Here is a 57,671-nt window from a genome sequence, read left to right on the forward strand (position 1 = left end):
ACTGCTACCTCATATACCTCCGAAATCTTATTAATGACCTGCTCTACTTCAAGCGGATAAATATTTTCACCACCGGAGATTATCATTTCTTTTTTTCTACCGACAATGTATACAAAACCATCTTCATCAACTTTAGCTAAATCTCCCGTATATAACCATCCATCTTGAATTGTTTCTTTTGTTGCATCTGGTCGATTCCAATACTCTTTCATTACATTCGGCCCTCTTATAAGTAACTCCCCAACTTCACCGATTCCAACCTTATTTTTGTTTTCATCAATAAGTACATAATCACAAAACAGAACAGGTTTTCCAATTGAACCTATTTTACGTCTTGCATCTTCTTCTGAAAGCATAAATACGGTTGGTGATGTTTCAGTCATACCAAAGCCTTGACCAAATAAAAATCCTCTATCTATAAATTCTCTCATCAACTCTTCTGGACATGGAGCACCACCGTTATAAAACCAGCGAACTGATTGTAAATTTGCAGTTTCAAACTTTGGGGAATTAATTAATGCTTGATGAATTGTAGGTACTCCCATCACTACAGTAACTTTATGTTTTTCTATCATGGAAAGAGCTGTGGTTGGTTCGAATTTTCTTGGAATAATGATTACGCCACCTGCAAATAAAGTTGGAAATGCGAATAAACCAATTCCACCAATATGAAATAAAGGTAATAATACAATAGAGCTGTCGTGCATAGTTAAGTCAATCGCAAATGTATTGTTAAGCGCATTCCAAAATATATTTTCTTGTGTAAGTACGGCCCCTTTCGGTTTTCCTGTTGTACCTGATGTATAACATATAATAAAGGATGCGCTTTCATTTATCTCTTCAAAGTTAACAATTTTTCTATCTTCTATTTCTTTTAAACTTTTAATTGAAATAACTCTTTGTACGTACGATACCTTATGCATTGACAGTGCCATATTTTGAAATGTTTCCTCTACAAATAAAACTGTAGTTCCACTATCTTTTAACTGGAATATAAGTTCATTTTCTGTTAATCGTATATTCAATGGAACAGCAATACATTCTACTTTTGCTATAGCAAACAAAAGTACAATATATTCCAAGCTATTTTGTGATAAAATGGCTATCCTTTCTCCTTTTTGCACATTCAAGTCGTAAATTAAATAAGCTGCTACTTTACTTACATACTCATGTAACTGTTTATATGTCATTTCCTCCTCTTCTGTAATAATGGCAATGCGATCTGGATGTAAATAGGATCGTTTTTCAATCCAATAAGCAATGCCTTGCATATTTCCCCCACTCCCTTATCTCTTTCTCAATCCCTCAAATATTAATGACATCGCTGCTTCAAATACATCTTCTGGAACATCTTTCTCTTCCCAATAACCCCATCGCATTCCTAGAAATTGCCCAATTGACATAAGACAATACGCAATTGTTTCTTTATCAAGTTGTTTAAACTCTCCCGCTTCCATACCAGCCGATAAACTTTTTAAAAATCCATTTGCGAGCTTTGCATAGTACCACCTATATAAGTTATCATCAACAACTACTGCCTGTTGTACAATGTTATATAGATTAGGTCGATCTTTTACCCACCGAAAAAAAGCCTGAAAACCTCTTCTTTGTGCCTCTTCATAACTTGATATTCCCTTCATTTCTTCTTTAATAATTAAGCGTAACTCACGATTCAATCTGCGAATTAATTCATCAAATATATCTTTTTTAGATGGAAAGTAATTATAGAAAGTTCCGTGCGCTACCTTTGCTTCTTGTGTAATATTCACGATAGAAGCCTCGTAATATCCTTTACTACCAAACACCTCTTCTGCAGCACACAATAATTTCTCTCTCGTTTCTAATCCTTTTGTTGTTAGGTTTTTTACATCCATTATTATTTTTTCTGACACCTGAATCACCTCTTAGATTTGATTATAAACACATTTCTGAATTTTACAATTATTATTGTTAGACAAAATCTGCGAGTGTTTTTCTATATCCCAACAAAGGTTAGCATCTTTTGACTAGCTACTAATTAACGAGAATTTTATAACAAATTCTTAATCAAAATGAATGAACACCCTCGTCAGTTGACTTTTTAAACTTACCTCCCTCTCATAACACCATATATATTTAAGAAATATTACGAAAGTAAATCCATATTTTACAAAAACCTAATATTATAATATAATATATAATCAGTTATCACTTAAAAGTAACGGATATGAGTGAGAAATTATTGTTTTATATACTTAGGAGGAATCATAGTGAATTTTAAACATGTACTTGCAACAGGCTTAATTACCGCCACATTATTCGGCGCAACGAATGCTCATGCACAAATGGAACGTTTCATCGATGTACCAAAAGGACATTGGTCTGAAGATTCGATTGACCATTTAACTGAGCAAAAGGTTATTAGTGGTTATGGTAACGGAAAATTTGGATTTGGGGACAATGTAACTCGTGGACAAGTAGCTGCGATTATTTCAAGATACTTAAAACTAGAAAATACCGGATCTACAAGTAAACATTTCTCTGATATTCATGGGCATATGTTTGAAAACAATATTAAAGCAGTTGCTCAAAAAGGACTTATGACAGGGGACAGTAGCACTGACAAATTTAGACCAGATGATACATTAACTCGATATGAAATGGCTGTTATCTTACAAAAAGCGTTTCAACTATCTGTAAAAACAAACGACCTTTTCTATGATGTTCCAAATAATTTTTGGGCAACAGACGCTGTTCGTTCATTGTATAGTAATGGTATTACAAAAGGAATTGGAAACTATCAATATGGCGGAGAAATGAATGTAACAAGAGAACAATTTGCAACGTTTATGTATAAAGCAATTAATGTAAGCCCTTATTTTGTTCCTGATTCTATTCCTGCAAAAGATGAGGATAAGTACAAAGAAATTGAGAATATACTGATTGATTCTGGATTTTTAAAAACCGATTATAACTATGTATATACTAAAACTGGTCGTACATATGATGGCATTATGTATTTTAATTTTTCTCCTTATGATGACAGCGCATATAGAATGTCTATTCATAGTGATGATTCTGTATTAAATGAGCCGGTGAAAAAAATTCTAAACACACTACTACCAACTAAAGCAGATTATCTATATAGTTTAATTAAAAATCCTACTGCAAGCTCTCGAACACTAGAATTAGATGGTCGCAAAATTGAATTTAGAAGAGACTCTAGTACTAGTATAAATGTTTATATTGGAAAACGAAAATACTAAAAGATTGACTATTTAAAATGAATACAAGTATCTATATGCTTATTCATAAAAAATAAACAGGCTGCCCCATAAGTCGTTTTTACCAACTTATGGGGCAGCTCCCTTTAATGTTAGTTAGAATTAAGTTCTACTTTCTCTAATCCTTCAGCCAATTGTTTCTTATCTAGCCCTTCTCCTATTACTACCAAGTTCGTCGGAAAACCGAAGTCTTGTTCCAGTAAAGTCGGTACCCCGAACGAATATTGGAATAGGTGCGGATATTTATCACCATGAAATTTCACAAAACCTTTTACACGATAAATACTATCTGGTAAATTCGAAAGCCATTCGTATAATTTATCTTGATCAATCGATTTCGTAAATTGATACGTCATCGTTTGTATATGTAAATGCTGTTTGACGTGTAGTGTCTCATGTTCCGAGTCATTTACAAATTCAGCTTCTTCTATATCTTCTAAAGATATATTACAATATTTTGTTTCAAACAATTTCGCATGATTATTTATCGCTTTCACTTCTTCTATTACTTTGTTCTTATCCGCATCTGTTAGTAAATCTGATTTATTAATTAAAATGTGGCTACCAAACTTTAGTTGCTCATGCAATAATTGCTGAACGTTTGCACTTAATACACTTCGATTTAACCATCTTACTGCATCTAAAACAACTACAATTGATTTCACTTCTAAGAAAGGTGCTAAAATTGGTGATACACATGCATCTAACACTTCAATTGGATGCGCAACACCTGTCGTTTCTATATAAATGACATCTGGTCTTTCTTGCTGATATAACGAATGCAACTGTATTTCAAGCTCTTCTTTTAGCGTACAACAAATACATCCTTTCAGAAGCTCTCTTAAAACATTCTCTTTTCCAATAATATCGGTATCTACCGAGTATTCACCTATTTCATTCATTAATACTGCAACTTTTCTATTCTTCTTTTTCTCCGCTAACAATAAATTTTGTAATAATGTTGATTTTCCACTACCTAAAAAGCCACCTAATATATGAATTTCTACTTTATTCATTTGATCGACCATCCATTTCTTTATTTCAAACGTATTCAAAGCGTAATAATTACGATTTATATTTATCATTTTATTAAAAGAATAGTGATTTGTAAATATATATTCACTGTTCGTTTACTTCATGTGCAACCCTAACTCCAGACTCTATCGCTCCTTGCATCCATCCATGCGTTAACGTCGTATGCTCTCCTGCAAAGTGTATTTTTCCAGATGGTAGTGTAATATACGGAAATAACTCGAGCTCTTGACCTGGTTCGAAAGCCGTAAATGCGCCGCAAGAATACGGATTTTTACTCCAGCTAAAAGATGTTCCAGTAACAAACTCACTATAGACGATGTCACCGTATATTTCCGCTAAATTTTTTAATGCGTAACGAATACGATCTCTTTGCGAGAGACTATCCCATGTTAATGCCTCATCTGCCCACGTATAACTCGCTAAAACGATGGCTACCCCTGGTGTATGAATGCCATAACTCGGATAATAGGTAAATCGTATAGGTAAATCTGTAATAGATTTACCGCCACACTGTCCCGCTTTCTCCCAAAATCTACTTTTAAACTCTATCGCAATTTTAGTTGCAGCAATATAATTTAACTCACGAATTGCTCGTCTTTTAAAATAAGAGAATAAATGATATGGCTGAACTTCTACAAAGCGTAACGCTGAAAATGGAATTGTGACAATAGCGATGTCGCCTGTTACCATAAATGAATGTAACGTTTGTTCATGTATCACTTGCATCATTACTTTATTATCTTCCTGTATAATTTTTTCTACTTTATACGACATAAAAATATTATCTTTTAATTCCGGTAAAAATGAATTTGGTAATGCATCCATCCCGCCTGTTATCTCGTAATATTTTGTCGTTGAAGTAAAAAAGATCATTTCACGTAATACTTCAATTAAAGACATTCCCATATATGCTTCCATATCTAGAAGTACCCCAATCATATCTATTGCTCCATCTGAATAATACTCACTTAAAAATGATCCGAGCGAATATGTTTTATATTTTTTTTCAACGATAATCCAGTTTTTATTGGGATCTTTTTTTATAAAATTAAGTATTGGTTCTAATACTACTAACATTAACTCTTCTGCCGTTTTTCCTTTTTCGTTCTCTAAAATGGGATATCCAAGTATACTTGGATTTTTTTCAAATACACTCAATCTCGTTTTAATATTATTCGTATAAATCATATCTGAAGCGGTTTTATTTATAAACAGATTTAACGGTAATTTAAATTTACGAATGTAAGCTAAAGTTAACTCATGTGTTTCAGGAATTCGCATCGGCCCTGCATTAAAATATAAACCAGAGCTAAATGGTTCCCGGATCGTATATATTCTTCCGCCTATTCGGTTATTCGCTTCTAAAATTGTTATGTTATGCCCTGCTTCTTTCAATAACGATGCTGCAACTAAGCCTGAAATCCCTGCACCAGCAATAATAATCTGCTTTGGATCCTTCGTTTTAACGAGCCCCACATTAATAATATGAAGCATTCTTTCCATCGTTAACGGCTGCATCATGCCCTTTTCTCCTTCAATAAAGGATTTTATTGCATTATATTCGGTTAACTTACTTCCTATGTTTCATGCAAAGAATTGCACGGATACATTTTCAAATACTTGAATATCTTTTATAAAATGTAATAAACTAGATATGACTCTATAGAAGTAAGACGTATTATCTTACATAATAAAATCAATGAAATTGCGAGGAATTTTGAAATGAAAAAAGGTATTAACCGTGTTGTATTAGTAGGAACAGGAGCAGTTGGATGTAGTTATGCTTACTGCATGATTAACCAAGCTGTAGCTGAAGAATTTGTTTTAGTTGATGTAAACGAGGCAAAAGCTGAAGGAGAAGCAATGGATTTAAGTCATGCTGTTCCTTTTGCACCAGCTCCAACTAGAGTATGGAAAGGCAGCTACGAAGATTGTAAAGACGCTGATCTTGTAGTTATTACGGCTGGATTACCACAAAAGCCAGGCGAAACACGTTTAGATTTAGTTGAGAAAAACGCGAAAATCTTTAAACAAATTGTTCGCAGTATTATGGATAGCGGATTTGATGGTATCTTCTTAATCGCCACTAACCCTGTCGATATTTTAACTTACGTAACTTGGAAAGAATCTGGTTTACCAAAAGAACGTGTAATCGGTTCTGGTACAACTCTTGATTCTGCTCGTTTCCGCTATATGTTAGGTGAGTATTTCGATATTGGTCCACACAACATTCATGCTTATATTATTGGAGAACATGGTGATACAGAACTTCCTGTTTGGAGTCACGTATCCATTGGTATTCAAAAACTACAAACGCTTCTTGATAAAGACAACACATACACGCAAGAAGATTTAGACAAAATCTTCATAAATGTTCGTGATGCAGCTTACCATATTATTGAGCGAAAAGGTGCAACTTACTATGGTATTGGTATGTCACTTCTACGTGTTACTAAGGCGATTTTAAACGACGAAAATAGTGTATTAACAGTATCAGCTTACTTAGAAGGTCAATACGGTCAAAAAGATGTTTATATCGGTGTACCTGCTGTTTTAAATCGCGGTGGTGTTCGTGAAATTTTAGAAGTGGAATTAAGTGAAGAAGAAGAATTAAAATTCGATCACTCTGTTCAAGTATTGAAAGAAACAATGGCACCTGTTCTTTAATCGTGTATGCAAAAAAGCAATCCAATTTATTTTGGATTGCTTTTTCATTGCTCGCTCATTGAAAACATCAGTTATTTTCTATTTTTTAATCGATTCCTCATTATTTACATTAAGTACATCTAATAAGAAGATGAATATTGGTATACCAATAATTAGCCCCCATATTCCAAGGAAATGCTCTGAAAAGATGAGAATCATAAATGTATAAAAGATTGGTAAATTCGTTTTCGCAGACATGAACTTCGGGTTTAAAAAATAACTTTCAAGAGCATGGATTATTGTAATGAACACAAGTATGTATACAACGTACATAACTCCGCCTACGTTATAAGCAATAATACATAGCGGGAACAAGGAAATGATTACACCCGCAACAGGAATCAAACCGAGTAGAAAGACCATGACAGCCAATACAAGAAGCTGCGGAAACCCTAAAATCACAAGTGCAATTACAGTGAGTACACAATTGACAACTGCAATTAAAAACTGTGCTTCAATTACTTTACCGAACGATCTTGCAAACCTTTCGCCAAAATATGCAATCTCCTCATAAAAAACCTTCAGACTACTATCTTTAAATTTCGAAGTAAATGATATTATGCGTTCTTTTTCTAACAAGAAAAATAAACTTAAAATAAGAGAGAGTAGTATTTGCAAACTGACTTTTCCTATATTTGCAATCGATTGATATATGACATCTACACCTTGTTCTATATATTTTGATACTTCCATCCCATTAATTGTTGAGAGTGCATATTTAATGATTTCATTATCAGGTGGATTTTGAAAAAACAATCTAAACTGATGAATCAATTGGGAAATTTGTATCGTTAGCACAGGTAAATATTTATATAATGTTGTGCCGATAAAAGTAACTAATATGATATACAAACATGCGATAACAATTTTCCGATTCACTTTCAATTTCTTTGAAATAAAACGTTGAAACCGATCCATTAAAAACGTCAGTATAAACGTAATCAATATTAAATTAATCATACTTTTTAATCCGTATAATACAAGCGCTACTATTATTAAAACGAGAAACCGTTGAAACCCTCTACTTCGAAAGAAATTTTTCACTTCATTCATTTAGATTTAACCTCCCCCTTCAATGGATGGAAATTGAATATATTACATTTTATGAACTTCTATAGACAATCTTTCTTACTAATTGAGAAGAATCCTTTTTTTCTTTTATAATGTTAGATTCTTTTGTATTAGCCGACCAACATAATTTAGTGGCACTCTTTTTTTCGTTTATCCTTTTACAATTTTGGTGATTTTCTATTTTTAGACTGTTGTTCATACGCATATCCAATATTGAACAGATCCTTTTCACCGAATTGCTTCCCTACAAACACTGCACCTACTGGCTCTCCATTGTTATCATATCCTGCTGGCACAGCTAATTCTGGATAGCCAGCTACAGCTGATAGAAGAACTTCATCGTTGTTAATCATAACTAAGGCATCCAAACCTTTTTCTACTAAATACCTATCTAGCTCTTTTCTTGCATTTTCTTGACTCGTTTGCACTATTTTTTCTAATTCATCTTTCGTTATAGCAGATTTTTCAGATCCCTCAATTAATGTTTGTCCATATTTTATTCGTCTATTACTATCCTTTTTATTAAACGTTATAATCTCTTCTAGCGATTTTACTGGTACATTTTTTTGCTTTGAAAGATAATCGTTAACATTATGTTTGAACTCATATTCTAACGTTTGCAAATTATCTACACCCTCAGCGTTTAACTGAATATCATCAGTCAAGATCGCACCTGCATCTTGAAGGTCTTTTCTAATCTTTTCTGCTACTTCTTTTCTATTTTCATCTTGTCGATCTATTGAAAATAGAACGCCTACTTTTTTCCCTTTCAATCCGTCTATTGATAAGTCCTTCGTATAATCGATTCTTTCTTTATCTTTCATTTTTTCTGTCATAGCATCTTTTTCATCATAACTTACCATTACGTTAAATAACGTTGCTGCATCCTTTACCGTCCTTGCCATCGGTCCTGCTGTATCAAGTGTTTCAGCTAATGGAATAATGCCTGATCTACTCACCATACCTAGTGATGGACGTAACCCAACTACTGATTGCTGCGTCGCTGGTGCTACAATTGATCCAGTCGTTTCCGTCCCGACTGCAAGTGGTGCAAAATCTGCGGCAACTACTGTAGCAGACCCTGAACTTGATCCCGATGTATCAAACGTAATCGGACCGTACGGATTCAAATTTTGTCCTTTTTTCCCGCTATATCCGCTAGGCATTGTAAAGGATAAATAATTTGCCCACTCAGACATATTCGCTTTTCCTAAAATGAAAGCACCTTCTTCTTTCAACTTCTTCACAATCGTCGCATCTTCATCTGCAATCCAATCTTTTAACACATACGTGCCCGCACTTGTCGGCATCACCTTTTCCGTTTGTACATTATCTTTTACGATAACTGGCATGCCGTATAAGTTCGACTTCTTATTGAAAGATCTTTCTTTATCTAGCTTTCGCGCTTCTTCCATTGCATTTGGATTAATCTCTGTAACAGCATTTAATGATATTCCATTTTGGTCATGTTCTTGTATTCTAAAAAGATAAATACTCGTTAATTCTTCATATGATAATTTCTCATCATCAATCATTTTTTGAAGCTCATCTACAGTCGCATTTACGACTTCTTTTTCTTTTATCTTTACATTTTCTATATTAATTCCTTTCAACTGATTATGTATCGGTTTTAACACTCTATCTTTATCATATACGATACGCTCCGGTTCCTTTGGAAAATAATTTTTATACACGTAATATCCTCCGGCACATGCCAATAGGACAATACCTCCAGCGATCGACAACGTTACCTTTACCCACTTTTTCATGTTGTTTCCTCCACTCTAAAAGTTGCTCCAATGTATTGAAAAAGAGAGTTATCCTCATAACTCTCTCTAATTAGGATGCTAAATGAAAAAATGAAGAATTTCAATTTCATTATTTCTTTTTTTGCATTTGCTTCGCTAATAATTCTTTCACTTGATTATACGATAATCCCGAATTTTCATTTAAACGTTTTACCTCCTCAACATCAGTACCTACCACTGTATATTTTTTCTCATCATTCATTTTTCCACTTCCCTTTCTACTGCATTATTTCTAATATTTTTCCCCTAAACTCTTATAAATTAATACAAATAAGGAAACTGTACGAAATTCAATAGCTAAAAGGGATTCAGTTACATAAGAGGAAAAGATAAAAAAATGTCGAATGTATATACTTGTTAAATTTAAGGGCTTGGAGGATACATTTTGAAAACATATGAGTTTAAACATAATATCCCAACATTAGAAGAGTACAAATATTTGTGTGATTCTGTTGGATGGACTGATTATATGAATTTTGATGTAGCAGATATTTCACTGAAGAATTCTATTCACTGCATCACAGTGAAAGATAATGAACAAATGATCGGCATGGGGAGAATTGTTGGTGATGGATCTATCTATTTCTATATTCAAGATATAGTGGTGCATCCAGAGTATCAGAAACACGGTATCGGGAAAGAAATCATGCATCGTTTAGTTGCATACTTACATGAGAATGCCCCTGATAAGGCGTTTGTCGGTTTGTTTGCATCACAAGATAAAGAATCATTCTATGAAAAATTTGATTTTAAGGATTACTCACCAAACATGACGGGGATGTTTACTGTCATTTCAAAATAATAAACATAATAGATTTTTAATTGTAAGGAAAGACTTCGATTCATATGAAGGAAATCGTTCTTGCAGTAAGAGTTTAACATTGCATACGAAAGGAGAGTACATATATGGCTAATATGTACTCTCCTTTTATTTAACTTTTTACATATTAAATTTCTTAATAAAATTTCACTACATCTTCAGTAGGTAAGAAAGTTCTTTCTCCTGGTTGTTCATTTGGCTCACCAAATGGCATTTGTCCTACTAAGCTCCACTCTGCTGGAATGTTCCAAGTTTCTTTCACTTCAGCATCTACGATTGGATTGTAGTGTTGCAGGGATGCGCCAATTCCTTCAGCCGATAATAACATCCATACAGTATGTTGTAACATTGCATTTCCTTGATGAGACCAGAATGGGAACTGATCTTTATATAATGGTGCATTTTCTTGCATTTTTTCTACTGTTGCTTGATCTTCAAAGAATAACACAGTCCCAACACCTGTATGGAAACCTTTTAATCTTTCTACAGTCGCTTCAAAGTTTTCTGCTGGTACGCGGGCTCTTAGTGTTTCTTTAACAATATCCCAAAACTTTTCATGTTCTCCATCCATTAATACAACCATACGACCACTTTGCATATTGAAAGATGTTGGTGCGTGTAAAGCTGTTTTTAAAACTTCTTCAATTCTTTCTTTCGTAATTGCATCGTTTTTTGTTACTTTACGAATAGAACGACGGTTCACGATTGCTTCTTTTAATTTTGTTGTAGTTGCTGACATTTTAATTCCTCCAAATATTTGTTTTATAATTTATTTTGTTATTTCATAACAAGCGAATTAGCAATATCCATCTGTATTACATTGCATACCTTCAAATGAATTTGTTTTATCCTTTTCAATTTCTTTATCGATGACTCTTTGTAGCGTTTCTTTACTAGCAAGCCCTTGAATGACTTCATCTCCAATCATGACAGTTGGAACAGCCATAATATTTGCTTCATCATATGCATGCTGAATTGCTTCTTGATGCTTTTCTTTATATTTACGAGTTACTAAAGCATCTTTAAATTCAGCTTCAGGAAGACCTACTTCTACCGCTAATTTTGTTAAAACATCAATATCTTCAATGTTTTGCTCTTCTTGGAAAAATGCTGTGAATACGCGGTGATGATACTCATTTCCTAGTCCACGTTCTTTCGCAAATTGACATCCTTCGAAAGCTAAATGTGTATATGGATGCGGTGAAACACGTGGCAAACGCATATCGATTCCTAACTTCTTCGCAGTTGGAAGAATAAAAGCATCCCATGAGCCTAATTTTTCTGGCTCATTCCATGGATCTATTTTTGAATATGGACTTGGACGTAATTCAAATGGCATCCATTCAATTTCTACATCTTTCTCTTTCGCTACTTCATCTAATGGACCTTTTGCTAAAAAACAAAATGGACATATAAAATCTGAGTATACTTTCATTTTTACAGTCATACTTTTACACCTTACCTTTACAGTTGTAATCAAATCAGTTACATTAATAATAAAAAAATATAAATATGATTTAAGCATTCATTTTTTCTTGCAAAGTTTCAAACAAATGCTCCATCGTAATATTTCTCAAAATTTCTTCCATCGCGGATTGCGCTTGTATTAATATAACTTCTAACACCGCTTGAATATTTGCTCCGATTGGACAATCTGGATTTGGTTGCTCGTGAATATGAAATAGTTTGTCTTCTTCGACTACATTTACTGCATGGTATACATCTAACAATGTGATTTCATGTAAATCCTTTAATAATCCCGCACCACCTGGACCGCGATTTACATATACAAAACCAGCTTGTTTCAAGTACGACATCATTTTACGAATGACTACTGGATTTGTGTTTACACTTTCAGCTATATAGTCTGAAGTACAAAGTGAAGATGGATTGTTTTTCAAAATAGATAAAATATGAACAGCTATAGAAAAGCGGCTACTAATTTTCATCGTGATCACCACCTCGATGTAATCATTATAGTTACAACAAAAAGATAAGTCAATCCTTTTCATAGATTTTTTATAAGTAAATTAAAAAGTGTCCCATTATGATATATGAGACACCTCTTTTTATTCTGCAAATAGCGCTTGAAATTCTTCAATAAATAGCTGCACAGCGATGGAGGAATCCTTTAATGAAGGAACAGCTAAAGCAATTTCTCTCCATACTTGTGGTTCCAATTCTCTCGTTTGCACATTCTGTGGTAAATTCGTTAAAGATAATTCGGCTAATATTGCAATACCTAGCCCTTCTTGAATCATGTTTAAAGCTGTAGTAACGGTTGATATTACATACTCAGCCCGAAGTGGTACGTTTGCTTGTTTAAACATATCAATAATGGGTGGTTCGTATCCACCCTTACATAATATGATCGGTTCATTCTCTAAATCACTAATTGCAATAGAATCCTTCTTACAAAGAGGATGATCCTCTCTTAAGATAGCAACCATTTTCCCCTTCGTTAATGGGACAATCTCCATATCTTTATTAGGCAAAATAACAATTCCTATATCAACAACCCTCGATACTAACCAATCTTCAACTTCTTTAATCGTTCCTTCACAAAGAACGACTTCTAAGTTCGGATACTTCTCCTTAAAAAGGTTTATCATTTTGGGTAAGAAATGTGCAGAGGCACTCGGAAAACTCCCAATTCGAATCGTCCCAACTTCGTGTCCTTTCTCCATCGCAACTTCTTGTTCAATCTTCTCTACACCGTTCAAAATCTCTCTAATATGCACAAGAATTCTGTTTCCTACATCCGTAACGATTAGCCCTTTTCGTTTATCACGTATAAGAATCGTAACTCCTAACTCTGACTCAATACTTGAAATTGCATGACTTACAGCTGGCTGCGTCATATTTAACACCCGAGCAGCCTTCGTAAAACTACCTAACTCAACAGTTTTTATTAATACTTGCAGTTGTGTAATGGTCATAACTAATCACTTATACTCCTTATAAAAAAGATTCATTTTATTTATTACAGTCGATATCATATCATAGTGAAATGAATAACAACAAGGAGGTCTTACCGTGACACAGCTTTCTCGAACTAAGACGGCCATAATCCTTACCTTTCTCGTTTTCATGTGGGGAATCAATTGGCCTTTATCTAAGTTTGCCCTGCATTATACACCACCCGTTTTATTTGCAGGCGTTCGAACTTTAATTGGAGGATTCATTTTACTCCTTTTCGCATTACCGAAATACAAAGAGTTACACTTAAAAGAAACTTGGCATTTATACGTTATTTCTTCTTTACTTAACATCATTATATTTTACGGATTACAAACTGTAGGCCTTCAATATATGCCCGCTGGGTTATTTTCCGCCATTGTATTTCTACAACCTGTTTTACTCGGCATTTTCTCATGGATTTGGCTTGAAGAATCTATGTACGGCTTAAAAATTTTTGGGCTTGTTCTTGGATTTATTGGCGTAGGTGTCATTAGCTCTAGTAGTTTAACTGGACATATTTCTATTATTGGAATCCTTCTCGCGATAGGATGCGCTATTGGCTGGGCACTTGGCACAGTATTTATTAAGAAGACTGGGCACCGCGTTAATTCCATTTGGATGGTAACACTGCAGCTCATTATTGGTGGACTTTGCTTAATTGGATTTGGTTCAGAGTTTGAAAGCTGGTCTAGTATCGTTTGGAGTATACCATTTGTTAGCGTACTACTCTTTATTTCATTCTTTGTTATTGCAATGGGATGGCTTGCATACTTTACTCTTGTTGGAGCTGGTGAAGCAAGTAAAGTTGGGGCTTATACATTTCTTATTCCACTAATCGCTATTATTGTAAGCTCAATTTTCTTACATGAGGCCATTACTATTAGCTTATTCATCGGACTATTATTTATTGTGGTGAGTATTTGTTTCGTAAATATAAAGCCGAAAACACTTGCTGTAAGGCAGCAGGTTGAAGTGAAATAAAAAAGAGTCTACGTTTGTAGACTCTTTTTTTATTGTATGATGATATTTAAGTAGTAAGAATATTTCCTCTAACATATACAAATAGACTAACAATTCTAATCATAAGGGGGAATTATATGGTTTTACAGTATAAAGAATTTGGAGATTCAAGCTCTCCACTATCCTCATTCTTACTATTCCATAGACCTTTCAATCTTACTTATTTTTTACGACGTACCACAAAAGCACATGCACCTACCGACGATACAATCGCTAAAATAGATAAGACAATTGCTATCAATTGCATATTACTAGTGCTTTCATTCTTTTCTACATTAGACACTTCACCATGTTCCCCTGTTAATGACGTACCTTTTGCAATTGTAGTAAGTGAATGTGGTTTTTCAGCGTTCTCATCGCCTGTCCATTCAACAATTTCTCCATCTTTATATTGTTGATATGCATCCCAAGCTATTTTTTGTTCTTTATCCGGATTTTTAGCGACAAAAGTAAATCGCTGGAACTGGCCGGGTAAAATCCCTTCTCCCGTTGCTTCCCACACTACAGTTTTAACTTTTCCAGCATTGCCTTTCTGCTCTTCCACTTTCCATCCTGGCACGGGTTCATACTGTTGAAACTCCACTCCAGACGGTATTTTCAGTGTAACTTTTGTCGTTGCTACATTCTTTTCAACCGGTACTTTTATCGTGTAAGTCTCCCAAGAATTTACGTCTGAAGTTGCTGGCTTCACAGTGACGTGCGCACTAACCGGTAACGAAAAAATGCCCATTGCAATAATTGTTGCGATCATTGTTGTGCCAATTTTTTTTATACGTTTCATTTTATTAACTCCTTTTTATTTATACCTTCTCTTTATCTGCCGCCTACTATAAATTTATAATCCGCATCAAAGCTATCAAGAGATTTTGTTAATCCGTGCACTTGTATATTCCAGTTTCCTGTCATGTTAATATACATACCTTCCGCTTCATATTCTCCTGGTGAAACGGCCGAAACTTTAAATGAGCCTTTTCCCATGTTCATATCCAATGATTGCGTAGTTAAAATAATTTGCTCCATATCAGTAACAGGTTGTCCGTTCTCATCCTTTAAAGTAATATGGAATGTATTTTGTCCTACTTTATTAGGACTTACATGTAAAGTAAGTTCATATCCATTATCTAATTGTTTACTCTCTGTAAAAGGTCCAGTAGGTGGCATCGGCGGTGTTTGTACGTTTGTCATAAAAGCTACGATTACGAAAATAATAATTCCTATGATAAACTCTACTTTCACTGTAGCGCCTAATCCTTGCTGCGCTCTCATTTTCCCTTTCACATAATGAACAATTCCCAATATCCCCATGAAAATGAATAAAAGTATTTTTGCTAATAAAGCTAATCCATACTTCGTATCAAATAACGAGTGGATTGTTGGAATAAAAAATGTACTGTTAAAAAGACCTGTTATTAAAATCACGATGACAGCACCTGTTGCCCACGGTGAAAAACGCTTAATCATATCCCAATACATACTCCACTTGTCATCCTCTTTACGTAAAAGAAGAATAATGGTTGATAGACCGCCAATCCATAATGAGGCTGCGAATAAATGTAGAAAGTCCATAACGACAGCAATTTCTTTAAACTTTAAACCATATGCGTGACTATTAAAGGCTTTCATAACAAGTATCCCAATAAACAATACTATCGGAATGCTCCATACTTTAAACGACGATAGCTTTTCACACTTCAGCGCAAAATACGTAACGATTATAAGCAAACTAATAAGAGCCATTTGAGTGAGCCATACGTAACTAAAAACAGAGAGCTGTAATGTTTCTTTTAATAGTAAAGGATTGAATGCTTCTAGCCATGAAACATCAGCATTTATTTTCGTTTGCAATGGTAGATTGAATAGTAAACTAATGAATATGCCAATTAATGAGATCCATATTATTTTTTTACTTCTTGATTGAACCGAGATTGCATTCCTTTTGTACATAATAAGATTAAAGAATAGCACTCCTATAAATAGTGAGAAACTTGTATATAGAACGCCACGTTCCATAATCATATCTATTTGCGGAACATATCCCATCTCTTCTACTTGTAAATCGTCTGCTCCCGCTTCTGCTGATCCAATTCGGAACGGAATCACTCCTTGAATAGGATGACCGTCAGCTGAAATCACTTTCCACTGAATAGAGTAGAGTCCGTTTTTCAAATTTTCTTTTAACCCTGCTTCTAATAATTTTTTATTTTTCTTATCGATATGAGCATCTTTTAAATCTACTCTTGTACCTGATGTATCTCTTACAAACAATGTATTAAAATGCGAAACTTGTATATCCTCATCGAATTCAATTTTCACAACAGCTGGTGCTTTCTTCAACGTTTCATTTTCAGCAGGGTTGGATTTCACAATGTACGCATGAGCAGATGCACTTTTTGGTATCGATATAATAAGCACACATACAATGAATAGCCATGCCCCTAACCTTTTCATTACTTTCACAATCATTTCACTTCTTTCTTACTCATCGCTATACTTCCATTCCTTTAACTTCCCAAGTTCAATTCCCCGGCGAAATATTAACCTGATTAAATATAAATTGCTATACAGTATAACTCTTTATTTCTCTCTCACCTCTAAACTTCTAATAAAATAGTAACTACCTTCATGGATACAACTTACATTTTTAAAGTCGATTGTAATTATATCATAAAATATATTTATGTAAGTTCCTGAAGAAGAAAAGTTATCGTGAATCATTTGTGAAGAAAGTGTGAAATACATAAAGTAAAATTTTTATCAGTGGGTGTTTTTGTTCCCCCCTAATTATTAGCCCCGCCAGTCAGACCTTTATGGACGGTAAGCTCCCACCTAACTCTCTCATACTCGCAGATTTTTGAAGTGGTAGTCTTATCGCTCGCAAATAGCCGAAGAAACAAAAAAGGCATTACGTTATTACGCAACACCTTTTCTTAATACAATTCTTTTACTTCTCTTCCAGATAATCACCATAATCAATGCTCATTTCTTTTGTATCTGCTGGGTTAAGATAAAATAACCTTCTATCATGCTTATTAATGGGAAGTGTATGCTCTAATGCTCGAATACCTTGTTCTTTAAACATTTTATGTTTCTGCATATCCTAACCCTATTTTTAAATTCCACTTTCTTTTTTAGGATTAACGCTAATTATTTCCAATAAATCTTTTACCCTTTTATCATATGTATGTTCAATTAGTGTTCTTCTAAATCCTTCCATCGCAATTTTATTTCTTTGTGCTGGATTTGCCAAATACCTTTCTGCTTTCTCTATAAAATCAACCGATGAAGTAAATGTCTCAATTTGCACCCCTGGAATATAGCACTTTTCCAAATCTGAACGAATATCCGTCATTTGAAAAGCACCTGTACTAGCTATTTCGAATGTACGATTATTAATGGAACAAGCATTTATTTTTACTCTATTTATATTAAATGTTACATCCTCTATCGATCGATGTATATTCATGTTAATTTTACTTTTTGTATAATATTCCATACTATTTTTATAAACCAAAAATGGTAAAAGTATAATCTTATCCTTCAATAATTCATAGTTTTTTAGCCTATCCCAGTTACATCCTATAATTAAGGTGTTTTTAGTCACTAAATACTCTGCAATTGAATCAATAAACGCTAGCCGATTATCAAAAGCAGTCCCTATGAAACTAATATCAAATAAATAATCCTCTTCCGTACGTATCGGCGTATATGCAGGAGGTTCTGCCGCTAAAGGCAAGTAATAAACATTATCGCAGCCTAAATCTTTATAAAAATCAATACATCCTGTATCTTGTGTAAAAACATAATCATAATCAAGCACTAAATTTTTTGTCACATCTGTAAAGTAAGGATCATCTGTAAGCCAGAGTGCAGTCGTAAAATTATATTGTTTTAGCTCTTGAATCCCCTTACTTATTCCTTCTTCAAAACCATGGAATACAATAATGAGTGAGGGCTGTATCTTTAAAGCTGTTTTCACCAAATTTTTGTATGTTACCATCGTTACATTACCAATTGCTTTTTTCAAACTATTAAATATAGATTCCTCTAACACCGGAAAATATACAGAAGCACCAGATTTAACAAATAATACGTTAAAATTTTCAGCACTATATGAAATCGTCACAAATAGCCACGCTCCAATACATGTAATTAACTATTTATATTATATTGTATTACCTAAAAATATATAGTTGGCTACAAATTAGTCTCCCCTGTAACATATTGCCGCGGAAGAGGAGCATAATCAGCTCATTCTACATCTTTATATAAGATATGACTTTCTTATAAAATGTATAACTTTTTTGTCACCTCACACAAATACATAAATAAAAAGGAGTTACATTATAATGTAACTCCTTTGCTTAAGGTTGAACTTTATTTCTCTTCCGGATAATCACAATACTCAATGATTGTTCCCTCTGTATCCGCTGGGTTAAGATATATTAATCTTCTGCCGTGTTTATTAATTCGAAGTGTATGCTCTAACGTTCGAACACCTTGTTCTTTTAACTCTTCTAAAGCTACATCTAAATCATCAACACGATACGCAACGTGATGAACACCTTTACCTTTTTGTTTAATAAAGCGTGCAATTGGAGATGTCGTATTATTCGTAGGCGCAAGTAATTCAATTCTATCTCCATCCACTTCAAGAATGGCTACTTCGCTTTCCACACCAGGAGCTTCACTTACGTAACGATCTATTAAAGTTCCTAACAACACCTTTTCATAAAAACGTATCGTACTTTCTATATCTCGAACTGCGATGCCGATATGATCAATTGTTTTTTTCATTTTATTTCCCCTACTACTTTATTTTCTTTCATTATTAATAGTAACAAAAAAAGTTATAGAAACAAGTTCTATAACTTTTTTATTTAACCTATTTTCTTATTCGCACTAGCTGGCTGAACTTGATTTTTTGCTTTTAAAACGCTAATGCCATATCCGATAAATCCACCGATAATTGCTGGGAAGATCCAACCTAATCCTACTTCTTGCATCGGAAGGAATTTAGTGAACACTTGGCTTACTACTTCAATGTTAACGCCAGCTGCACTTAATCCATCAAATAAACTGATAATAAATGTTACGATTAAGCTCACTTGATAAACTTCAGCTCTTCCTTTGAATAATGAATGGAAGAATGTTAAGAAAATCAATACGATTGCTAGTGGATAGATTGCTGTTAATACTGGAACAGAAACTGCGATTAATTGTGTTAATCCTACGTTTGCAACAATTGCACTAAATACACATAGTATGATTGCAATTGCTTTGTAAGGGACATTTGGGAATAACTTATGGAAGAATGAAGAACATGCTGATACAAGTCCCACACTAGTTGTTAAACACGCTACTGTAATCATTAATCCTAATAATACTCCACCATATGATCCGAAATAGTAGTTAGAAACTTTCGCTAATACTTCTCCACCATTCTCTAAATGTCCAAGCTTTGCAACACTTGAAGCACCCATATAAGAAAGAGCTGTATAGATAATTGCTAAAATAGATGCTGCAATGATTGTCGCTTTTGCACAAACAATCATAATCTGTGTTTTCGTTTTCGCACCTTTTTCTTTAATTGCATTAATGATAATGATTCCAAATACGAATGATGCAAGTGTGTCCATTGTTAAGTACCCTTCTTGGAACCCTTTAAAGAATGCATGTGATGTATAAGCTTCCACTGGTGCTTGCATATCTCCAATCGGATGTATAAAAGCAACGATTACTAATATACCGATAAAAGTTAACTTAATTGGCGTTAAGATTTTTCCAACAATATCGACAATTTTCGCGGGATTTAGCGAAAAAAAACAAGTGATGCTAAAAAATACAATTGTGAAAAGAATTAAAGGTGTAGAGCCTATTCCCTCTGGCATAAACGGCTTAAGACCAATTTCATAAGAAACATTTCCTGTTCTTGGTATTGCAAATAACGGGCCAATCGCTAAGTATAAAACTGTTGTAAACACAATCCCGAACACTGGGTGAGCACGACTTGCTAATGACTGTAAATCATCTTTACCCGAAAAACCAAATGCTAGTACACCTAGTAATGGTAATCCTACACCTGTTACTAAAAATCCAGCGTTTGCAATCCATACATTCTCTCCTGCCGATTGCCCTAACATTGCCGGGAATATTAAATTTCCTGCTCCAAAAAATAGTGCAAATAACATTAATCCAATAACTACTATGAACGAAAACGGTACTTTATTCGCCATAATATAACCCCCATTCAAATTTCCTTATCTCATTTTCCATTTTTAACTAATTGAATTTTCTGAATTTTTAATTCGACTATCAACTATTCTTGAACTCATTATAGTTTGCTATATAATATTTTGCAATACTATTTTCAAACTTTTCATTTATTTTATAAATATACATTTTTTAACATAGAAATAGACTAAAAAACCAACATGGTCATCCATGTTGGTTTTTTACATTTATTATCAATTAAAATTTCGCCGCTACTTTTTTAACGTTCTCTAAACCTTCTTCAACAATTTGTTGTGAACGATCTGGATATTGATTGTGCCCCTCAATTACAACAGTCTCTGGATTTGTAATTCCCCAGAACCCAAGTACATTCGTTACATAATTCACTGCCATTTCCATAGGAGCCATTTGTTCTGAAGAGTAATCTGAACCACGCGCACCTAATACAACGACTTTCTTATCGCCAGCTAAACCTTCTGGACCATTTGCTGTATATTTAAATGTTTTTCCAGCTTGAGATAAGTATGAAATATACGTAATTAATGGCGCTGGCACTGTGAAGTTCCATAGTGGAAAGGCAAATACAACTTTATCAGCTTCTAAAAACTGATTTAAATATTGATCTACCGTAGCTACAGCCTTCTCTTCTTCTACTGTTAACTCCATTCCTTGACTACGTTTGTATCCACCTGAAATAGCGATATTTCCGTAATACGGAAGATCTAATGCGAATAAATCTAACTCCGTAATTTCTGTATTTGGATTCGCTTCTTTATAAGCACTTACAAATGTTTCATACATTCTTGAACTAACTGCTTGCTCCGCTGGACGATCGTTTGCTTTTACAAATAATACTTTTGACATTGTTTTATTCCCCTCTACTTTTGTATTTTCTTCTTTTTTACCAAATAACGAGCTAAATAATCCCATTTTCTTCACCTAAACTTTCTTATCATATTCATTATTCATCATCATAAAAATTCTTATTCTAGTAAAAAGTTCCAATAGATACCTTAAGTACAAACACAAAAAACTTTTTGTTATTTAATTACCTTATGTAAGTGATTGTAATACAGTAACTTACTTTAGTCAAGTAACTTTAAATATAAAATAATATCTCGAATTAAAAATAATGACCACAATACAATTCATACACCCATTGTAACTTTATTGTTTGTATAATGGATGTAGAGAGGGCAATTCATATTTAGAAAGGATTTACTCATGAGCACTATAGAAAAGATTCAAACTTTTATTATTCTTTTTGCTGTTACATGCGGCATCGTACTCGGACAATTTAATTTGATACATATGTATTCAGAGCAATTTATTGTCCCCTTCTTATTTTTCATGCTGTATGGATTATTCCTCAACATTCCATTGAAAGAAATAAAAAATGGATTCCGTAATTTAAAATTTGCTGGAACGAGCCTCACCATTAATTTTGTATGGACACCTTTACTAGCTTGGGGGTTAGGCGCTCTATTTCTTTCAGACCATCCGGCACTTTGGGTTGGATTTATTATGTTAATGGTTACTCCATGTACAGATTGGTACTTAATCTTTACTGAAATAGCGAAAGGAAATGTAGCACTTTCTACTGCTATTTTGCCTGTAAATTTAATATTGCAAGTACTGCTCCTTCCCATTTATTTATTTTTATTTGCTGGTGTCATGAAAACTGTAGCGGTTTCTGTTTTAGTAGAAAGTATTGTTATCGTAATCGTCTTACCATTTGTACTTGCACACGCTACAAAATTCATTATGAATAAAATGAAAAAAGCTGAAACACTCGAGAATAAACTCATCCCGTTTTTCAGCTCTGCTCAAATTGTATTTTTAAGTTTAGCAATCGTAGCGATGTTTGCATCACAAGGAAAATATTTACTACAAAATATGAATGTCGTTTTACTATTACTCATTCCTGTTCTATTGTTCTTCATCATTAATTTTGTACTAGGACAATTTATCGGACGCATGATGCGTTTATCTTATAAAGATACAGTTAGTCTAAGCTTAACAACATTAGCAAGAAACTCGCCTGTTGCACTCGCTATTGCTGTAACAGCTTTTCCAGACGAACCTCTTATCGCTCTTGCATTAGTGATTGGACCTTTAATTGAACTGCCAGTACTTGCTTGTGTTTCACAAGTGTTGTTGCTTATTAAGAAAAAAAAGCAATACACATAATAAAAAAGCGTCCTACTTTAGGACGTTTTTTTATTGCCGAGAAATTATAGAAGTAACGATAATTATCGGCTCTAAGGATTTTATACGTTTTAGACACGCTATATTAACAAAGCCTTTCTAATTAAACATTATAGGAAAAGTAAATATGACGAACGCTGCCCAAAGTCCGTAGATTGGCAAATACTTCGTAACAGCTTCTTGGATAGCTGTCGGTCCTGATTTGTTTTGTAGAAAACGCATATAGGAAAACATAATCCAAATGAGATTTGCCCAGATCAGTATGTTTACGCCTAAAACAGCAAGTCTATTAGGTGTAATCCCGTAAGAAGAAAGTCTGAATACGATGGCTGACAATGCGACAGTGTCAATAATAAGCGCCAGAACAATTAAGGCAAAATTTATATAATCTGAAATGCTCTTTTTCTCGTCTGAGTCACTCTCAACGATAGAAAATATAGTAACAGCCAATACACCAAGGAGTATTCCATTGAAGGCCATGAGGAAGTTACGATCCAAGAACGGATTTTTTCCTACCCATATAACTGTTATAAGATAGATCAACAATGTGATCAGGACGAGCGGACTAAAAATTTTAGATATGTATGGTGTAATATTTTTAGCAAGTTTAAGATTCAATGATACTACGTATGCAGCCACTACAGCGAGAGCAGCAGCTCCAAATAAAACAACATTACTAAAATAGAATTCTCCTATATCCAAGTCAACAAAGCTAAATAACTTCATAGTGAATACTGCTAGTATCATTCCGCTCACAGCCATGCTAGCGTAGAGAAGACAATATTCTAAATTAAATTTAATATAAGCTAATCTTGTACTGCCTTTTGAATATTCATTTCCCGTAAACGCAAGTCCCAATAAGACCCATAACAATATAGGAAGATGTAAATACGCAAGGATACTGCTGTCTTTATAATTTAATGGCAACATATTAAGATACAACCCGGCAATTAGGAACAACGCTGCAAGGAAATAAATAATACTTTTTTTCGGAGTATTATTGTAAATAAAATAAGCAGCAATAAAGGGAATTACACCAAAAGCCAAGTTAATTGGAGCAATTGCTTCCTGCTCAACAAAGTGAAAAATGATTCTAGTGCTTAGCCCAGCTAGAATAGCTAACATACCCATGAATAAGAAACCTTTTTGAAACAGCGATATTTTTTCTTTATTTGCCGTCTCCTTGAAATGTAATCTTTCATACCAAGCACCTAGCACCTGAGAATCAGGATTTTCATCCCATGCTTGTGAGAATGACTTTTTAAAAGCTTTCGGGTCTTTTCTATACATTCTCTCCAACTCATGAGGATTATCCATATTTTCAATAATCAAATTGTTAATGTCCATATTTATACCTCCTCTAATTTTAAAAATAACGTTGTTAACTTTTCTACAAAAAGCACCACAATTATTTATTCTGTTTTTGATTTTAATATATTTTTTATCGTTTTACAATAAATATTTATTATTTTATACGATATTTTTATTGCATACTTTCTTCCATTCTCTTAATTGCTTATTTTCCCTTTATATAAAGTGAAACTTTAATCAGTGGGGTCTTCTTCATCCCCCACCTAACTTCTTTGCTTTCGCTGAATTTTAAGGTGGGGGTCTTGCCCATTAATGCGGGATAAAAGAAATGATAAAGATAATATAAACGTCCTATTTAATACTTTTCTTTCAAATGTTTTTTATTGTTAGCACACAAAATCCTATAATTTAAAAATAAAAAAGCATGACATAAAATCGTCATGCTTTCTCTGTTCTACCTATGTTTTTTCAAACTTAACCTTTTATTTGTTAAAACCACTTAATTCTCAAACACAAAATTCATCTTATTATCTTTCCACTCTAACTTCGCATCAAACGTTTTCTCGCCTTTTTTAAAGCCTTTAATTAAATCGGTCTTTTCACCTTTTAAAAGCTTTGTCATATTCTTTTGCGAAATTGTTTTACTTAATATCTTCTTTGAAATGGTAAAATCACATTGCGTTGTATTGTAGTTTGAACAACCGTAAAATGTGGACTTATCAATCACATCTCCATCACATTTTTTACAACTACCAACCTTTTTACCTGTTGTAAATTTCGATCCTTTTCGTTCAATCGATTCCACATGTAATCCAGTGAAGTCCCATTTCTCCGACATTTCTACCGCATCTTCAATAATTTTAGCTGATAGCTTTTTCGTTTGTTCCATAAATGTAGCTGGTGATGCTGTTCCTTCACCAATTTCCGCAAGGCGTTGCTCCCATTTCGCTGTCATTTCTGGTGAAGCTAGTATTTTATCACCGATTGCGGTAATTAAGACTTTCCCTTTATCAGTTGCATACACTTGGTTCTTCTGCACATCTATATATTTACGGTCTTTCAGCATCGTAATAATACCTGCACGCGTTGCCTCAGTACCTAAACCTTCTGTTTTCTTTAATACTTTCTCCAGCTCTTCATTCTCTAAATACTTACCCGCCGTTTTCATTAACGTAATAAGTTGTCCTTCTGTATAACGCTTCGGCGGCTGTGTTTTTCCTTCTTTCACTTTCACCTTTACAACTTTTCCTTGTTCACCTTCTGCGACAATTGGAAGAATTGTTTCGTCATCTTTATCATCTTGGAAAATAACTTTACGCCAACCTTCTTGAATTTGCTGTTTTCCTTTTGAAATGAATTCAGCACGTTCATCTACAAGAGTTGTAATCGTTGTGTAGTCAAAGATTGCTACTTCATAATGCGCCGCAATCAGTCTTCTTACGATCATATCGTAAATTTTCTTTTCATCACCTGATAGTTTGCTTGGATTTGTAACTTGCTCTGTCGGAATAATAGCGTAGTGATCTGTAACTTTTTTTTCATTCACATAACGCTTATTATTCATAATCGATTCAATTGGTGCTGGCAATAACCCTTTATATTCATCAAACTGACTTAACTTCTGTAAAATATCAGGGAACGTCGCTGCTTCTCCTTGTGTAACATAGTTAGAATCCGAACGCGGATAAGAAACTATCCCTTTTTGATATAGTGCTTGTGTTATATCAAGCGTCTTTTTCGGTGAAAATTTAAAAGCTTTATTCGCTGTCGCTTGCAGTGCTGATAAATTAAATAAAAACGGCGGCTGAAACTCTTTACGCTCCGTTTTCATTTCTTTTACTACAGCCGGTTTCCCTTGGCAAAATGCTGCAATTTTATTTGCCATATCAGGGTCTTTTAAGCGGGATTCACTATCCTTCTCCCATTTCCCCTCATACTTCTTTCCTTCTATATTAAAGGTTGCGAACACTTCCCAAAACGGCTCAGACTTAAAGTTTTCAATTTCTTTCTCACGCTTTACAATCAACGCTAACGTTGGTGTTTGTACACGACCAGCGGAAAATACATCGTTCATTCCTTTTTTCTTTAGCAGAATACTAAAGACACGCGATGCATTCATACCAACGACCCAGTCCGCACATGACCTTGTATACGCCTCATAGTACGTATTAATTGTATCTGCTTCATCTAGTAAATTTTTAAATCCTTGGTATATAGCTTGTTTCGTTAAAGATGAAATCCAAAGACGTTTCATCGGCTTTTGCACGTTACAAAGATTAATAATGTTTCGTACAATCAATTCCCCTTCGCGCCCAGCATCGCCCGCGTGAATAATTTCTGTTACCTGTGGATTATGTAACAGCTGTTTCACAACGTTAAACTGCTTATACTTTGACTTTGTTACTTCAAATTGAAAACGCTCTGGAATCATCGGTAACGTATTAAGTGACCATTTTTTCCACTCTGCGCGATAATGCTCTGGATTACATAACTGCGTCAAATGACCAATTGCCCATGTACAGTACGCTCCATTTGGAAATAACTCATTCGCTTCTACTTCTAAATAGCCATCTTTCCGGCGATATTTAAATTGTGAAACAAGAGCCAAACCTTGATCTGGTTTCTCGGCAATAATTAATTTCATTTTATAACTCCCTATCTGTATTCCAGTGTTACTTTCATTGTCTATCTGTTTAGAGGCGATGATAAAACAACAATCTTATTTATCATTCGCGGGTTATTCCCAGTAATGGGATAACTATAATATTATACGCTTATTCTTTATATGTTCACAATAGAGATACTCACATATTATTTCTCCTATATTTAAAACAATATAAATGTGAATTCAATTGTACAAAAGTTAAACTCTACAACCATATCACTTTTTTTCTACTAACATAAGCTATAATAAACTTGAAAAGGATGATGATAATATGAAAAGTCTAGTAAGTATACACGACTTATTAGCAATTATAGAACATACCGAAGGCTGGTTATCGCCGCATGAGCAATTTGCTCTATTACACTTATCTTCAACGCTAGATCACTTAGACGGAGATATAGTGGAAATCGGTTCCTATAAAGGAAAAAGTACAATTGCCTTAGCTCTGGGAAGTTCTCTATTGAGTAATAGAAAACGTCCAATCTACGCTATTGATCCATTCCTTGATTGTTATTACCCTTCATTTCAGTTCAACATAAATTACCACGGACTACAAGATTTCGTTATTCCAATAAGAAAGTTTAGTACACAAGCTTACGATGATTGCCCTAAATCTATTGCCGCATTATTTATTGATGGTGATCATGAATATTCTAGTGTGAAACACGACATCACTCATTATGTATCACGTGTTGTAAATGGTGGGCTCATTCTATTTCACGATTATACCGAGCAGTTTCCAGGAGTTATCAAAGCTGTAAATGAACTTTGCAATAACTCTGAATACAACATTGTTTTAACTTACGACCACCTTATTATCGTTCGAAAAACAAATAATTAAGCTCTGTTTCATTATCTTGCTTACTATCCTAACTCCTTTTTATTCACAAAAAAGATGTTCAAAAGTGGACCATCCTTTCCATTCATTTTTACTATATATATTTCTCTCAAAGTAATAATACTTTTCCCTCTGTAACTACTATGATCGTAATGCTTTTTTACAGATCCTCACCTACTAAAAGAACACATCACTATTTGAACATTATATCGAACTCACTTCTAATAAATTGTGCAGATAATATGCAGATATAAATAAGCATAAGTACTCTCCATATGAACATATGATGACATAAATGATAGGACAGGGAGGTATCATGATGTTCGCTTACACATTAACCGCCTTAACACTTTGTTGTATCTCGGTTCTTATTACATCATATATATCTAAACGCAAGGGTACCCTAATGGAGTATATGGTATTTATTATGTCTTTTAGTATGAGTACGGGTTTAAGTATAGGTTTTTATTTAGGTATTCTTTTTAAAGGAGAATTGCTATATTCTACTTTGCTTGCTATTTTGATTAGTAGTTGTATCGGTTTTTTAGTCGGTCTACGTTTTCACCTATATACTGCTTTAGAAGGAATGTTCTCTGGATTAATGGCAAGCATGATGGGAGCAATGATTACAGAAATGTTAAACGCTCAACAAGCCCATAGTATACTGTTTATTAGCCTTTTGCTTACGATAACAATAACTATGTCATGTATAATTCAACTTTTATCAGATACTTTTTCTACTTTTATTCAACGGCGTTTTTTGTTATTACTATCAATTAGTGTGGTAATTATCGTGGCCGTATTCGTGACATTCCCAGATCATACTCCCCCACCTTCACCCGGGCATGATCAACATATACATTGACTCTTTCAGCGAAAATGAATAAGCAGCTATCCAAAGGATAACTGCTTCATATTATTCTGGCTTATTAGGAATGTTTGGGTTGGGAACATAGTCAGATTTATAATCTGTATATTTCACTTCTGTTACCATCCCCGCGGAAGCATGGTGTAAATCATGACAGTGGAACATCCAATCACCCGGATTGTCTGCTACAAAAGCTACTTCATATTCTTCACCTGGCTTTAGGTTCAAAGTATCTTTCACAATTGAAGAACCTTCTATCGGTTTTCCATCTTTACTCAACACCTGGAAGAAGTGACCATGTAAATGCATTGGATGATCGTCCATTTTAGAACGATTTACCAATTTCACTTTTACTAAATCACCCTTTTTTACTGGAATCGGGTCAATATTCGGAAATACCTTTCCGTTAATTGTATATACCATTTCATTTCCATTCATTTGCGTATTTAAATCCATATTATATGTGACAGGATACTGCTGATTTAACGTGAAACTACCTAATTTTTTAGCACCGTATTTCGTCACATCTAATTTCGGTAATTTTTCTTTTTCGTTTGCTTTATCTTTCATCTCTTTGCTGCCATCATATTCAATAACAGCTTTCATTCCTTTTACACCTTTATTTGCTAAATGGTCTTCCACATACCATTTCTCAGGATTATTAGCAGTAAATTCAATATCATAACGTTCACCCGGTGCGATTGAAATTACTTGATCCTTTATAACTTTTGGATCGTTTATTGGTTGACCATCTGTCGCAATTACTTTTATATCATGACCGTGAACGTGTATATCATGTGATAGATAACCAGCATTAACGAGTCGAAGACGAACTTTATCTCCCTTATTCACTTTTAATGGTTCTACTAAATCCCCACTTTTACCATTGATTGTGAATAAATCATACATACTCATATCATGACCTTCCATCTTCATATTTCCATGATCCATTCCTTTCATATCATCATTCTTTTTCGTATTTTCATTATCCTTAGATTTATTACCTTTTTGCCCTTTTGTCATTTCTTTTAACTGTTTATTAATCTCTTCTTTATCTGTTACCCATTCATCTAACATTAATGTGTAATCTTTATCATATTTTTCCTTTGTATCTTCTACAATGAGCGCTCCATATAAACCTCTATCTAATTGATTTACAGAATCTTGATGTGAATGATACCAATACGTTCCTGGTACGTTCGCCTCAAATTCATAGGTGAAACTTTTTCCAGATTCAACCGCATCTTGCGTCACGCCTGGAATTCCATCCATACTATTTGGAACAGGATACCCATGCCAATGAATAGATACCGGTGCAGATAGTTCATTTTTTAATGTCACTTTCACCTTTTCACCTTTTTTCACCCGAATTTCTGGACCAGGAGATGAGCCATTAAATGTCCAGACCGGAACAATAACACCGTTACTTAATTTTTGCTTTTCTTCTTTCGCTATTAAAGTAACTTCTGGTCCCTTAACAATTTCCAATGGTTTTGTAGCCGTTTCAGTTTGTTTAGTTTTTTTATCATTCATATTTTTATGATCGTTTGTTGTATTTGTGGCCAAAGAACATGCAGCAATTAAAGATATGACAAAGACTGTAACTGCTGTTAACACAAATCTCTTCATGGAAACCCCTCCTTTTTCTTTTTCAAAATCATTATAAAAAATGATTTTCAAGAAAATATGGAGATATACAATGAGCTAAATAAAAAGACGCCCAAAATTGAGCGCCTCTTCTAATGGTTATTTCGTAACAACTTCATCTTTTTTTGCATTTACATTGTTTTCTCTCATAAACGCTTCAATCTCTTCAACTTCTCTAATGATATCTTTTGACAAGTTTTCATGTCCGTCTTTCGTTACAAGAATATCATCTTCAATACGAATGCCGATTGATTCTTCTTCAATATAAAGACCAGGTTCAATTGTTATAACCATGCCTTCTTCTAACACTCTATCTTTGTATGTCCCTACATCATGCGTATCTAAACCAAGGAAATGGCTGACACCATGATAATAATATTTAGACAGTTCCTCATCTTCTTGTATTAAACCAACTGCTTTACACCCTTCTGCAAGTACTTTTTTAGCATGCTCATTTAATGCAGCGAACTTTAAGCCTGGCTTAATAATCTCTGTTGTTTCTTTCAATGCTTTTAATACAATATTATAAATTTGTTTTTGGCGACTAGAGAATGTTCCATTTGCCGGGAATGTATAACTAATATCAGCGTTATAGTAATTTTTTTGAGCGCCTAAATCTAGCAGTACTAAATCGCCATTCTGAATTTGTGCATCATTATCTTCATAATGAAGAACTGTAGCATTTTTCCCACTTGCCAAAATTGTATTGAACGCATGATGCTTAATGCCAGATGATTTTAGTATGAAATCAAACTGAGCTTCTAATTCATATTCCATCATGTCTGCTTTTGCATGCTTAAGTACGTTGTAAATACCGTCTTTCGTTACAGCAATCGCCTCTTTCATAATTTCAATTTCTTCTTCTGTTTTAAACACTCGTAATTCACAAATATTCGGATATACATTACCAATTAAAACGTGTGGATACTGTTCTCTTACATGTTTAGCAAATGCTAATGTTTTTGTCTCTGTACCATTCCATTCACGACGCTCTAAATCTAAATATAGATGCTTCACATTTTCTGTAAAAAGTATATTTGACATTGTCTTTTCAAAGCTATCTAAATATACAACTTTCTTTATACCCGAAATTTTCTCTGCTTCTTCGTTAGAAACTGTTTTACCGACCCACTTTTCCATTACTGGATCTGACTTTTCAATAAAAAGTGTTTCTTCAACACTATTTCCAACCTTCTTCAACATGAAAATAACATTTGGTTCATCGATTCCTGTTACATAGTAAAAATTCCGATTCGGCACAAATTTATAATGTGCATCCGCTGACATATGAGGTGCTTGTCCCGCAAATAAAATAGTAATAGATTCGTCTGGTAATGTGTTTACTAATCGTTCTCTATTTTGAGCAAAAAATGTTGCTTTCATAATAATCCCCCTAGCGTTCTATGTATGATTAAAAAACTAATTATCTAATCAATTCATTTTATTATTGTTACAATTTTTCGTCAATTAATAGTACTCATAGAAAAAGGAAAATCCCCCTTACTAGTACCCCTCTAATCTACATTATGCATACAACTCCACAATTTCTTGACATTTATTCCATATACTTAAAATCTCATATATAGGAAAGGAGCCACAACTTTGAAACATTATGTAGCAACTGGGTTAGCAATTACTTCCTTATTCATAATTACTGGATGTTCTAGCAATACCGAAACAGCACCCGTGAAGAAAGAAACGGTGCAATCTGAGTCAAAAAATATAGAAACAGCAAATACGAGTCCGCAAGACTTCTATAAAGAAATTACATCTGGAAAAATCGAGCACATTCACGGAATTGGCTATGCAGGAAATATGCCTGGGGTTTCTATCGCCACTCATAGCGGGATAAAAGTTTATCATAATGGAAAATGGCTTGAAACTAAGACTGGATTACATGATTATATGGGATTTCAAGCAACGAAGAACGGATTCTTTGCCAGCGGTCATCCTGAACCAGGAGCAAATTTAAAAAACCCTTTAGGATTAATGAAAAGTTCTGATGGCGGTAATACCCTTGAAAAGCTAGCTTTTTACGGAGAATCTGATTTTCATAACCTTGCTGTCGGATATAATACGGAAGCAATTTATTTATACAATGAGCGTCCAAATTCTAAATTACAACAAGGTTTTTATTTTAGTACGAACAACGGACAAGATTGGAAAAATAGTAAGTTAAAAGGTCTTTCGAGTACGATTCATTCCTTTTCCGTACATCCGGATCAAGCTAGTGTAGTCACGGTAAGTGCTAAAGACGGTGTTTACTTATCTACAGATTACGGAAATACATTTGAACTATTATCTACATCACTTGAATCGACCGCAGTTACATTAAGTAATGAAGATGTTATTTACGCCCCTATCAATAAACAAATGATAATGAAGAAATCAATTGCTACAAATGAAGAGACAAATATACAAACTCCATCTTTAGATGCTAAAGATGCAATTATGTACATATCACAAAACCCTCAAAATTCAGCTGAAATCGTATTTGCTACACTGAAAGCAAATGTGTTCCTTTCTACAGATGAGGGTAAAACGTGGAAGCAGATTACTAAAGAGGGAGCATTCCAATTTAATTAGAAGGGTGAATATAACTTGTTTTCAACAATTAGTGAATGGAGCTATCAACTCATGTCTCCTTTAATGGATGTCGCGAATGCTACGAAATCAGTACCTCTTTTATTTGCGTTTTTATTAGGCGTAGTAGGTACCCTTGCTCCTTGCCAATTAACAGGAAACATTAGCGCTATTACACTTTATGGCAATCAATCTTTACAAAAGGGACATGCATGGAAACATATATTGTTATTCATTTCAGGAAAAATAATAGCTTTTACAACGCTTGGACTATTAGTATGGGTCTTAGGAAAAGAGATTCAGCAAATATTAACTTTGTATTTCCCGTGGTTAAGGAAAATGATCGGACCTTTATTAATTTTAATGGGGCTAATGTTGTCAGGTATTATAAAAGGTAGTAATTTCTTCTCTACCATCTTCCCTATCAAATTTATACGAAAACAAAGTGAAGTCAGCTCATTTTTACTTGGATTTTTCTTTTCGTTAGCTTTCTGTCCGACTATGTTCGTTCTATTTTTCGGAACATTAATCCCTTTATCTTTCTCATATAATTATGGTTACTTGTTTCCGACATTCTTTTCGGTAGGAACAGCTCTCCCTATCGTTATATTAATGTTCATCATCTCCTACCTTGGATTAAATGGGGCACTACTTAAAAAGAGCCGAAAAATAGGAAAAAACATTCAACGTATAGCCGGTGTCCTACTCATTTTAATCGGACTTTATGATACTGCTCTATATTGGTAATACATCCAAAAGGTAAGCTTCAGTAAAATGAGCTTACCTTTTGGATCATTTTATTTATTCATTTTTTCTTTTGTTGTAGTTGGCTTAGCAAATTCATAACAAATGCCAGAAACAGTGGATCATTCTCTTTTTTAGGTGACCACTGCATAATAAGTTGTCGTGGAATTCTAATTTCTATCGGTTGCACAATGAAATCATTAATAATTTGCTTATGTAGTCCTGATACTGGAACAATTGTTATACCGTTAACCTGTAAAGCAAGTGCTAATGCTGAACTAATGGTCTCTGATTCCATCACTTTATTAACTACTATTTCATTTTTCGTCAAATATGGTTCAAGTACTTCTTTACAACCAGAAAGCGGCATAATGAAAGGATAATTTTTCAACTCTTTAATAGTAAGATTAGGTGGAACAAACTTTGAAGAAACCATAACATAAGGATCTTCACCAATAACTTCATAATGAAATCCTGGTATTAAATTTTCTTTTATAGAAATAGAAAAATCAGCACTTCCAGAAGACAGCCAATCTAATACTTCTTGATAGCTTCCTTCTCGAACTGCAAGCACGTACTGACTTTGATCAATATTACCTAGCTGGATACACTCCGCCAAACAATATACAGTAACGGAAGGATACGTAGCTAGTACAATCTTATACAAGCTTCTATTTTTTAATTGTAAAGCTGTTTCTTCAAGGTTTTCATACTCCATTAGAAGTCGATCTACACAAACTAAAAATCCCTTTCCATTTTCAGTTAACATCGTTCCTTGTCTAGAGCGATCAAATAAAGTTAAAGCATATCGTTTCTCTAATTTGTTTATGATATGAGTTATAGCCGGCTGTGTCATATGTAATTCTTTCGCTGCTAAACTAATGCTGTTCAACCGAGCCACATTTTTAAAAACTTTAAAATCAAAAACGTTCATTCTGTTCTCCTTATATAAAAGATATTTATATCATCTATAAATAACCTTCATTATATTTATCAAACCACTTCCTATACACTAAGTATACACCATCAATATTACGAAAAAATAAGGCATATAAACATTAGAGGAGTGTTGATTAAATGAGTACTTACATTTTAATACATGGAGCATGGCAAGGTGAATGGGCATGGGAATTAGTAAAACCTCAGCTTGAGGCTTTAGGTCACACAGTTGTTACACTAGATTTACCTGGAAGCGGAAAAGATATGACTCCCTCCCAAAATGTAACGTTAGATTCCTATGTTGATGCAGTAACAGCTACTATAGATCAACAAAATGAAAAAGTTATTCTTGTTGGACATAGTATGGGTGGAATTGTAATCACGCAAACAGCTGAACTTATACCAAATAAAATCGATAAATTAGTATATCTTTGTGCATTCTTACCACAAAACGGAGAAAGTCTTGGTAGTAAATTAGATGGTGAAGCTGGTCCACAATTCTCAATTAATGAGAATGACATGACTGCAGAACTTATACCAGAGTTGACTGAACAAACATTTTTAAATGCTACAGAAAATGAAGCTATTAAAGAATCTTCTTTCAAACAAATGCGTCCTCAACCACTAGGTCCATTCCAGCAAGAGATAAAAATATCTGCAGAGAACTTCGGAACTATAGATCGTATTTATATCGAAACGACTCTAGATAGAGCGATTCCGATTGATTTTCAGCGCCGAATGAATACAGAGACCCCTTGCACGAAAATAATTACTTTGGAAGCTGATCATTCACCATTCTTTTCTAAAGCGGCAGAACTTGTTAATTGTTTAAATGAGTTAAGCTAAACTTCATTTAATGAAAATAGACACCCGCAGGTGTCTATTTTTTATGCTAACTAAGGATTGTATTTCCTTCTCTACATTTGCATACCCTTTTGCTTCATCTCCCACTTTTTATACAGTAGTACTGCACCAAATAAAAATACTCCCGCAACAAATGAAGCTACTGGTAACATCTTTATCATTTCATCTGGAAATACGAGCGGCAATAGTGGAAATGCATACGCTGCTGGAATACGTACTCCAACGATTTTTAATAAAATAAGCATTAATATCATATTTAATAAAGTGACTACAATCCATGAATCAATCGTAAAGTACAATAACGTTCCAACAGTTGCAGATGCAGTTAATACTAATATTTGTTTAAAAGCCATTTTTTCATTGTACATCGGCTTTTGAAGTGATTCATACACAACAACTAATATTGGTGGAATAACTGCTAATTGTTCATAACCAGTTATCCAACATAAACTGATCCATACGAAATTTAGTATTAGAAATACAGTCATATATTTATACTGTATTTGCACTTTTCGCTCAATACCGTTGTTCAATTTAAATATAAGAACACCTATCATTAAAATAAATGTTAAAGCAAATACCGCGATAACAAATGACCATTCCGTCGCATTTGTTACTAATGGTAATAAACCTGTCGCAATTGATGGTGCTAAATTGGATTGAATTACACGTAAAAACAGCATCATGAATACAAGCGTTAAGCTTACTTTCCCTAAATAGGCTATATCCATTTGATTCACCATAAAACCTATCACAGCCGTTATTGACGGTGCAATAAAAATTTTATCAGGTTGTCTTAGCCACCCTGGCTCACGATATGCCCATAAAGCAACTGCCATCGCAGCTATTTCTGGCAAAATGACTTCCGGATTATTTAATAACACACCAGCTGTTACCATAGCTAAAATAAATAAAATAGCAATCGTATATGAGATGATTGTTTCTTTCTTTGAAATTACTGCATTCATTATTACATACTCCTTTTTGCTTATTACTCTCATAAAGTAAAACAATACTTTATATACCCTACTAAGGTATTGTATATTAACATCTTTTCTATTTCAAATATTTGTAGTTTTTTCATTATTTATCACCCCATACACTTACAAAACAAGGAATGTTTATAGGCATTGACACTTATTAAAAGATAGGTTATAATAACTATACATTAGTAAGTAACTAATGTAATTGAATCTAACTAGAGGTGAAACAAATGAAAAACATTTTATTCCGTATTAACGAATTATCAAAAAAAGAAAAAGCATCTGGATTAACAGTTGATGAAAAACAAGAACAACAAATGTTGCGTCAAAACTATACAAAAACATTTCGTGGAAGTTTAGATTCCATTTTATTAAACACAAAAATTGTTGATCAACATGGTCTTAACGTTACACCAGCCGCATTACAAGATGCTCAAATACGTTTAAAATTAAGCAAATGAAATCAAAGCTAAAAAAACAATCGTATAAAACATAAAAAGAGCCGGAATTCCTATTTAGAAATTCCAGCTCTTTTTATTATCTTTTCCAATTTCGTAAATGAGCGATACATCGCAATTCGCCACGACACAATCATTGCAAATGCAAGTAAGAAAAACATTCCGCTTAACTCTGCTAAATCAATTGATTGACTTAAATACGATTTTAACGCTACTCGTACAGCCAATAAGCCTACTAAAATAAAGATGAATGCTTTTGACGGTTTCATATATATATGTTCGTTTCTTATTTCAAACTTAGTTGTTTTAATAAGAAATATAGAGAAAATAAGTCCTATACTAATCGCCTCTACTATTTCTAACGATGTTAATCGAAACTCTGGTAAGAAGTACATCATTGCACCAGTACTCATAAAAATTGGCGGTAATATAATTTTCTTTTTCGTTACCGGTTTTTTCGCTGCTTTAAAGCGAAGAAACATGACCCCAACAGCCATACAAACTGCTACAATACTTGATAAAAGTGCTATCATACTCTCCCCCACACCTATCTATTTAAAAGACTTTTTGAGCAAAATCATAAACCAAACGAGCCCGATACTTATAATAACATGACCTAATCCAGCCATATGGCTTAAACCATTAAAGTCAGTTCCATTTACTTGTAGAAGCCCTCTCCATAGCATTGTAGCGACAGTAAAAATTACTCCTACATTATAAACAACAAACCACGCATGAAAACTCTTTGTTTCATGGACATGAAATACTTTAAATAGAGCCAAAGCGATTAAAAAGAAGACGAAGCCGAGCACTAATACGTGTGTATGCACTAATTGCAACATTGTGGATCCTTTAATTCCTTGTGCTTTCGAATACTCTCTTGCAAATACTCCTGATAATAAACCGATAATTAAGTAAATGAATGCTGCATTATATAATTTCTTCATTCTATTCCTCCTGCTGTAAACTTTCTATATTCGCTGCAATCATTTTACGCAAAGTTTATGAACGGAATATGAACAAAATATTACATTCAACTTTTGAAAATAAAAAAGCCATTCCACAATTAATAATTGCGGAATGGCTTTTCAACTTATTTTAAATCTTCTATTGAGAAAGCACCTGGAAGTAATTGCTCAACAGTCACTTCTTTTTCATCGCCTTTTACATTCATTAGTAAAACTGGCATTTTCGGTTCACAGAATTCAGCAATCACTTGTCTACAAGCACCACATGGTGAAATCGGTCCGTCTGTTTCGCCTGTAATAACTAAGTAACTAAAATCGCGCTCACCTTCTGATACTGCTTTAAAGATTGCTGTTCTTTCTGCACAGTTACATAAACCATAAGAAGCATTTTCAATATTACAACCAGTATAGATTTTACCTTCTTTCGTAACTAACGCTGCACCAACAGGAAATTTCGAATACGGAATATATGCTTTTGATAACATCTTATTTGCTTCTTCGATATATTTTTTCTTATCCATATTTTTTCCTCCTCAAAGTAAACGTAATTATGATTAGTCAGTAATAACTGTATGAACTAATTTAGGAGCAACTGCTGTTTCGGCGATAGAAATGTTCTCATAAATTTTAGCTTTTACATCTTCTACATTTTCACGGTTCGCATAGATTGTTACGAATGGCTCGCCTTCTTTTACTGCATCGCCAACTTTTTTACGTAACATTAATCCTACTGCTAAATCAATTTCATCTTCTTTTGTCGCACGGCCAGCACCTAGTAACATAGCTGCGATACCGATTTCATCTGCAACAATGTTAGAAATAACACCTGAAGCTTTTGCTGGTACATCAATTACATACTTCGCCTGTGGCATTTTTTCTGGATTGTCTACAATTGAGCTATCTCCGCCTTGATTGCTTAAGAACTCTTTAAACTTCTCAGTTGCTTTTCCGTTTTTCATAACTTCAATTAGCATTTCACGAGCTTCTTCTAATGTATTTGCTTTTTTCGCAAGTACGACCATTTGGCTACCTAATACAAGTACTAATTCCGTTAAATCTTCTGGACCTTCACCTTTTAACGTATCAATCGCTTCTTTCACTTCTAGAGCGTTACCAATCGCAAAACCAAGCGGTTGTGACATATCTGAAATAACAGCCATAGTTTGACGTCCTACATTATTTCCGATACGTACCATTGCATGTGCTAATTCTTTTGCATCTTCTTCTGTTTTCATAAATGCGCCAGCACCTGTTTTTACATCAAGTACGATTGCGTCAGCACCAGCTGCAATTTTTTTACTCATAATTGAACTCGCGATTAAAGGAATTGAGTTTACTGTTCCTGTTACATCACGTAATGCATAAATCTTTTTATCTGCAGGTGTTAAGTTTCCAGTTTGTCCAATAACAGCTACTTTGTCACGGTTTACAATATCAATGAACTGCTCTTTCGTAATTTCAACGTGGAATCCTTCTACCGCTTCTAATTTATCAATTGTTCCGCCTGTATGTCCTAAACCACGACCAGACATTTTTGCTACTGGTACATCTAAAGCAGCTACTAATGGTCCTAATACTAATGTTGTCGTATCACCAACACCGCCAGTTGAATGTTTGTCTACTTTAATTCCTTCAATTGCTGATAAATCGATCGTTTCTCCAGACTCAACCATCGCCATCGTTAAATCTGCACGTTCGCGATCTGTCATATCTTTAAAGAAGATTGCCATTGCAAGTGCACTCACTTGATAATCAGGAATACTTCCGTCTGTATATCCATTAATAAAGAATTTGATTTCTTCAGTCGTTAATTCTTTGCCGTCACGTTTTTTCGCAATAATATCTACCATTCTCATTACAATCACCATTCCTTTTTATATGATATGAATCTATTAAAATAATAAGCCTACGATTGTTGCTGATAAGAAACTTACTAATGTTGCACCGAAAAGTAATTTCAAACCAAATCTTGCGACTACATTCCCTTGCTTTTCATTTAAGCTCTTAACTGCCCCTGCAATAATTCCAATTGAAGAGAAGTTTGCAAATGAAACTAAGAATACAGATATAATCGCTGTCGTTCTATCTGAGAAATTAAAGTTTCCTTGTGCTAAATCTGTCATAGCGACAAATTCATTTGATACTAATTTTGTTGCCATAATATTTCCGGCATTAACTGCTTCATGCCAAGGTACACCCATAATAAATGCAAATGGTGCAAATACATAACCAAGAATTTCTTGGAATGAAATACCAATTACACCTTTAAATACTGCATTAATGAATGCGATTAAAGCAACGAAACCGACTAACATAGCTGCTACTGTAATTGCAACTTTAAATCCATCTATAATGTATTCCCCTAATACTTCAAAGAAAGTCTTTTTCTCTTCTTCTTGTACTTCTAACATATCTTCTTCTTCAGTAACTTCATAAGGGTTAATGATAGAAGCGATAATAAAACCACCGAATAAGTTAAGCACTAAAGCGGTTACAACATATTGTGGTTTTAATAACACCATATATGATCCAACGATAGACATTGAAACGGTAGACATTGCAGATGCACATAATGTATACATTCTTTTCTCTGGCAATAATCCTAGTTGTTTCTTAACTGAAATAAACACTTCAGATTGTCCTAAAATCGCAGAAGCAACAGCGTTATATGATTCTAGTTTCCCCATTCCATTTACTTTACTTAATGCTAGACCGATAGATTTCACAATAATAGGTAATACTTTAATGTGTTGCAAAATACCTATTAAAGCTGAAATAAATACGATTGGCATTAATACACTTAAAAAGAACGAAAACTCTTTTTGATTTACTAATCCACCAAATACGAAATTCACACCGTCAGCGGCATATTTTAATAGCTCTCCAAAACCATCTGCTATTCCGCTAATTAATATATTCCCTACACTTGTATTTAATAATAAAAACCCCAAAATGAATTGTAATATAACCATCGTTATGATTGGGCGATATTTGACTTTCTTTCTATCATTACTAGCAAGCCAAGCGATACCTAAAATCAATACGAGGCCTAAAATACCGATTAAATATTTCATAAGCCGTCTCCTCCCATTCGTATCCGCTTACATTTTTTTCAATTGTTAAAACAATAGATACACTTTACTTTGTGTATCTATTGCTTTTGACTTCATTAATGTTTAGTAGTTATCTGTAGCACCTTTTGCATCATTTAATACGATTGCAACACTAGCACTTGCTCCAACGCGAGAAGCTCCAGCAGCTACCATTTTGTCTGCATCTTCACGTGTACGAACGCCACCAGATGCTTTTACACCAACGTTTGGTCCAACTGTTTTGCGCATTAATGCGATGTCTTCAGCAGTTGCTCCGCCAGTTGAGAATCCAGTTGAAGTTTTTACGAAATCAGCACCAGCTTTTACTGATAATTCACAAGCGCGTACTTTCTCTTCATCTGTTAATAGGCAAGTTTCAATGATTACTTTTACAAGAGCTTTTCCTTTTGCTGCTTGTACTACTTCATAAATATCTTTTTCAACGAACTCGTTATCGCCATCTTTTAAAGCGCCTACGTTGATTACCATATCAACTTCAGTTGCACCTTTTGCAATAGCATCTTTTGTTTCGAAAGCTTTTGTTTCAGTAGTGCTTGCTCCTAATGGGAAACCGATTACAGTACAAACATCTACGTCATGTCCAGCTAATTCTTCAGCAGCTAGCTTCACCCATGTAGGATTAATACAAACAGAAGCGAATTTATATTCCTTTGCTTCTTCGATTACTTTCATAACATCTTCTTTAGTAGTATTAGCTTTTAAAATTGTATGGTCAATTAACTTTGCAATATTCATTATCTTCACTCCTCATATCTTTTAACAACTTCATTCTAACTCTTAGTTGAACAAATGTAAATACACTTTTGAAATTTTGTTCATTCTTTTTAGAAGGGAATCTCTTGTAGTAAATAAAGCACATTCTAACTAAGAAACACTTCATATATAAAATGAAAACTTTTATATTAACAATGGTAGTATGTATCTCAATATCCATAATTATTTTTAAAAAGGCAATTTGTATTCAAAAACACTCCATAATTCATACATAACAAAATAAAAGGCTTTCTCAAAATTAACATCTTGAGAAAGCCTTTTATTTCTAATCTTTTTTATAATGTAACAGTTCTTTTGCTGTATGCTGATCTATAATTAATACATTTGCATACCCGCCACGTAACGCACCATCAATTGCTTTTATTTTTCTATTACCACCTGCAACTAAAATAGAACGTTTCTTTAATTTCAGTTCCTCTAACTCAATTCCAATTGTACGCTGATTAATTTCTTCGCTACTAATATTTCCGTCTCCATCAAAGAAACGTGAACAAATGTCACCGACCGATTGTTTTTTGAGTAAACTTGTTTCATCCTTATCGAAATAACCTAATCGGAATAATAGTGCTTCGTCTCGCACTGTTCCTACAGTGAAAATTGCAATATTCGCTTGTTTCCCCATTTCGATAATGTGATGAATATGTCGATCCTGCTCTACTAATTCCTTTGTCACTGCATTATCAAATATTACTGGAAGGGGTAGATTTCTTGGCGTCGTTTGAAAAGCATCTGCAAATAAAGCAATGGTCTCATTCGCATATGTATTTACACTCGAATGACTAATACCACCTTTTAACTGGACAACTTCTACACCTTTTACATGTTGTGGTACGATTTTTCTAGCGATTTCATACATCGTCATTCCCCAGCTTACACCAACGATATCACCAGTTTTAACCGTTTTTTCCATATACTCTGCTGCATATTTACTAATATACTCTGTAATCGTTGCATATTCTGGTACTGGAGAAAATACGACATGTGCCTCTAACAAATTGTACTTTTCTTTCAGTAAATTTCCAACGTTATCTAAATCAGCAAATGGATCGGCTATACTAATTTGAACAAATCCTTTTTCTTTCGCGTACTTTAATAGTCTAGAAATCGTCGGTCTTGAAATATTTAATTTATTAGCAATTTCTTGCTGACTATAATCTGACTGATAATATAATCTTGCAACTTCAACGCTTAATTGTTGTTTATCTTTATCCATAGTAACTCGTTACATATCCTTTCCTGTATTTCCTTTTCGTTACAAGCATTATACAGCTTTATGCAAGAAATTTCGACTACTGAATTTTATCCGCCTATACTGCTACTTCCCTTAATGTATGCAATGACACTTTAATCAATGTTTTTTGTCCATCCCCCTACCGATTATCAGCCCAATCTCCATAATGTAAGATTTTTTCTTATAAAACAAACCGGTCAGGTTATTGAGGAACTTATTTTTAACGTTCAAATTAGATACGTGTATAAAATTAGTATGAAGGTGTGAAATCAATTGTAAAATGGTAGTTTTAGAATAAGTAAATAAGAGAAATAACCACTATTGATTATTTCTCTTTTCATATACATATTTATTTTTGGAAAAACAATCTCACTCCAAATACTAATAATACTGCTCCCGTAACACCCTCTATTGTACGGTTCACTCTTTCTTTTCTTAGAAAAGTTCTTAATTGGCGTATGAGTGAGATATAAAGTAAATACCATATTGCTGTCAAAGTCGTAAATGTGACTCCTAATAAAAGAAATTGGAGGAAATGATTTTGATTACTCACAATAAATTGGGGTAAAAAACTAAGGAAAAACACAGCAGTTTTTGGATTTAAAATTGCCGTAGTAAATCCTTGTCTAAAGCTTTTAATTGCCCCAATATCCTTAGAGTCCATTTCTACTGAACCTAATATATCTTCTTTTTTATGTAAGGCACTTTTAATTGACTTTACAGCTAAGTAAATTAAATAAAAAGCCCCAGCATATTTTATAAATGTAAATAACATAGCAAATTTCATTAGGATAGCAGAGAGTCCTAACGTAGCCATTATTGTATGAATCATCATTCCAGATATCGTTCCTAAAACAGTCTTTATACCACCATTTTTACCATGCGAGATAGTGTTTTTTGTAACTAGTGCAAAACCAGGACCAGGCATCATTATGATTAACATTGCTGTAAGGATAAATAATAGATAATTTTCCATGTTCCAGTATTTCCTTTCCAATTTTTAGTTTTGCTTACATTATAACTTTTTTCATTAAAACATTACATATAAAAAACTTGTTCAGAAGTTTATCTAGGGTATTAGTATCGATTTGATTAAACATTACCCTAAAACTACATGAATAAAAAACATGACAAATTTAAATATCAAATTACAAGTCCAACTTTCACAAAAAACAGGATAAAAAAATAAACAGCGGAACTAGTCCACTGTTTACTTCGCCACGCCTTCATGTAATTTTTCTGTATAATCTTTTACATCTTTCCAGCTATCTTTCGCTGTATGTAAGTCTTCTTTTATAAACGTAAATTCTTCAGGGCTGATTCCTTTTACGTTTTGTAATAAGTTATTATATTTTGCCCCTACTGTATACCATTGATTTGATATATTTTGCAGTGCTGTAATAGCTGCATCAATCGTTTCAGTCATATTTGTTGTTTTATTTTTTACATCTGTCAAAATTGCGACTTCTGCTTGTGCGCCAGAAATTCTATCCTTTAAATTAGCTATTTCTCTTTCTGCATTTGCGATATCTTTTTTCGCAACGGCAATCATCGGTCCGCCAGCAAGGCATGTTATTAACGCTACGCAAAGTACACCACCAGCAATGACCATATCATTACTCTTTTTGATTGAATCGTTATATGTATTGATTTGTTGCTCTAGAGCTGGAATACCGGCATTCGTACTTGCCAAAATCGATGTTAATTGATTTGTATCCTCTTTAAAACTATTTGTGTCTTTCGCCATTCTATCGCGAAAAGCTTTCAAATCCCCTAATAATACATCTACCTCATTTTGATTCTTTACAATATCCGCATACAACTTTTCTAAATCCGCTTTTAATTTTCCGCTATCCTTTTGATCAATCGCTATTAACATGCTATTATAATAAGCTTGAAAAGTATTATTGTAATTAATAATATTTTGATCTGTTTTCAAAATTTGAGGCTTCATATGATTTAACCAATATGCCGCGTTAATTTTTGCATCTCTTTGGTGCTGAATCATATTTCCTTTAAACTCACTATTAATGGAGCTTATTTTACTTAAATCAGTCTCTTGTTGATTTTGAATTAATTTTGCATATGAATCCATTGCAAATATGCTCGATGTCGTTTGTGCCATTACATCTTGGAACCCCGCTGGCCCGAGAGAATAATTTTTCACACTTTCTTGCAATGTTGTTACGTTCTGTTCTGCTGCAAAAGGATGTAAAGGTAATGCGTTACTCGTTGCCACCCCAGCAATCATTAACGTTATAAGGCATTTTTTATAAAATCTTTTCTGCATACTTTTCACCTATTTTCTTTATAAGAGTATAAAAAGCTCCTGCTCACAACTGAACAGGAGCTTCAAATCTTTCATCAATACGTAACGCTCTAACGATTCATATTTGATTAAGCCTTTTTCGTATCTACTACTTTAATATCTTCCGCATAAATCTTTTCTGCATAGTCTTTAATATTTTTCCAACTATCTTTCGCAATGTTTAAATCTTCTTTAATGAAAACAAGATCATTTGGACTAATTGAATCTACATTTTGAAGTAAAGAATTGTATTTTGATCCCATTGTATACCATTGGTTTGAAATGTTTTGCAACGCTGTAATTGCAGTATCAATTGTATTTGTTAAATACTCCGTTTGTGTTTTAATATTTGTTAATCCCGCTACTTCTAATTGAGCAGTTGTAACTTGTCCTGTTATTTTTTGAATTTCAGCTTGTGCATTATCAAGTTCTTTCTTCGCTAATACGATACCAGCTGTACCACCACCTACAGCTGCTGCACCACCTGCGATTAACGCGACTCCTAGCGGCGTTCCTGCCCCTGTAGCAATAACTACTGCACCACCGATAATTGCAATTGGCCCTAGTGCTGTCGCAACTGATGAACCGATAATAATTGCATTATATTTACTAATTGCTTCATTGTACGTTGTGATTTGATTTTGCAGAAGCGGAATTCCAGCATCTTGACTAGCTAAAATAGATGTAATTTGATTCGCATCTCCCTTGAAGTTTTGTGTATCTGACGTCATTTTATTTCGGAATTTCTTCAAGTCTTCTACTAACTGATCTACTTGCGCTTTATTTTCATTAATACTACTTGATAATCTAGTTAACCCTTTCGTAAGGGTTGCTTTATCTTTTGCATCAACCGCAGCAACTAAAGTATCATAATAGTTTTGGAATTTCGTATTGTAGTTAATGATATTTTGATTCGTTGAAATAAGCTGTGGCTTTAATACATCTAACCACTGTTTTGCATTTCCTCTAGCTGTATCTTGGTGCTGAATCACTTTTCCTTTTAAAGCAGTATCAACAGACGATACATTACCAAAGTTAACATTACCTTGTTTAATAATTGTTAAAGCGTACAAATCCATTACTAAAGCGTTTGAACCCGTTCTTTCCATTGCATCTTTTAAGCCTTCTGGTCCTAATGAGTATTCTTCATAGTCATTATAAGCTTTTGCTACCGCATGAATTGGAGCTTGTTTCACTGTACTTTCAGCTGCATACGTATGAGCCGGCATAATATTTCCTGCTGCAAATACTGCCATAAGTGCTGATAGAGCCATTACTTTATAAGGTTTTTTTGTCATTTGTCTTCTCTCCCTATATCGTTACTTATTTTTAATGTACTTCAACGTTTGTAACGTAATCTTCAAATTGATTCGTTTGTTTATTCATTTCATCACTTACTTTTTTAATTTGGTTGAAATGTTTTGGTAGTAAACTACTGTCTGTATATGTGCCTTCCTCAATATTCTTTTGAATTTGGAACATATTATTGTTTAAAACTTTCCAATCCGTTAATAACGTTTCTAAAGTTGAGATTTGGCGATCAATTAGTTCTGTAAAGCTACTTACTTGATCTTCAACGAATGTAATTTGTGTTGCCTCTGCTTCAGTTTGTGATAACTTTTGAATAAGTGGCAATAGCTCTTTTTGCTTTTGCTGAATGCGAAGAGCTGCTTCTCTCGTTTGACTATCGGCAGCATTTACAATTTCATTACTTAAAGTACCGATAGAAACGAAATCAATTGTTTTCGTTTGTGCAGTTTGATTTGTAATTGTAAATACTTGTTTACCGATATTAATAGAACCTTTAATAATTTCTTGCGGTCTATTCAAAATAGTAGTTAGTTCAGCTTGTATTTCCCCTTGAATTCTTTTAATATCTTCTCTTAACTTCACAATATCTCCACTTGATCCTTGCAGTGTTTTTATTGCTTCATCGGCTTTAATTGATAAGTTGCTACTATCTTTATCTAATACCGTTTTAAATCGATTTAACTCTAATAAATCTTGCTCCATACTCTCTTGGATACTTTGTACTTGCAGTTGTAATTTTCCATATGCACTTGTAAAATCTGCTTTTGCTTGTTCATCTTCATTTACGTTTCCTGCTAGTTCATAGAGCTTACTATAATAACTATTAAATCTAGTACTATATCTCATCATCTCTTGATTTAAGTCAATTAGCTTCGGATTATATTCATCAATCCACTCTCTTACATTTGCCTTTGCAAACTTTTGATGATTCGTCAAACTACTCATCGCGTTCACCTTAATGTCTGGCTGTTGTAAAATCACTAGTCCATATGCTTGTATAAGTGGTGACTGTGATCCTAACATTCTAATTGAATTAGATAATGTATTTGGAGCAATTACATTTTGTGCATATACTGTTTTCACTTCTGTTTGCCCCTCCTTAGCGTAAGCGCTTACAGGAATGAAGCAACTCGTAGATACTGCCGTAACCAATAACCCTGTAATTAAAGTCTTTTTCACTTTAACTCCTCCTATGTATTAGTAACTATTACTATCGCATTTTATTATTCTATTTTCTTACACATAATTTGAGATGGTTAAAATAGAGAACGTTCTCACCGCGATCCATGTATGAACCACCTCTCTCAACTTTTATTGCTACAGTACTTACTTATTGTTATAAAACATTTCATAACTTTTCATATGTGGTTAGTATGAATAAGGTTGTATAAAATTTCTCTTTTACCACAATTCCCACATTCGTACAGTGAATATATTACACAGAAATATTATTCATTTTAAATATTTTTCGTACAGAAGTATGAAATTTCGTTTTGTTTTCATATAAGTTTTGTACTGTAAGGTCATTTAAACACAGCTATTTATACAACGTAAAGAAGTATTTTCATTCCCTTTATTTTCAAGCTTTCATGTCCTTATTTCAAAATATAATCCAATTCACTATTTCAATTGAAATATCCATATATCACAACAAAAACTCCTACTTATTCGCGGATACAAAAATTATATTAATATATTTTTTGGACTCATATGCAATTATGCATAGTGTATACACAAAAAGGATAGCTTCACTTTCATGAAGCTATCCTTAAAAAACCTTCTTACTTTTTCAAATGATATGGAACTGTCGTAATAACAACATTTCTTTTATAGAGTAAATACGCACGAATGAGTAAACTAGATTGATTATGGAGAATATTATGCCAACCTTTTTTCGGAATGAACTGTGGTATAACGACCGTAACTCGGTAATTTGATTCACTCGCTTTATATTGCACTGTATCAATAAACTTTGTTAGCGGTTGAAGAATACTTCTATAATGCGAATGCAATGTAACAAGTCTTACTTCAGGTTGCCACTTCTTCCATTTCTCTTCGAATTTCTTTTCCTCTTCTCTGTCAAAAGCAACATATACAGCGATAACTTGATCTGCAGAAAGAGACTTTGCATAGTTCAACGAATTTTCTACCACATGTGTCATACCAGCCACAGGAACGACAATTACATTTCCTTCAATCGGAACAATTCTCTCACAAGTTTTTAAACTTAATTGATCGCCTACTGCATCATAATGCTTCTTAATTCGGTGGAACAGGAATATGATTGCAGGTAAGAAAATAAGGATCGACCAAACTTGTGCGAATTTAGTTAAAAAGAACATACTCATTACGATAAAACTAATGACTGCTCCAATTAAATTGACCGTTAATCTCAAAGCCCATCCTTCAGGTTTTTCACGAAGCCATTTTAATACCATACCCGTTTGAGAAAGGGTAAACGGAATAAATACACCTACTGCGTATAACGGAATTAAATGTTCCGTTTGTCCTTGGAAAGCTACAATTAAAATAATCGATGCGATTCCAAGTATAATAATTCCGTTTGAGTATCCTAGTCGGTCTCCTCTAATCATAAACATTCTCGGTATAAACTTGTCTTTTGCAAGGTTGACTGCTAATAGTGGAAATGCAGAATAACCTGTATTAGCAGCAAGAATTAATATTAAAGCAGTTGTACCTTGTATGAAATAGTACATGAAATTACGTCCAAAAGTTTGTTCAGCAATTTGTGAAACAACCGTTACTTCTTTACTTGGATTAATTCCGTAATAATAAGCTAAAAAGACAATTCCTGAAAATAAAACGGCAAGTAATGCACCCATTGCAAGCAATGTTTTCGCTGCATTGTTTGGTGCAGGATCTTTAAAGTTTGGAATTGCGTTGGAGATCGCCTCAACACCTGTTAAAGCAGAGCTTCCTGAAGCAAATGCTCGTAGCAGTAAGAACAAACTAATTCCTGCAACTGGTGTTCCAATTGGCGTGTGTAATGTCGGTGAAACTTGACCAGTTATAATATTATAAATACCTACACCAATTAATATAAATAGTGCTAGAACAAATAAATAAACAGGATATGCTAAAACGGAAGCCGATTCCGTTACCCCTCTTAAATTTAAAATAGTAATAAATATAACAAATATAATCGCAATGATTACATTATGTGCATGTAAACTAGGAAAAGCTGATGTAAGCGCATCTGTACCTGCTGATACACTTACTGCAACAGTTAAAATATAATCGACTAATAAAGACCCTCCAGCTATTAACCCCGGATTCATCCCTAAATTTTCTTTTGATACAACATACGCTCCTCCGCCATGCGGATAAGCGAAAATAATTTGTCGATAAGATAAAATAAGAGCAGTTAATAACACTAATACCCCAACAGCTATCGGAATGGAATACCAATAAGCTATTGCCCCAAGACCTGCTAATGCAATTAAAATTTGCTCCGGTCCGTATGCAACCGATGACAATGCGTCAGAAGATAATATGGCTAACGCCTTCGTTTTATTAAGCTTTTGCTCTCCTAACTCAGTTGATTTTAACGGCCTTCCAATTAAAAACTTTTTGATAGATGAAACCACTGCTGTCCACTCTCCAATAATTTTGTACGAACTTTTCTGCTAGTTACAGCCGATAAACGATTTCTTCAGAAAACAAAAAATGTCTACAAGCCATAACGAAATAGACTTGTAGACATTATATTTTTTGTCGCACAAGCTCCACCTTCCTTCTCAATATAACGCTTACGAGGTTAGCTGTCGGATTCGGGCCTATGAGTAGCCCTACCTTTTTCAAGGATTCACCCCATTGGATTAAGAACTAATCCATAAGAACGGGTCCCCCGTACCATGCGGTTTCAGCGATTTAGAAAATTGAAACTGTGGATTATAATACTCCTTTATTTTCAAAATGTAAACAAAAATTTTTAAAAAGAAAAAATTTAAATGATTGCGCATAATCCGCCGGTAAATATACATAATGAATACTAAAAAATTGATAAAGGAGACCCATATGTCTAAAGAAAAGAAGCCTATTTTTTCCGATTCCTATTTAGATGCATTAGCAAATGAAATTAATCAATTATACGGTAAACGTGAACAGGAAATAGATTTGACAGATAGAACGAAAAGAAATAAATAAGTTGTCATAAAAAAAGAAAGCAATACACTTATATATTGCTTTCTTTTTTATTTTTTCATACATCCAATTCTATTGCTGATTTATTAAGGTGCATTTCTTCATACACTTTCAAATTTTGATATACTGCCCCTAATAATGGTGCTTCTATAGAAAACTGTTCTGCTACATCTAGTAAGTATCCTTGTAAATGCTTCCCTTCAATGGACGAACCTTTTTCCATATCACGCTGCATCGATGACTTCATATCATACGAAATTTTATCAATCGTTTTCATATGTTCTTGGGCAATACTATCCTTTACCGGAGCTCCTAATGCCCTCATGATTTGTACAGATTCCTCAAATAAATTTCGGATGAAATCACGTCCACCTTCACTCTCACGAATTGGACCGATTGGCGCACGCATTAATGTTGTCACACCTGACATTACAGTAATAAATAAATATTTATGCCACATATCTTGCGTAATGTTTTCACTTAAAACAAAACTAGATTTCGTACCTGCAAATGCTTTAGAAATATGCTTTATCCTCTCTGAATCTTGAAGCTTCATTTCTCCAAAGACAAGTCTGTTGGCAGCACTCGTTTGTACAATTTCTCCTTGATCGTTTAACGTCGTCTCGATAAAACATAAACCGCCAATTACTTTTTCTTCGCCGAATTCCTTTTGTAATAGTAATACATGAGCGATACCATTTAACAATGGAATAATGACAGTATTTTCACCTACAAACGGCTTCAAATCTTGAATTGCCTCGTTTAAGTGATACGCTTTTGTTGAAAATAAAATGACATCAAATGGAGCAGTTCGGTCTTCCTTCGTTATTAATTTCGGTTGGAAGGAAAAATCCCCATTCACACTACGAATAACAAGTCCCGTTTCCTCTAATTGCTGTTTTCTTTTACTGCGGACAAGAAACGTAACATCTTCTCCTTTTTCGACTAATCGCCCTCCAAAAAAGCCTCCGACGCCACCAGCTCCTAATACTAAAATACGCATACAACATCCCCCTTTTCAAAATACAGTTTTATAACATTTCGTATACATAACATTATACATGTCCCCTACTAAATAAGCTGAATTTTCATTCTTAATCAAGTATAAAACAGTGGTTATTTTCAAATAAATTTGGGCATGTTGTTTTTATAGCATATATGAAAGGAAACAATGTAAATGGAGGCAATACAAACAATCGAGGAAAAAGATGTAACAACAGCTATATTTCAATTCATATTCCCGTTTTCTTTTAAAACTGGATATGAACAAAATATGTTCCCTTTCTTACAGAAAAATGATTTTCGCCCTTTTCGACTCGATCATCTTGAAAATGAAAATACATACTACGGAAAGTTTCAAGTTTCACATCAAAATATGGAAGCATACTATCTTTCATTTACCAATAAAATACTATTCCCTCACTCAGAGCATCAAAAAGGATTGCAACGCTATTCTAAAGACCTGAACTTAACTGGACACTTAACAACAAATCTTATTTCCGTTCCCTTCAAGATTCATTCTATTGACGTAACACTTTGTCCTTATGAGCTTGGCTTCTTAACAATTCGGACAGAAGTAGAAACCGCTCCAACCATGACATTATCAAAAGCAATCGAATTCGCCGCCCGCTTCCGAGTACTTGAAACTAAAAATGATACAAACGAGACTATTTGTATTGAATGTAATGGAAAACAATATTCACAAGTGGAAAAACTTATATTCGGTGATTTATTTCATGGTGTAACAGACTTCTTTGAGAAAAAGAGATTGCGGAGTTCTTACTTTCAAACATTCCCCTTCTTTGAGGATCAACGAATGTATGTACAAACTTTATTATCCATAAACAAAAAGTCCGACCTTCATGTAATCGATGTATACCGAGCTTCCAGTCTTTCCGGATTAACAGACGATGGCAAGCCCTATATTAGCGCAAATAATCTTCCTTATATTCAAGATTATTTAATAAAACATTCTTATCAAAGGTGGGCTCCTAATCGCTACTTTGTTATGGAAGAACACATTTTCACATGTATAACAAACGAGGGTGAACACGAATTTGCTAAACTTGCTAGTCAAATGTACGGGGAGTTTTATTACGCCTTGTTATTAAATCTATTTCATAAAGTTGTTTTATTAAAAATGGCAAACGCTTATGCCGAGTTAAATATTGAACAAGATACAAATGAAATAGAAAAATTAATTTATTCAATCAATTCATTTACAGCGAATTACTTTTCTTTAGAGCTAGTATCCCAATCACAGAGTGAAGATATTTTCTTCCGCTTAAGAAATCTATTTAACATTGAAGTACTATACTCAAATGCAAAACAAAATCTTGATAGTTTATTTAAATATCAAGAAAATGTCGCTTCTAAAAAAGATAGCCTTTTACTATTAATTTTAACGCTCTACTCTGTAGTAGGCCAAATGTTAGGATTTACAATGATTGACCTTTTAAGAAACACCGATTCAAACAAAATATCGTCACCACTGGAATTTTTCGCACTTTTAATAGCAATTAGCGGTATCGTCATTTCACTCATTTTAGGTGCGCAAAGTTTATACCAATGGAGCCTACAACATAAACGAAGAAAAGCATGGGTAAAACAAACTGTTCTTTCTGCTGTGAAAGAGAAAGATGATAAGAAGTAACGAAGACTATTTTCAAATTTCAAATACGTGGCAGGATTCAGTAAATGAAATTATTATGAGCGATTTTCCGATTATATCGGCGCAACTCAAAATATATCGACTTACCGACAAAAATTAACAAAAGAAAAACTACATAGAAAAAGTACTCCAAATTAAAACTTGGAGTACTTTTTTATTACACTAATTCAGCTTACTTCCCTGCTTCAATTTTCTCTAATGCAGCAGCTACTTGCTCTTCCGTTAATTCATGTTGTATTACGTAGCGGTTACGTGAGCTTACACGACATTCATGAGAACATGCACGTAAATATTTCGCTTCGTTTTCTTCAGAACATAAAATCTTCTTATTACATTCTGGATTTGAACAGTTTACATAGCGCTCACAAGGTTCACCTGAGAAGTGGTCTTTACCAACGATAACATGTTCTTTTTGGTTTACTGGTACAGCGATACGCTCATCGAATACGTAACATTGTCCGTCCCAAAGCTCACCTTGTACTTCTGGGTCTTTTCCGTAAGTTACAATACCGCCGTGAAGCTGACTTACATCCTCATAACCTTCACGAACTAACCAACCAGAAAACTTCTCACAACGAATTCCGCCTGTGCAATACGTTAAAATCTTTTTACCTTCAAGTGTTTCTTTGTTTTCTCTGATCCAATCTGGTAATTCACGGAATGATTCAATATCTGGTTTGATCGCACCTTTAAAGTGTCCTAAATCAAACTCATAATCATTTCGTGCATCAATAATAACTGTATCTTCTTGTTTCATTGCCTCATAAAAATCTTTTGGCTCTAAATACTTCCCAGTTATTTCGTGTGGGTTAATGTCATCTTCTAGACGAAGTGTAACTAACTCTGGACGAGGACGTACGTGCATTTTCTTGAATGCATGCCCTTCTTCTTCATCTATTTTAAATACGATACCGTCAAAACGTGGATCGTTGTTCATTGCTTCCATGTATTTCTCTGTTTGCTCTACAGTACCAGAACAAGTTCCGTTAATTCCTTCTTTTGCTACAAGAATTCTACCTTTTAATTCAAGTGAATTACAAAATGCTAAATGCTCTGCCGCGAATTCTTCTGGGTTTTCAATTGTTGTGTACATGTAATATAGTAATACTCTATATGGTTTTGTAGTTGCCAATGTATTTCTACCACCTATCTAATTTTTAAAATCATGTATAAGTTAACGTTCATATCAAAACATATATAATAAGAAAATGAATCCATTTTCTACTCTTTATACTATTTTCTATCAGTTAACAAAAATAAAAAACAAGATTACACACCAAAACCCTGTGGTTATGTTGTAATCCCAATATATTATATATCATACAAATGCAATTCCATCAATTAATATGCTGTATTATGGGCTTTTTGTTCACATAAATTTCAAAAATAGCCCTTTAATTCATTATGTTTCCCCACGTCATCACACCATAAACTCCCAATTTTTTATTACACGACACCATCCATTGCAGCAAGGCATATAATTTGCACTAAGGAAACATTTATGTTCAAATAAAAATATCATCTAATACATCTAAATGTATTGAAATAAACAATAAGAATACTTACAATAATTTCATCAAGTTAACATTTCAAAGGGGAAAACGACTATGAATAAAGATATATCAAAAGATGAACAAGTCCCTTCTCAAAGTACAACTGTTCAATCCGCACACTTAGCTTTAAGTGGCGAAACGAAAGGCTGGAAACGACTGTTACCGTTTTTAGGACCCGCTTTTATCGCATCCGTAGCTTATATTGACCCTGGTAACTTTGCTACAAATATCGCTGCTGGTTCACAATACGGATATTTACTATTATGGGTTATATTCGCTTCTAACTTAATGGCAGTATTAATTCAAACTTTATCAGCTAAATTAGGAATTGCTACAGGAAATAATTTACCTGAAATAGCTCGCGAGCACTTTCCAAAACCTGTGTCTATCGGCTTATGGATACAAGGTGAACTCGTTATTATGGCTACAGATTTAGCTGAATTTATCGGGGCAGCACTCGGATTGTATTTATTATTTGGAATTCCTATGTTACCAGCTGCTTTAATTACAGCAGTCGGATCATTTATTATCCTTGAGTTTCAACGCAGAGGATTTCGCCCACTAGAAGCTATTATTACAGGGATGATTTTTATTGTAGTAATAGCATTTGGGATTCAAGTTTTTTATGCAAAACCAGAATTTAGTCCCCTTCTTTCAGGACTATTGATTCCGAAATTCCAAGGTGTAAACAGTATATTACTTGCAGCAGGGATATTAGGCGCAACAGTTATGCCACATGCAATCTATTTACATTCTGCATTGACACAACGCCGCGTGGTTGGAACAACTGATGAACAAAAGAAAAAGATTTTCCGTTTCGAATTTATTGATATCATTATCGCAATGGTTATCGCTGGAGCAATTAATGCGAGTATGTTAATTGTTGCTGCTGCACTATTCTTTAAAAATGGCTTGCATGTTGAAGACCTTGATGTTGCTTTTAATCAGTTCAGTACTTTAGTCGGTCCAGTATCGGCTGCTTTATTTGGAATTGGGCTCTTATCCGCAGGACTATCTAGCTCCTCTGTCGGTACAATGTCAGGTGATATTATTATGCAAGGTTTCATTCGAATGCATATTCCGTTATACTTACGCCGCTTTATTACAATGATTCCACCATTAGTTATTATCGCTTTAGGTGTAAATCCAACTTACGCTCTAGTCATGAGCCAAGTCGTCTTATCATTCGGTATTGCCTTTGCATTAGTACCTCTTATTATGTTTACAAGCAATAAAAAAATTATGGGTGCACTCGTTAACCACCGCATAACAACCTTTATCGCTTGGATCATTGCTGCACTTGTTATCATTTTAAATATTTTCTTACTGTATCAAACATTTGTAGGGTAATGAAAAAAGGTATTCCAATAAAACTGGAATACCTTTTTTCATTGCCATTTATGTATGTACCTCTTTCTGGCATTATCGCACCTTTCTCAGTTCGAAAGTAAAGTGGTAATCCTTCCGAAAAAAACATGCTCACCTTGGATGGATCCTGCCTTTGATGATGAATATGTAAATGCGGCTCACTTGAACTTCCGGAGTTACCGACTTGAGCAAGAACCTCTCCTTCATTTACATGTTGTCCTTCCCTCACTTTAATTGATCCTTTTTTTAAATGGGCAAGAATCAAAAATGTCCCTGATTCATCTAGTCGTAAATAAATATGATTCCCCGCCATTGACTGAAAATCATCCTCTCCTGGAACTACATCTTTTTCATCATTATTGATAGATACAACTGTTCCAGAAGCTGGTGCCATCACTTTCGCTCCATATATTCCATAATCCCCTAAATTACTACTTTTCACTTCAGCAGGCGGAATAAGAATATCATACGCCCATCGTTCATTTGGTTTTATAACATGATAGTTCGTTTCTAATCCATCACCGCCCCAGCCCACTAATGCTCGTTCATTCAAAGGAAAGCGAACGACTGCTTTAGGACTCATAGATTGTACATCTGCTGGGTAAGCAAGTCCCCCTATATTAGCAAACCATCCTAAAGGCCAAGCTCCAATTATAGAGAAAAGAACGATGAAGAGTATTGTTCTATCTATTCGCTTTCTGAAAATGCCTTCCCACAAAAATAGTAATACTGATCCTATCAAAATAAAGATTGATACTAAGCTAAAAGCTTGTAAACCCCACCAAACAATGACTGATATAAAGCCTTTAGCTAAATAAACTACACTCCAACTTATAATTAAAAACGCAACTAAAATTACTAATACATATTTCTTCCACATGCTGTATCCCCCCCTCATATCTTTGTTCTACATGATACGAAGTGAAAATTACGACATATAAAAGAAATACTTACGATTTTCTTACAATTCTTTATAATGCGGTAAAACAATGGTGAAAACAGTTTCTTTCTCGTTACTGCACACAGTGATATCCCCGTTATGAAGCTCTGCTATACTTCTCGCAATTGCAAGTCCCATTCCTTTTCCACCCGTATGAGAGCTACGTGATTTTTCACCACGATAAAACTTCTCAAAAACGTAAGGAAGGTTCTCATTCAGAATACATTGTCCAAAATTTTTAATTTCT

General features: G+C 34.0%; 53 protein-coding genes, 1 pseudogene and 1 riboswitch (2 of these 55 only partly in view). Of the genes and pseudogenes, 14 read left to right on the forward strand and 40 right to left on the reverse strand.

Going from position 1 to position 57,671, the window contains the following annotated elements; all coding sequences use genetic code 11:
* Positions 1–1,271, reverse strand: the 5' portion of a protein-coding gene (locus AABL52_RS17490) for an o-succinylbenzoate--CoA ligase (RefSeq protein WP_341518057.1). 220 nt of this gene lie to the left of the window's left edge; only the first 1,271 of its 1,491 coding nucleotides appear in the window; the start codon lies at positions 1,269–1,271; its stop codon lies beyond the left edge, outside the window.
* A 15-nt stretch (positions 1,272–1,286) separates the two neighbouring features.
* Positions 1,287–1,892: a TetR/AcrR family transcriptional regulator gene (locus AABL52_RS17495; RefSeq protein WP_001290799.1), complete on the reverse strand. Its 606-nt coding sequence runs from the start codon at positions 1,890–1,892 to the stop codon at positions 1,287–1,289.
* A 357-nt stretch (positions 1,893–2,249) separates the two neighbouring features.
* On the opposite strand from AABL52_RS17495, the gene AABL52_RS17500 reads away from it, so the two are divergent.
* Positions 2,250–3,245, forward strand: a complete 996-nt coding sequence (locus tag AABL52_RS17500; protein ID WP_341518058.1) for an S-layer homology domain-containing protein — start codon at positions 2,250–2,252, stop codon at positions 3,243–3,245.
* 110 nt (positions 3,246–3,355) lie between these two features.
* Here AABL52_RS17500 and AABL52_RS17505 read toward each other — a convergent pair whose 3' ends face one another.
* Both AABL52_RS17505 and AABL52_RS17510 read right to left on the reverse strand, forming a co-directional pair.
* Entirely contained in the window at positions 3,356–4,279 is a 924-nt protein-coding gene (locus tag AABL52_RS17505; RefSeq protein ID WP_341518059.1) for a CobW family GTP-binding protein, read from the reverse strand.
* 103 nt (positions 4,280–4,382) lie between these two features.
* Positions 4,383–5,819, reverse strand: coding sequence for a flavin monoamine oxidase family protein (locus tag AABL52_RS17510; RefSeq protein WP_341518060.1), 1,437 nt, complete (start codon positions 5,817–5,819; stop codon positions 4,383–4,385).
* A gap of 201 nt (positions 5,820–6,020) precedes the next feature.
* Here AABL52_RS17510 and AABL52_RS17515 point away from each other — a divergent pair, with 201 nt between their 5' ends.
* The gene (locus tag AABL52_RS17515) at positions 6,021–6,965 is read left to right on the forward strand and encodes an L-lactate dehydrogenase (protein ID WP_064476369.1); all 945 of its coding nucleotides are present in this window, start codon (positions 6,021–6,023) and stop codon (positions 6,963–6,965) included.
* Positions 6,966–7,043: 78 nt separating this feature from the next.
* Here AABL52_RS17515 and AABL52_RS17520 read toward each other — a convergent pair whose 3' ends face one another.
* The 3 genes from AABL52_RS17520 to AABL52_RS17530 form a co-directional block, all read right to left on the reverse strand.
* Entirely contained in the window at positions 7,044–8,057 is a 1,014-nt protein-coding gene (locus tag AABL52_RS17520) for an AI-2E family transporter (RefSeq protein WP_001006588.1), read from the reverse strand.
* 176 nt (positions 8,058–8,233) lie between these two features.
* On the reverse strand, positions 8,234–9,844 hold the full coding sequence (locus tag AABL52_RS17525; RefSeq protein ID WP_341518061.1) for an amidase family protein: 1,611 nt from the start codon (positions 9,842–9,844) through the stop codon (positions 8,234–8,236).
* Between the two features lie 109 nt (positions 9,845–9,953).
* Positions 9,954–10,085, reverse strand: a complete 132-nt coding sequence (locus AABL52_RS17530) for a hypothetical protein (RefSeq protein ID WP_000997338.1) — start codon at positions 10,083–10,085, stop codon at positions 9,954–9,956.
* A gap of 183 nt (positions 10,086–10,268) precedes the next feature.
* Here AABL52_RS17530 and AABL52_RS17535 point away from each other — a divergent pair, with 183 nt between their 5' ends.
* Positions 10,269–10,685 (forward strand): GNAT family N-acetyltransferase, encoded by a 417-nt coding sequence (locus tag AABL52_RS17535; protein WP_048566572.1) that lies wholly within the window; start codon positions 10,269–10,271, stop codon positions 10,683–10,685.
* Between the two features lie 154 nt (positions 10,686–10,839).
* Here AABL52_RS17535 and AABL52_RS17540 read toward each other — a convergent pair whose 3' ends face one another.
* From AABL52_RS17540 to AABL52_RS17555, 4 genes are all read right to left on the reverse strand, one after another.
* Positions 10,840–11,442, reverse strand: coding sequence for a nitroreductase family protein (locus AABL52_RS17540; protein ID WP_001277006.1), 603 nt, complete (start codon positions 11,440–11,442; stop codon positions 10,840–10,842).
* Positions 11,443–11,499: 57 nt separating this feature from the next.
* On the reverse strand, positions 11,500–12,150 hold the full coding sequence (locus AABL52_RS17545) for a DsbA family oxidoreductase (RefSeq protein WP_000216675.1): 651 nt from the start codon (positions 12,148–12,150) through the stop codon (positions 11,500–11,502).
* 70 nt (positions 12,151–12,220) lie between these two features.
* Entirely contained in the window at positions 12,221–12,652 is a 432-nt protein-coding gene (locus tag AABL52_RS17550; RefSeq protein ID WP_341518062.1) for an Rrf2 family transcriptional regulator, read from the reverse strand.
* A 120-nt stretch (positions 12,653–12,772) separates the two neighbouring features.
* A complete protein-coding gene (locus AABL52_RS17555; RefSeq protein WP_000156765.1) occupies positions 12,773–13,642 on the reverse strand; it encodes a LysR family transcriptional regulator in 870 nt (289 codons plus the stop codon).
* A gap of 97 nt (positions 13,643–13,739) precedes the next feature.
* Between AABL52_RS17555 and AABL52_RS17560 the strand changes: the two genes are divergently transcribed.
* Complete coding sequence (locus tag AABL52_RS17560) at positions 13,740–14,645, forward strand: DMT family transporter (protein ID WP_341518063.1); 906 nt, start codon at positions 13,740–13,742, stop codon at positions 14,643–14,645.
* Positions 14,646–14,844: 199 nt separating this feature from the next.
* Here AABL52_RS17560 and AABL52_RS17565 read toward each other — a convergent pair whose 3' ends face one another.
* The 7 genes and pseudogenes from AABL52_RS17565 to AABL52_RS17595 form a co-directional block, all read right to left on the reverse strand.
* Positions 14,845–15,465 (reverse strand): YcnI family protein, encoded by a 621-nt coding sequence (locus AABL52_RS17565; protein WP_341518064.1) that lies wholly within the window; start codon positions 15,463–15,465, stop codon positions 14,845–14,847.
* Between the two features lie 32 nt (positions 15,466–15,497).
* The gene (locus tag AABL52_RS17570; RefSeq protein WP_341518065.1) at positions 15,498–17,147 is read right to left on the reverse strand and encodes a copper resistance CopC/CopD family protein; all 1,650 of its coding nucleotides are present in this window, start codon (positions 17,145–17,147) and stop codon (positions 15,498–15,500) included.
* 478 nt (positions 17,148–17,625) lie between these two features.
* Positions 17,626–17,757, reverse strand: a pseudogene (locus AABL52_RS17575) (glyoxalase); the annotation flags it as partial.
* 36 nt (positions 17,758–17,793) lie between these two features.
* The gene (locus AABL52_RS17580; RefSeq protein ID WP_000156216.1) at positions 17,794–18,807 is read right to left on the reverse strand and encodes a CgeB family protein; all 1,014 of its coding nucleotides are present in this window, start codon (positions 18,805–18,807) and stop codon (positions 17,794–17,796) included.
* A gap of 251 nt (positions 18,808–19,058) precedes the next feature.
* Positions 19,059–19,478: a VOC family protein gene (locus tag AABL52_RS17585; RefSeq protein ID WP_341518066.1), complete on the reverse strand. Its 420-nt coding sequence runs from the start codon at positions 19,476–19,478 to the stop codon at positions 19,059–19,061.
* A gap of 83 nt (positions 19,479–19,561) precedes the next feature.
* Positions 19,562–20,917: a branched-chain amino acid transport system II carrier protein gene (gene brnQ, locus AABL52_RS17590; RefSeq protein ID WP_341518067.1), complete on the reverse strand. Its 1,356-nt coding sequence runs from the start codon at positions 20,915–20,917 to the stop codon at positions 19,562–19,564.
* A gap of 235 nt (positions 20,918–21,152) precedes the next feature.
* A complete protein-coding gene (locus AABL52_RS17595) occupies positions 21,153–21,845 on the reverse strand; it encodes an FMN-dependent NADH-azoreductase (RefSeq protein WP_341518068.1) in 693 nt (230 codons plus the stop codon).
* A 294-nt stretch (positions 21,846–22,139) separates the two neighbouring features.
* Here AABL52_RS17595 and AABL52_RS17600 point away from each other — a divergent pair, with 294 nt between their 5' ends.
* A complete protein-coding gene (locus tag AABL52_RS17600; RefSeq protein WP_341518069.1) occupies positions 22,140–23,105 on the forward strand; it encodes an arsenic resistance protein in 966 nt (321 codons plus the stop codon).
* Between the two features lie 117 nt (positions 23,106–23,222).
* Here the strand turns inward: AABL52_RS17600 and AABL52_RS17605 are convergent, their stop codons facing one another.
* Together AABL52_RS17605 and topB are read right to left on the reverse strand one after the other, a co-directional pair.
* Positions 23,223–24,470 (reverse strand): DUF4153 domain-containing protein, encoded by a 1,248-nt coding sequence (locus AABL52_RS17605; RefSeq protein WP_341518070.1) that lies wholly within the window; start codon positions 24,468–24,470, stop codon positions 23,223–23,225.
* 463 nt (positions 24,471–24,933) lie between these two features.
* Positions 24,934–27,078 (reverse strand): DNA topoisomerase III, encoded by a 2,145-nt coding sequence (topB, locus tag AABL52_RS17610; protein ID WP_341518071.1) that lies wholly within the window; start codon positions 27,076–27,078, stop codon positions 24,934–24,936.
* Between the two features lie 292 nt (positions 27,079–27,370).
* Between topB and AABL52_RS17615 the strand changes: the two genes are divergently transcribed.
* Both AABL52_RS17615 and AABL52_RS17620 read left to right on the forward strand, forming a co-directional pair.
* Entirely contained in the window at positions 27,371–27,940 is a 570-nt protein-coding gene (locus AABL52_RS17615; RefSeq protein ID WP_076536800.1) for a class I SAM-dependent methyltransferase, read from the forward strand.
* Between the two features lie 316 nt (positions 27,941–28,256).
* Positions 28,257–28,802 carry a hypothetical protein gene (locus AABL52_RS17620; RefSeq protein WP_341518072.1) on the forward strand — a complete coding sequence of 182 codons (546 nt, stop codon included), beginning with the start codon at positions 28,257–28,259 and terminating at the stop codon, positions 28,800–28,802.
* Positions 28,803–28,853: 51 nt separating this feature from the next.
* Here AABL52_RS17620 and AABL52_RS17625 read toward each other — a convergent pair whose 3' ends face one another.
* Entirely contained in the window at positions 28,854–30,434 is a 1,581-nt protein-coding gene (locus tag AABL52_RS17625) for a multicopper oxidase family protein (protein ID WP_341518073.1), read from the reverse strand.
* A gap of 117 nt (positions 30,435–30,551) precedes the next feature.
* Positions 30,552–31,835, reverse strand: coding sequence for an aminopeptidase P family protein (locus tag AABL52_RS17630; protein ID WP_064460314.1), 1,284 nt, complete (start codon positions 31,833–31,835; stop codon positions 30,552–30,554).
* A gap of 219 nt (positions 31,836–32,054) precedes the next feature.
* On the opposite strand from AABL52_RS17630, the gene AABL52_RS17635 reads away from it, so the two are divergent.
* Both AABL52_RS17635 and AABL52_RS17640 read left to right on the forward strand, forming a co-directional pair.
* Complete coding sequence (locus AABL52_RS17635) at positions 32,055–33,038, forward strand: F510_1955 family glycosylhydrolase (RefSeq protein ID WP_341518074.1); 984 nt, start codon at positions 32,055–32,057, stop codon at positions 33,036–33,038.
* Between the two features lie 15 nt (positions 33,039–33,053).
* A complete protein-coding gene (locus AABL52_RS17640) occupies positions 33,054–33,782 on the forward strand; it encodes a sulfite exporter TauE/SafE family protein (protein WP_239661036.1) in 729 nt (242 codons plus the stop codon).
* 58 nt (positions 33,783–33,840) lie between these two features.
* Here the strand turns inward: AABL52_RS17640 and AABL52_RS17645 are convergent, their stop codons facing one another.
* A complete protein-coding gene (locus tag AABL52_RS17645; protein ID WP_327936882.1) occupies positions 33,841–34,713 on the reverse strand; it encodes a LysR family transcriptional regulator in 873 nt (290 codons plus the stop codon).
* 143 nt (positions 34,714–34,856) lie between these two features.
* On the opposite strand from AABL52_RS17645, the gene AABL52_RS17650 reads away from it, so the two are divergent.
* The gene (locus tag AABL52_RS17650; protein ID WP_151035393.1) at positions 34,857–35,564 is read left to right on the forward strand and encodes an alpha/beta fold hydrolase; all 708 of its coding nucleotides are present in this window, start codon (positions 34,857–34,859) and stop codon (positions 35,562–35,564) included.
* 71 nt (positions 35,565–35,635) lie between these two features.
* Here AABL52_RS17650 and AABL52_RS17655 read toward each other — a convergent pair whose 3' ends face one another.
* Positions 35,636–36,550 (reverse strand): hypothetical protein, encoded by a 915-nt coding sequence (locus AABL52_RS17655; RefSeq protein ID WP_341518075.1) that lies wholly within the window; start codon positions 36,548–36,550, stop codon positions 35,636–35,638.
* A gap of 245 nt (positions 36,551–36,795) precedes the next feature.
* On the opposite strand from AABL52_RS17655, the gene AABL52_RS17660 reads away from it, so the two are divergent.
* The gene (locus tag AABL52_RS17660) at positions 36,796–37,026 is read left to right on the forward strand and encodes a DUF896 domain-containing protein (RefSeq protein ID WP_000789775.1); all 231 of its coding nucleotides are present in this window, start codon (positions 36,796–36,798) and stop codon (positions 37,024–37,026) included.
* 50 nt (positions 37,027–37,076) lie between these two features.
* Here AABL52_RS17660 and AABL52_RS17665 read toward each other — a convergent pair whose 3' ends face one another.
* The 12 genes from AABL52_RS17665 to AABL52_RS17720 all read right to left on the reverse strand — a co-directional run bounded on the left by AABL52_RS17665 (position 37,077) and on the right by AABL52_RS17720 (position 50,336).
* Positions 37,077–37,556 carry a CcdC family protein gene (locus AABL52_RS17665; protein ID WP_000561058.1) on the reverse strand — a complete coding sequence of 160 codons (480 nt, stop codon included), beginning with the start codon at positions 37,554–37,556 and terminating at the stop codon, positions 37,077–37,079.
* A gap of 18 nt (positions 37,557–37,574) precedes the next feature.
* On the reverse strand, positions 37,575–37,970 hold the full coding sequence (locus AABL52_RS17670; RefSeq protein WP_000737865.1) for a DUF2871 domain-containing protein: 396 nt from the start codon (positions 37,968–37,970) through the stop codon (positions 37,575–37,577).
* Between the two features lie 146 nt (positions 37,971–38,116).
* A complete protein-coding gene (locus AABL52_RS17675; RefSeq protein WP_000358538.1) occupies positions 38,117–38,512 on the reverse strand; it encodes a cytidine deaminase in 396 nt (131 codons plus the stop codon).
* A 33-nt stretch (positions 38,513–38,545) separates the two neighbouring features.
* Positions 38,546–39,847, reverse strand: a complete 1,302-nt coding sequence (locus AABL52_RS17680; RefSeq protein WP_002108542.1) for a pyrimidine-nucleoside phosphorylase — start codon at positions 39,845–39,847, stop codon at positions 38,546–38,548.
* A gap of 36 nt (positions 39,848–39,883) precedes the next feature.
* Positions 39,884–41,065, reverse strand: coding sequence for a NupC/NupG family nucleoside CNT transporter (locus tag AABL52_RS17685; protein WP_048566912.1), 1,182 nt, complete (start codon positions 41,063–41,065; stop codon positions 39,884–39,886).
* Between the two features lie 102 nt (positions 41,066–41,167).
* A complete protein-coding gene (deoC, locus tag AABL52_RS17690; RefSeq protein WP_001017444.1) occupies positions 41,168–41,839 on the reverse strand; it encodes a deoxyribose-phosphate aldolase in 672 nt (223 codons plus the stop codon).
* A 304-nt stretch (positions 41,840–42,143) separates the two neighbouring features.
* Positions 42,144–43,091, reverse strand: a complete 948-nt coding sequence (locus tag AABL52_RS17695; RefSeq protein WP_000356571.1) for a sugar-binding transcriptional regulator — start codon at positions 43,089–43,091, stop codon at positions 42,144–42,146.
* A gap of 367 nt (positions 43,092–43,458) precedes the next feature.
* Positions 43,459–44,085: a LysE family translocator gene (locus AABL52_RS17700; protein WP_000432998.1), complete on the reverse strand. Its 627-nt coding sequence runs from the start codon at positions 44,083–44,085 to the stop codon at positions 43,459–43,461.
* A gap of 234 nt (positions 44,086–44,319) precedes the next feature.
* Positions 44,320–45,399 (reverse strand): non-hemolytic enterotoxin NHE subunit C, encoded by a 1,080-nt coding sequence (nheC, locus tag AABL52_RS17705; protein ID WP_341518076.1) that lies wholly within the window; start codon positions 45,397–45,399, stop codon positions 44,320–44,322.
* A 107-nt stretch (positions 45,400–45,506) separates the two neighbouring features.
* Entirely contained in the window at positions 45,507–46,715 is a 1,209-nt protein-coding gene (nheB, locus tag AABL52_RS17710) for a non-hemolytic enterotoxin NHE subunit B (protein WP_097843440.1), read from the reverse strand.
* A gap of 31 nt (positions 46,716–46,746) precedes the next feature.
* Positions 46,747–47,907, reverse strand: a complete 1,161-nt coding sequence (nheA, locus tag AABL52_RS17715) for a non-hemolytic enterotoxin NHE subunit A (RefSeq protein ID WP_341518077.1) — start codon at positions 47,905–47,907, stop codon at positions 46,747–46,749.
* 602 nt (positions 47,908–48,509) lie between these two features.
* On the reverse strand, positions 48,510–50,336 hold the full coding sequence (locus tag AABL52_RS17720; protein ID WP_098258293.1) for an APC family permease: 1,827 nt from the start codon (positions 50,334–50,336) through the stop codon (positions 48,510–48,512).
* Positions 50,337–50,480: 144 nt separating this feature from the next.
* A riboswitch (cyclic di-AMP (ydaO/yuaA leader) is annotated at positions 50,481–50,627 on the reverse strand.
* A gap of 139 nt (positions 50,628–50,766) precedes the next feature.
* Between AABL52_RS17720 and AABL52_RS17725 the strand changes: the two genes are divergently transcribed.
* Complete coding sequence (locus AABL52_RS17725; protein ID WP_257192073.1) at positions 50,767–50,895, forward strand: hypothetical protein; 129 nt, start codon at positions 50,767–50,769, stop codon at positions 50,893–50,895.
* Positions 50,896–50,950: 55 nt separating this feature from the next.
* Here the strand turns inward: AABL52_RS17725 and panE are convergent, their stop codons facing one another.
* Positions 50,951–51,895 (reverse strand): 2-dehydropantoate 2-reductase, encoded by a 945-nt coding sequence (panE, locus tag AABL52_RS17730; RefSeq protein WP_340420770.1) that lies wholly within the window; start codon positions 51,893–51,895, stop codon positions 50,951–50,953.
* Positions 51,896–52,069: 174 nt separating this feature from the next.
* Between panE and AABL52_RS17735 the strand changes: the two genes are divergently transcribed.
* Positions 52,070–53,545: a hypothetical protein gene (locus AABL52_RS17735; RefSeq protein ID WP_341518078.1), complete on the forward strand. Its 1,476-nt coding sequence runs from the start codon at positions 52,070–52,072 to the stop codon at positions 53,543–53,545.
* Positions 53,546–53,735: 190 nt separating this feature from the next.
* Here AABL52_RS17735 and AABL52_RS17740 read toward each other — a convergent pair whose 3' ends face one another.
* Positions 53,736–54,695: a rhodanese-related sulfurtransferase gene (locus AABL52_RS17740; RefSeq protein WP_341518079.1), complete on the reverse strand. Its 960-nt coding sequence runs from the start codon at positions 54,693–54,695 to the stop codon at positions 53,736–53,738.
* A 475-nt stretch (positions 54,696–55,170) separates the two neighbouring features.
* Between AABL52_RS17740 and AABL52_RS17745 the strand changes: the two genes are divergently transcribed.
* Positions 55,171–56,466, forward strand: coding sequence for an Nramp family divalent metal transporter (locus AABL52_RS17745; RefSeq protein ID WP_341518080.1), 1,296 nt, complete (start codon positions 55,171–55,173; stop codon positions 56,464–56,466).
* Here the strand turns inward: AABL52_RS17745 and AABL52_RS17750 are convergent.
* Entirely contained in the window at positions 56,423–57,364 is a 942-nt protein-coding gene (locus AABL52_RS17750) for a M23 family metallopeptidase (protein WP_341518081.1), read from the reverse strand. The two genes, AABL52_RS17745 and AABL52_RS17750, sit on opposite strands and share 44 nt — an antisense overlap.
* A gap of 81 nt (positions 57,365–57,445) precedes the next feature.
* Positions 57,446–57,671, reverse strand: partial view of a sensor histidine kinase gene (locus tag AABL52_RS17755; protein WP_341518082.1) — the 3' portion only. It continues 842 nt past the right edge of the window; 226 of the gene's 1,068 nt are visible here — the last part of the coding sequence; its start codon lies off the right edge, out of view; its stop codon occupies positions 57,446–57,448.

Source organism: Bacillus paramobilis, assembly GCF_038096195.1.
In the GTDB taxonomy this organism is placed as follows: Bacteria; Bacillota; Bacilli; order Bacillales; family Bacillaceae_G; genus Bacillus_A; species Bacillus_A mobilis.

Excerpts from the sequence above, each read along its gene's own strand:
- AABL52_RS17505 (WP_341518059.1), bottom strand. The coding sequence starts at position 4,279 with ATGAATAAAGTAGAAATTCATATATTAGGTGGCTTTTTAGGTAGTGGA.
- AABL52_RS17510 (WP_341518060.1), bottom strand. The coding sequence starts at position 5,819 with ATGATGCAGCCGTTAACGATGGAAAGAATGCTTCATATTATTAATGTG.
- AABL52_RS17515 (WP_064476369.1), top strand. The coding sequence starts at position 6,021 with ATGAAAAAAGGTATTAACCGTGTTGTATTAGTAGGAACAGGAGCAGTT.
- AABL52_RS17520 (WP_001006588.1), bottom strand. The coding sequence starts at position 8,057 with ATGAATGAAGTGAAAAATTTCTTTCGAAGTAGAGGGTTTCAACGGTTT.
- AABL52_RS17525 (WP_341518061.1), bottom strand. The coding sequence starts at position 9,844 with ATGAAAAAGTGGGTAAAGGTAACGTTGTCGATCGCTGGAGGTATTGTC.
- AABL52_RS17530 (WP_000997338.1), bottom strand. The coding sequence starts at position 10,085 with ATGAATGATGAGAAAAAATATACAGTGGTAGGTACTGATGTTGAGGAG.
- AABL52_RS17540 (WP_001277006.1), bottom strand. The coding sequence starts at position 11,442 with ATGTCAGCAACTACAACAAAATTAAAAGAAGCAATCGTGAACCGTCGT.
- AABL52_RS17545 (WP_000216675.1), bottom strand. The coding sequence starts at position 12,150 with ATGACTGTAAAAATGAAAGTATACTCAGATTTTATATGTCCATTTTGT.
- AABL52_RS17550 (WP_341518062.1), bottom strand. The coding sequence starts at position 12,652 with ATGAAAATTAGTAGCCGCTTTTCTATAGCTGTTCATATTTTATCTATT.
- AABL52_RS17555 (WP_000156765.1), bottom strand. The coding sequence starts at position 13,642 with ATGACCATTACACAACTGCAAGTATTAATAAAAACTGTTGAGTTAGGT.
- AABL52_RS17565 (WP_341518064.1), bottom strand. The coding sequence starts at position 15,465 with ATGAAACGTATAAAAAAAATTGGCACAACAATGATCGCAACAATTATT.
- AABL52_RS17570 (WP_341518065.1), bottom strand. The coding sequence starts at position 17,147 with ATGATTGTGAAAGTAATGAAAAGGTTAGGGGCATGGCTATTCATTGTA.
- AABL52_RS17585 (WP_341518066.1), bottom strand. The coding sequence starts at position 19,478 with ATGAAAAAAACAATTGATCATATCGGCATCGCAGTTCGAGATATAGAA.
- brnQ (WP_341518067.1), bottom strand. The coding sequence starts at position 20,917 with ATGGCGAATAAAGTACCGTTTTCGTTCATAGTAGTTATTGGATTAATG.
- AABL52_RS17595 (WP_341518068.1), bottom strand. The coding sequence starts at position 21,845 with ATGGGATTATTTAGCTCGTTATTTGGTAAAAAAGAAGAAAATACAAAA.
- AABL52_RS17600 (WP_341518069.1), top strand. The coding sequence starts at position 22,140 with ATGAGCACTATAGAAAAGATTCAAACTTTTATTATTCTTTTTGCTGTT.
- AABL52_RS17605 (WP_341518070.1), bottom strand. The coding sequence starts at position 24,470 with ATGGACATTAACAATTTGATTATTGAAAATATGGATAATCCTCATGAG.
- topB (WP_341518071.1), bottom strand. The coding sequence starts at position 27,078 with ATGAAATTAATTATTGCCGAGAAACCAGATCAAGGTTTGGCTCTTGTT.
- AABL52_RS17615 (WP_076536800.1), top strand. The coding sequence starts at position 27,371 with ATGAAAAGTCTAGTAAGTATACACGACTTATTAGCAATTATAGAACAT.
- AABL52_RS17620 (WP_341518072.1), top strand. The coding sequence starts at position 28,257 with ATGTTCGCTTACACATTAACCGCCTTAACACTTTGTTGTATCTCGGTT.
- AABL52_RS17625 (WP_341518073.1), bottom strand. The coding sequence starts at position 30,434 with ATGAAGAGATTTGTGTTAACAGCAGTTACAGTCTTTGTCATATCTTTA.
- AABL52_RS17630 (WP_064460314.1), bottom strand. The coding sequence starts at position 31,835 with ATGAAAGCAACATTTTTTGCTCAAAATAGAGAACGATTAGTAAACACA.
- AABL52_RS17645 (WP_327936882.1), bottom strand. The coding sequence starts at position 34,713 with ATGAACGTTTTTGATTTTAAAGTTTTTAAAAATGTGGCTCGGTTGAAC.
- AABL52_RS17650 (WP_151035393.1), top strand. The coding sequence starts at position 34,857 with ATGAGTACTTACATTTTAATACATGGAGCATGGCAAGGTGAATGGGCA.
- AABL52_RS17655 (WP_341518075.1), bottom strand. The coding sequence starts at position 36,550 with ATGAATGCAGTAATTTCAAAGAAAGAAACAATCATCTCATATACGATT.
- AABL52_RS17660 (WP_000789775.1), top strand. The coding sequence starts at position 36,796 with ATGAAAAACATTTTATTCCGTATTAACGAATTATCAAAAAAAGAAAAA.
- AABL52_RS17665 (WP_000561058.1), bottom strand. The coding sequence starts at position 37,556 with ATGATAGCACTTTTATCAAGTATTGTAGCAGTTTGTATGGCTGTTGGG.
- AABL52_RS17670 (WP_000737865.1), bottom strand. The coding sequence starts at position 37,970 with ATGAAGAAATTATATAATGCAGCATTCATTTACTTAATTATCGGTTTA.
- AABL52_RS17675 (WP_000358538.1), bottom strand. The coding sequence starts at position 38,512 with ATGGATAAGAAAAAATATATCGAAGAAGCAAATAAGATGTTATCAAAA.
- AABL52_RS17680 (WP_002108542.1), bottom strand. The coding sequence starts at position 39,847 with ATGAGAATGGTAGATATTATTGCGAAAAAACGTGACGGCAAAGAATTA.
- AABL52_RS17685 (WP_048566912.1), bottom strand. The coding sequence starts at position 41,065 with ATGAAATATTTAATCGGTATTTTAGGCCTCGTATTGATTTTAGGTATC.
- deoC (WP_001017444.1), bottom strand. The coding sequence starts at position 41,839 with ATGAATATTGCAAAGTTAATTGACCATACAATTTTAAAAGCTAATACT.
- AABL52_RS17695 (WP_000356571.1), bottom strand. The coding sequence starts at position 43,091 with ATGGATAAAGATAAACAACAATTAAGCGTTGAAGTTGCAAGATTATAT.
- AABL52_RS17700 (WP_000432998.1), bottom strand. The coding sequence starts at position 44,085 with ATGGAAAATTATCTATTATTTATCCTTACAGCAATGTTAATCATAATG.
- nheC (WP_341518076.1), bottom strand. The coding sequence starts at position 45,399 with ATGCAGAAAAGATTTTATAAAAAATGCCTTATAACGTTAATGATTGCT.
- nheB (WP_097843440.1), bottom strand. The coding sequence starts at position 46,715 with ATGACAAAAAAACCTTATAAAGTAATGGCTCTATCAGCACTTATGGCA.
- AABL52_RS17725 (WP_257192073.1), top strand. The coding sequence starts at position 50,767 with ATGTCTAAAGAAAAGAAGCCTATTTTTTCCGATTCCTATTTAGATGCA.
- panE (WP_340420770.1), bottom strand. The coding sequence starts at position 51,895 with ATGCGTATTTTAGTATTAGGAGCTGGTGGCGTCGGAGGCTTTTTTGGA.
- AABL52_RS17735 (WP_341518078.1), top strand. The coding sequence starts at position 52,070 with ATGGAGGCAATACAAACAATCGAGGAAAAAGATGTAACAACAGCTATA.
- AABL52_RS17745 (WP_341518080.1), top strand. The coding sequence starts at position 55,171 with ATGAATAAAGATATATCAAAAGATGAACAAGTCCCTTCTCAAAGTACA.
- AABL52_RS17750 (WP_341518081.1), bottom strand. The coding sequence starts at position 57,364 with ATGTGGAAGAAATATGTATTAGTAATTTTAGTTGCGTTTTTAATTATA.